Below are 50,526 nucleotides of genomic sequence, written 5' to 3'. Positions count from 1 at the left end.
CTGGCCAAGCTGGCCGAAGCCGAGCGCGACGCCAAGCAGCTCACGACCGACGAGTCCTTCCGCGCGGGTCAGGCCGCCGGGCTGGAGCTGGCCCAGCGCATCGTCCGCGAGCAGGCGGGGCTCCCGGTGGAGGCCGACTCCGGCCGCGTCTGAGCTGACGGGGGCCGGGCGCCACGCCCGGCCCCGCTGCTCAGCTCGAGACGTCCCGACGGCGGAACGCGACCAGGGACGCCACCACCAGGGCCACCGCCACGACACCCAGCCACACCAGGGGCTCGACGGGCACCGACGGCCCGGGGACCTTCGGCACGTGGGTGAACGGCGAGACGTTCAGCACCACCTGCCCCAGGTTCAGCGCCGGGCCGAACAGCCCCAGCCCCAGCGCCACCCCCGCCACAGCCCACGACGCGGCCGTCGAGGCCCTCGGGACGAGCCCGAACAGCAGGGCCGCGATCCCGGCGACCACCCACACCGCGGGGACCTGCGCCACCGCGCCGCCCGCTGCGTGCGCGAGCTGGGTTCCCAGGTCCCCGGCGCGCAGACCGTGCGCCATGCCCGCCCCCACCCCGGCGACGGCCAGCAGCACCGCCGACCCGATCAGGGCGAACAGCAGGTGCGCGGACATCCACGCCACCCGGCTCGTGCCGGTGGCCAGCACCGGCTCGGCCCGTCCCTCGGCCTCCTCGGAGCGCAGCCGCTGCGTCGCCAACACCGCGTAGACGGCGACGAACAGCCCGAAAACGCCTGCGATCGTGGCCAGGTACGTGTCGACGACGGCCTGCGCCCCGCCCATCCGCTCGAGGATCGCCGTGAGCTGCGCGCTGTCGCCCAGCAAGCCCTCGATCCCATCGGCGATCGACCCGAACACCGCCCCGACCACGGCCATCGCGACGGCCCAGCCGATGAGCGCCCCGCGTTGCAGCCGCCAGGCCAGCCCCACCGGCCCGGACAGCGAAGCCGCCGCCGCGGGCCGCCCGAGCCGCGGTGGGAGCAGCCCCGCGCCCAGGTCGCGCCGTGGCGCCAAGAACACGGCCACCGCCCCGACGACGACCGCGGTGACGAGCGGGAGCGCCAGCACCCAGCCGCGCTCCCCGGCGAACGGCCGGGCCTGCTGCGGCCACGACAGCGGCGAGAGCCAGGACATCCAGCTCGCGCCCGGGCTCGAGTCGCCGACCGCGCGGAGCAGGAAGGCCACCCCGAGTACCCCGCCTGCCAGGCCGTTGGCCGACCGGGAGTACGTGGTGAGCTGGGCGGTGACCGCGGAGACGGCCGTGAAGACCAGCCCGGCCCCGGCGAACCCGGAGGCCAGCACCAGCGACCCGGTGGCGGGCAGGCCGACGCCGATCATGGCCACGGCCTGCACCACCCCGATGACCAGGCTCGTCCCGCCCGCCACGGCGACGGCGGCGGCCAGCGCGGCGTGCCGTCCGATGACCGCCGAGCCCAGCAGCTCCAACCGCCCGCTCTCCTCCTCGGCGCGCGTGTGCCGGACGACGGTGAAGCCCGCCACCAGGCACATGAACAGGGAGAGGAAGACGCCGTAGCGCCACACGGTGAACCCGCCGGCGGTGGTCAGGTCGAACGCCTTGCCGTAGATGACCGCGATCGAGGGGTTGTTGGTCCCGCTGGCGTTGAGCGAGGCCCGGGACGCGGCGTCGGGGTAGAGCTGTTCGTAGGCGGAGACCGTCATCGCGGGCAGCAGGCCGAGGACGAGGACCCAGATCGGCAGGATGACCCGGTCGCGGCGCAGCGCCAGCCGGACGAGCGTCCCGGTCCCGGTGAGCGCGCCGCTCATCGGCCCGCCTCCTGGTAGTGCCGCAGGAAGAGCTCTTCGAGCGTCGGTGGCTGGCTGGTCAGCGACTTCACCCCGGCACTGGTCAGCGCCCGCAGCGCCGCGTCCAACTGCTGGGTGTCGACGTCGAAGTGGACCCTGGCGCCCTCGACCTCGAGGTCGTGCACCCCGGGCAGCCCGGCGATCCCGTCGGGCGGTCCCGCGAGCTCCGCGGTGATGCTGGTGCGGGTCAGGTGGCGCAGCTCGGCCAGCGTCCCGGTCTCCACGGTGCGCCCGGCGCGGATGATGCTGACCCGGTCGCACAGCGTCTCGACCTCGGCGAGGATGTGGCTGGAGAGCAACACGGTCCGGCCGCGGTCGCGCTCCTCGCCGATGCACTGCTGGAAGACCGATTCCATCAGCGGGTCCAGTCCGGAGGTCGGCTCGTCGAGCACCAGCAGGTCCACATCGGACGCCAGCGCCGCGACCAGGGCGACCTTCTGCCGGTTGCCCTTGGAGTAGGCGCGGCCCTTCTTGCGCGGGTCGAGGTCGAACCGCTCCAGCAGGTCGGCCCGCCGCCGTTGGTCCAGGCCGCCGCGCAGCCTGCCCAGCAGGTCGATGACCTCGCCGCCGGACAGGTTCGGCCACAGCGAGACGTCGCCGGGCACGTAGGCCAGCCGCCGGTGCAGGCTCGTCGCGTCCCGCCACGGGTCGCCGCCGAGCAGTTCGACCGCCCCCGCGTCCGCGCGCAGCAGTCCGAGCAGCACCCGGATGGTCGTCGACTTCCCGGAGCCGTTGGGTCCGAGGAAGCCATGTACCTCACCAGTCCGCACCGTCAAGTCGAGGCCGTCCAGCGCGCGCGTCGCGCCGAAGGTCTTGACCAGGCCGGAAACCGAGATCGCCGTCGTCATGGTCTGAACATACTCGATTTTCACAACTTTGTGAACGTTGTAGAGTGAGGGTCGTGACGGACGATTCGGTTGCTCGCTTCGTGGAGCGCCTCGCCCTGCTCCTGTCCGACGCGGGCATGGCGCGGATGCCCGCGCGCGTGTTCGTCCGCCTGCTGGTGACGGACTCCGGCAAGCTGACCGCCCCGGAGTTGGCGGCGTTGCTGCAGGTCAGCCCGGCGGCGATCTCGGGCGCGGTGCGCTACCTCGATCAGGTCAACCTGGTGACCAAGGGGCGCGACCCGGGGGAGCGCCGCGACCACTACGAGGTCACCGACACCACCTGGATCGAGGCCATCGCCAACCGGGACAAGCTCCTGACAGGCTGGATCACCACGATGGTCGAGGGCGTCGACGTGCTGGGCGAGGACACCGAGGCGGGCAAGCGAATGACCAACTCGGTGCGGTTCCTCGAGTTCATGCAGCGAGAACTGGAAGCCCTCATCACCCGCTGGCGCGAGCAGTCCAAGGCTTAGCCCCCTGTGGGCGACCACGCCGGTGGGGGTCCGCGCGGTTGTCGAGCGGGGCCGCGGGGATTGGCAGCACCTCACCCCGCGGTCCCGGCACGAAGGTCAGCCCTTCCAGGCGGTGACCAGTTCTGAGAGGACGGTGAGGGGGAGGGGGCCGTTGGTCAGGACGAGGTCGTGGAAGTGGCGGATGTCGAAGGCGGGGCCGAGGCGCTTCTCGGCTTCCTGGCGCACGCGTTGGATCTCCAGGCGGCCCACCATGTAGGACAGGGCCTGGCCGGGGTAGGCGATGTAGCGGTCGACCTCGGCGGTGATCTCCACTGTGGACAACGGGGTGTGCTGCTGGAGGTAGGCGATCGCCTGCTCCCTGGTCCAGCCCTTGGCGTGCAGGCCGGTGTCGACCACGAGCCTGCCCGCGCGCATGGAGTCCATGGCGAGCATGCCGAGGCGGGCGGTGTCGTCGGAGTAGAGGCCCATCTCGTCGGCCAGGCGCTCGGTGTAGAGGCCCCAACCCTCGGCGTAGGCGTTGACGTCGGCCAGGCGGCGGATGAGGGGGAGGTCGGTCAGCTCGATGGCGAGGGTGAGCTGGAAGTGGTGGCCGGGGACCGCCTCGTGGAAGGCGGTGACCTCGGCGGTGAAGCGCTGGCGCTCGGTGGCCCGGTCGGTGTTGGCGTAGTAGACGCCGGTGCGCAGGCCGTCGAGCGAGGGCGGCATGTAGTACGCGGCCGGGGCGCCGGGGGCCTCGGCCGCGGGGACGGCCTGGACCTCGCAGCGCTGGGTGGGCAGCCTGCCGAACCAGGCGGGGGCGGCCTGCTCGGCGCGGACCACGGCGGCGCGCGCTGCGGTGAGCATCTCCTCGGCGTCGCGCCAGCGCAGGTCGGGGTCGTCGGCCAGCCTGCGGAAGACCTCGGCCTGGTCGCTGCTGCCGAAGACCTTCGCGCCCAGCTCCGCGTACTCCGCGCGCAGCCCGGCGATGATGTCGAGGCCGGTCTGGTGCAGCTCTTCCGGGGTGAGCGCGGTCGTGGTGTGCACGCGCGACAGCGCCGCGTAGGCCTCGGACCCGCCGGGCAGGGCGCACAGGCCCGGCCGGTCGTCGGGGCGGCCGTGCACGGCGATCTCGTCGGCGAGGACCCGGCGGTAGCCCGCCAGGGCGGGTCGCACGACCTCGTCGACCAGCCTGCGCCGCTCGGCGGCCTGCGCCTCGTCGGGCACCGGCTGGGCCAGCAGCGGGTCCTCGTCGACCGGCACGGCCAGGTAGCGGTCGAGGTGGGCGACCGCGGAGTCGACCAGGCGGCGCACGGGGGTGCGGCCCGCGGCGATCCCGGCGCGGTGGCGCTCGGCCACGGCGGCCAGGTGGTGGGGCACCTCGCCGAGGCGGGACAGGAACGCCGCCACCCGGTCCCGGTCGGCCAGCGGCACCATCGGCAGGTAGGTCAGCAGCGCCGCCGCCGGGCCGACGAACAGGTCGGTGACGGTGTACTCGATCATCCGCGAGTCGATCCGGTCGACCACCGCGCGCGCCTGCTGGGCGATCACCCGGGCGGTGACCGGGTCGTCGCCCGCGGCGGCGAGCGCGTCGGCCCGCGCGGCGATGTCCAGCGCGGCGGCCCTGGTCCGCTCGTCGGCCGCCGCGGAGGGGTCGCCCAGCGCGTCGTCGTGACCAGGCAACCCGAGCAGCGTGGCCCCGAGCGGGTCCGCGCGCAGGTACAGGTCCATGAACTCGTCGGCGAGCTCCAGCGTCGTCATCGGTCCCCCAGGTGGTCCTGTGATCTGTGCCTCGAGGTTACGGGAGATCGTCGGTGGCAGGATCGGTCTGTCCACAGCCAGGTCGGGAGGTCCCCATGGTCGAGCGCGAACACAGCTTCGCCGTCGAGGTCAGCGCCAGCAGCAGCGCGGCCGCCGCGACGCTGTTCGAGCTGGTCACCGATGCCACGCGGTGGTCGACGTGGGCCGGTCCGCTGATCGCCACGTCGAGGTGGGACCGCGAGGGCGAGATGTTGCCCGCGGGGGTCGGGGCGATCCGAGCGCTGGGCATGAAGCCGTTCCTGCTGCGCGAAGAGACCGTTGTCTACGAGCAGGACCGCAGGCACGTCTACGCGTTGCGCACGCGACTGCCCGTGAAGGACTACCAGGGCGAGGTCCGGTTGCTCCCGCGCGACGGCGGCGGCACCGACCTGGTCTGGCGGTGCACCTTCGGTCAGCGCATCCCGTTCAGCGGACCGATCATCCGCGCGGGGGTCCGCCTGCTGATCAAGGACCTGACCCGCCGCGCCATCCGCGCGGCCGAGCGCTAATTGATCGCCACCGTCGACATCACCGTTTCCAGATCGGCGGCGGAGACCGGGGCGGGGTCGGCCGGGCCGCCTTCCACGTCGCGGCACAGCACCAGCAGCGCCACGCCCGGCGGGGTGGCGTCGGTGGCGTTGTCCAGGTCGATGGCCAGCACCTGGAACTCGCCCTTGGACGCCTCGCAGTCGGGGTTCGTCGGCGTGGTCTCCACCGTGGCGGTGAAGATGATCGCGGTCTTGCCGCCGACAGTGCCGTCGCGCACCGCGGGCTCGCCGCCGATCGCGCCCTTCGGGTAGAAGGTGCCCGCCATGGCGTCGGTGAACGCGCGGGCGGTGTCCTCGAGGTCGAGCTTGCCCTTGTCCGGGTCCTGCACCGCGGCGCTCATCGCGAACCCGCGCGTGTACCCCGTGCCGCCGCAGTCGTAGGGCGCGGCCTCCGCGATCCCGGCGAAGGTCACCTCCAAGACCTTGGCGGTCGCGTCGGCGCCCGAGGGCTTCCACGATTCGGGGACCTGGTAGGTCAGCCCGGCGTTCTCGTTGGTGATGGTCTGTCCGTCCGCGGGCTCGGTGGACGGGGCGGCGGTCGTCGAGCGGCTCGGCGGGGCGCTGCGCGAGGTGGTCGACCTGCTGCTGGGCGGCGGGGCCTCGCTGCTGCTCTCCGGGGCGGCGACCTCGTTGGGGTTCGACCGGTTCACCAGCACCAGCGTGACCACCGTGGCGACGATGACGACGATCGCCAGGATGCCCAAGATCGCGGGTGTCTTGGACGGCTTCGGCGGCGGCGGGCCGCCGAAGCCGCCACCGGCCGGGTAGTAACCGCCCTGGTCCTGCGCGGGGAAGGCGCCCGTCGCCGGATAAGCCTGGGTCTGGTCGTAACCCGGCCCGGGGTAGGCCTGGGTCTGGTCGTAACCACCCTGTCCCGGGTAGGCCTGGGTCTGGTCGTAGCCGCCCGGTTGGTACCCACCCTGACCCGGGGCGGGCTGGTAACCGCCGCCCTGGTACGGGTCAGGTTGGTTCTGCGGGTTCCACCCGCTCGGCTGCTGGTCGCCATGCCACCCGGTCACCCGGCTGACGATAGCCGGTCGGTGCTGGCCGTCCAGGTGTTTCAGGTGACTGCGCCCCATGGTCCCAGCGCGAATTGTCCCCTTTCACGGGGTGAAACTGAACCCGCCCTCAACCTAGGTTTCGCCGCTGACTAGAGTCCGAGCCCGCCAGCCTGCGGAGGCAATCCCGGACGGGGTGATGCTCGCGCGGCGTCGGGGGATGGCTCGCACAAGGAGAATGAGATGGGCAAGCGGTTGAACTTCGCGCGCATGGGCGCCGCGCTGGCCGTCGCGGCCGTCGCGGCCTCTGTGGCGGCGCTTCCGGCGATGGCGGACACGGCCACGGGCAAGCTCAGGGAGCGCAACGGCGCCCCGGGCAACCTCGCGGGTACCGACGGCTACGAGATCAACCTGGTGGGTTGGAAGAAGCCGATCCTGACCAAGTCGATGGACCTGTTCCTTGACAGCGGCGAGAAGCTGTCGGTGTACTGCGTCGAGATCAAGGTCAACGCCTCCGCGGACACCACCATGGTCGAGAGCGACTGGGCCAAGTTCCCCAACGCCGCCTCCCCGTTCAACAAGAACCGCGACAAGATCAACTGGGCGCTGCACCACGGCTACCCGGCGAAGTCCCTCGAGGAGCTCAACAAGCTGCCGATCGAGTGGGGCTCCGGCGGCCTCGAAGAGGTGGAGGCCGTCACGGCCACCCAGGCGGCCGTCTGGCACTTCAGCGACGGTGTCGACATCAACCGCGATGACCTGATCGCGGTCAAGGAGCGGGCGGAGGACGCCCCGGACGTCATCGCGCTCTACGACTACCTCACCGGTTCGGCGAACGTCGGCATCGACGAGCAGCTCAAGGGCGATCTGAAGGTCACCCCGGACAACGCCAACGGCGCCCCCGGCAGCAAGATCGGCCCGTTCAAGGTCGCCACGAACGGCGTCGTCACCGGCGTCGAGAGCGACCTGCCCGAGGGCTTCGAGGTCGTCACCAGCGAGGGCAGGTCGCTGTCCGCCGAGGACACCGAGGTCGTCGACGGCACCGAGTTCCACGTCCAGGTCCCGGCCGACGCCGAGCCCGGCGCCGCCGAGCTGAGCTTCACCGCCGACTCCCCGGCCGTGGAGACCGGCCGCCTGTTCGTCGGTGAGAACTACGCCAAGAACCCGGTGCAGTCGCTGATCGTCGCCGACTCGGCGACCACCCCGCTGACCGCCAAGGCCAAGATCGCCTGGGGCGACACCCCGGCCTCGTCGGCCCCGGGCGAGGCGACCTCGGCCCCGGCCCCGCAGGCGGGCAACGCCCCCGAGCTGGCCGACACCGGCGCCTCCATCGCCATCCCGGTGGTGCTGGGCGTCGTCCTGGTCGGCGCGGGCGCTGGCGCGCTGTACTACCAGCGCCGCCGCAACAACGCATAAAGCGCTAGCGCAAGAGGCCCTCGACCTGGTGCACGCCGGGTTGGGGGCCTCTTGCCGTATTACGGTCCCCCGGTGAGCACAGCACCGGCACCGGATCTCCAGGCCCCGCACTGGCTGCGGGAGCTGTTGAGCCAGAAGCCGGTGCCCCTGCCGTGGAAGCGCTCCGTCCGCGCGGCCCTGGCGCTGGGTGGCCCGCTCGCGGTGGGGATGCTCGTCGGCCGCATAGAGCTGGGCGTGCTGGTCTCCATCGGGGCGTTGTGCGTGACTTTCGCCGATACCGACGGCCCGTACCGGTTCCGCGTGCGGCGGATGGCGGCGGCGGGCTTGGCGGGGGCGTTCGGCTACTTCGTGGGTACGCAGCTCGGCGACCACCCGGTGCTCTCGCCGATCGTGCTCGTGCTGCTGGCCGGGGTCTCCGCGTTGATCTCCGCCACGGGCAGCACCGCCTCCATGGCGGGCTTGCAACTGCTGGTCTTCTCCGCCCTGGGCACGGGTCAGGCGGCTGACCCCTGGCTTGCCATCGGCTGCTACCTCGTGGGCGCGGTCTCCGCGTTGATGCTCGCCTTGGCCGCGTGGCCGGTGAGCGGTGCGGCGGTGGAACGACGGGCAGTGGCGAAGGTCTATGCGGATCTGGCAAGCCTCCTAGCCGCCTCTGGGACTTCCAACGCACGCGATGCCCGGCGCGCGCTAACGACGTCCCTGAACGCCGCCTACGACGGGCTGCTCGATGCCCGTTCACGCCTCGCGGGCCGAGACCGCTCTTACCGCCGCCTGTTCGTCCTCCTCACCGAGACGACCCCTGCCGTCGAAGCCGCCGTGGCGCTGGTGCACGGCCGCAAGAAGGTGCCCGTCGAGTTCGTGGACTACGTCCGCGCCGCCGCCGAGCGCATCCGCGACCGCGAGCCGCTCAGCGCGCCGCCCGAGCCGCCGCCGGACTCGTCGGCCCTGGCCCTGCTGCACAGCGGCCTCAGCGGCGTCGTCGAGTTCCGGCGCGGGGACAGCGCGGCGGACCAGCGCGAGGACGAGGAGCCGCAGACCGGCCGCGAGCGGTTCCAGGCCTGGCTCGACCGGGTGGTGGCCGGGCGCGCGACCTGGGCGCTGGTGCTGCGGCTGATGCTCTGCGTCGGCCTGGCCGTGCTCGCCGGGCTGCTGCTGCCGCTGGAGCACTCGTTCTGGGTGACGCTGACGGTCGCGATCGTGCTCAAGCCCGACTTCGGGTCGGTGTTCGGCCGGGCCGTGCTGCGCGGCGTCGGGACGGGGGTGGGGGTCCTGCTCGGCGCGGGGGTGCTGGCGCTGGACCCGCCGGGCTGGGCGCTGGTGCTGCTGGTCGCCCTCGTCGCCGCTGCGCTGCCGATCGGGCAGGTGCGCAACTACGGGATGTTCTCCACCTTCGTCACCCCGCTGGTCATCGTGCAGCTCGACCTGGCCAACGCGGGCGACTGGAACCTGGTCGGCGCGCGGGTGCTCGACACCGCCATCGGCTGCGCGATCGTGCTCGTCTTCGGCTACCTGCTCTGGCCGGGCAGCCGCAGGCCCCGGGTCGGCGACGACCTGGCCACCGCGCTGGACGGTGTCGCCGAGTACGTCGAGGAGGCGCTCTCGCAGCGGGAGCGGTCGGCGCTGCGGCGCGGGGTCTACCGGGACCTGTCGGACCTGCGGACCGCGTTCCAGCAGTCGATCGTCGAGCCGTCGGCGGCCGGGCGGACGGCGGCGGCGTGGTGGCCGGTGATCGTCAGCCTGGAACGCCTCACCGACGCGGTGACCGGGCTGGCGGTGGCCATCGAGCGCGGCGGGTCACCCGTCCCGGCCGCCGACATCGCCGTGGTCGCGGCCGCGGTGCGGGAGGCCGCGGCCGCGGTCCGGGAGGGCCGCGCGCCCCGTCGCGACCCGCTGCCGGAGGCGGACCGGCTGCGCCGCGTGGTGGCCGAGCTGACCGCCGTCCAAGGCGTGCTCCGCGGCCCTGACCTGGAAGAACGCCGCGAGCGCCGACTGCTGAACCGGGTGCGGCGGCGGGCTCGCAACCCTTCTCGCCGCCGGCGGCGGTAGGTAGATTGGCCGGGGCCGGTCCGTTACCCTTCGTCGGGGTCCGAACTGGGCTGTCTGTGATCGTGCGGGTACTGAGGAGCACCAGAGTGGGCATCGACTTCAACGAGCTCAAGAACAAGGCCGCTGGCCTCGTCGAGCAGCACGGCGACAAGATCGAGGACGGCCTGGAGAAGGCGGGCGACCTCGTCAAGGGCAAGTTCGGCCACGAGCAGCAGGTCGACCAGGTCGTCGACAAGATCCAGGACCTGATCCCGGACAAGAAGCCCGAGGACGACCGCGCGTGAGCTCCCCCGACGCCGTCGAGCGGGCGCTGCCGGAAGGGGGCGCCCGCCCGTCCTCCCGTCCTCCGAGGGTGCTGACCTGGCAGGGCGTCGAGCCGACCACGCTCGAGTCGGTGCGCCTGCTGGTCGGCGACACCCGGCTGCGCGCGTCCGGTCGCGTCATCGCCGCGGGCGCGCCGGGCCAGGAGCCCTACAGCGCGTCCTTCGAGGCTTCGGTGGACAAGAGCGAGACCGCGGGCAGGCTGCTGCTGCGCACCACCACGGCGGACAAGGAGCGGCAGATCTCGCTGAGCCGCACCGAGGACGGCATGTGGCTGGTCGACCACGGCTCCACCTCCAACCGGGACGCCTTCGCGGGCGCGGTGGCGGTGGACGTGGCCGGTGCGGTCACCTTCGCCTCGCTGCCCATCCGCAGGCTGGGGCTGCACCGCGCCCAGGGCGAGGCGGAGATCCCGGTCGTCGCCGTGACCATGCCCGGGCTCGAGGTCGCCCTGGTCACCCAGTCCTACCGGACCGTCTCGGTCGATGAGGCGGGCGCGGTCATCGCGGTGACCCGCGGTGAGACCACGGTCGAGATCGCCGTGGACGCCGACGGGATCGTGGTGGACTTCCCGGGCGTCTCCAGGCGCGTGTAGCTCACTCGGCCAGCTCGAACACGACCTCGGTCTCAGCCACCCGCGCGTCGGCCCGCGTGCTGACCGCGGACACGCGCAGCGCGTGCCCGCCGGTCGCCAGGCCCGAGGTGGGCAGCGCGATCCGCCAGGTCCCGCCCGTGCCCGGCCCGTCAACGGCGGTGGGGACGCCCGCGAGCAGCTCCCCGTCCAGCCGCACCTCGATCCCGGCCAGCCCGGCGAGGTCGCCCGGCACCGCGCCGTCCGCGCCCACCTCGACGATCAGCCTGCCCCTGGGCACCGGCTCGGCGGCGGGCAGCGCCACGCCCTCGGCGTTGAGGAACCGCGCCGACGGCCGCGGCGGCAGCGGTGCGCTCCGCGACAACGGCCCGTCCGTCCCGCTCCCCGCCAACGGCGACACCGCCCCGGGCAGCGGGACGAGCTCGATCGATGCGCTCAGCACCCGTGCCCCCGGCGCGGCGGCGACCACCTCGGCCCGCAACCGCCCCGCGTCATCGATGGCCAACGCCGCCGCGGGCACATCAGCCACCACCGGGTAGCGCGTCCCGACCGCGTGCGGCTGCCCGGCGACCGCGGGCCGCGCCGGGAACCGCTGCCCGCCCACCTCCACCTGGTACGCCACGGGCGCGTCCCGCTCCGGCACCAAGACCACCCGGACCTGCCCGCCCCGCGCGTTGGTGATCGGCACGCCCGCACCCAGGCCCACCTGGCTCGCCCCGGCGGCGACCGCCCGCCCCGCGTCGACCACCGGCGGCACGGCCAGCACCGGCGTCGACGTCGCGGCCCCGACGAAGCCGACCAGGTCCAGCCCGGCGTGCAGGCCGTCCGGCCCGCCGGCGAAGCCGAGCAGCACGGTCGCCTCCCGCCAGGCGGGCACGACCTCCCCGCCGCCGACCACGACCCCGTCGCGCAGCACCCGCACCCCGTCCGCGCCGAGCACGACCTCCCACCGCGCGGTGACCCCCGGCAGCGGCGCCGGGATCGGCTGGGTCCGCGCCGCCACGCCCGCGCGCGGCGTGCCCGGGGCGACGAGGACCTGCGCGGCGGACGGGGAGAGCTTGACCCGGACCGCGCCGGGGGCCAGCGCCGCGTCCTCCTGCGCCTGCCCCGGCGCACCGGGCCCGGGGGTCGCGCCGGGGGCCTCGGCGGGCAGGTCGACCGGGCCGGGCACGAGGTCGACGAGCAGCGCCCCGCCCGCGCCGAGGTGGTCGGTCTCGACCACGACCCGGCCGAGCTCGCCGGAGTCGTTGAGGCGCAACGGGGTCCTGGCCCGCAGGGCGACCGACTCCGACGGGCCGCAGCGGGCGCTGACGACCACGCGCCTGCTGTCGCCCCCTTCGCCCCGGGTGGCCCGGCCGCAGTCGCCCGCGCTGGTCAGCCGCCACCCCACCGGGTCGGGCAGCACCCGGGAGGTGAAGTCGTCCCGGTAGGACCACGGCGTCGGGTCGTCGTCCTGGCCCGGTGTGGTGACCACGACGAGCGGGGCCGAGCGCTGGCCGAAGGCGTCGACGCTGCGGACCTGCACCGCGTAGGGCGAGCCGGGGGCCATCGCGTTGATCTGCGCGGCAGGCCGGGCGGTCAGCGCCTGCCCGGTGGTCGACGTGCCGATGCCCCACCGCACGTCGTACCCGGCCGCGCCCTCGACCGGCTCCCACCGCAGCACCGCCCGGTCCGCCCGCTGGTCGATCGAGGCCAGCTCCGGCGCCCCCGGCCGCGCGCCCGGCCGCGGCACGACCACACCCGCACCGGCGAACGGCGAGACCGAGACCTGGCGGCTCGGCGGTTCCGGGGCCTCGGCCCGGTCCTGGCCCGGCGAGCGCAGGGCGACGACCGCGCCGCCCACCAGCGCCAGGCCGAGGCCGATGAGGGCCAGCCGCCTGCCCAGACGGGGACCGCGCCGCGGCGGGGGCGGCTCGGTGGCCCCGGCGGGCTCGGCGACCCAGTCCTGGGTCGGCCAGGACTGGGAGTCCCAGCGGTCGTCCGGCGGCACCCGATCACGCTACGGCGGGTGCGGCACAGGTCACAATCCCTCGGTCAGCCCACCGGGACGGCGGCGACCACGGTCGTGCCCTCGAGCGCGGTCACCCGCCCGCCCTGCTCGCCGACGAGCCGGAGCTGGTCGAAGGCGCCTGGCTCGGCCAGGTCGACCACGACCCTGGCCCGCCCGGCGGCGTGCTGCGCGGTCAGCGCGGCCCGGCCCGCGTTCCCCGCGAGCACGGTCGCGCGCAGCGCCCCGGTCGAGGCCAGCGCGCCGCGGGCCGCGCCGAGGCGGCCGAGCGCGTCGTCGACGGCGGCCAGCAGCGCCGACCGGTTCCCCTCGCACATCGCCAGCACCAGCTCCGGCCTGCTGCCCGCCACCCGGGTGCCGTCGGTGAACGACCCCGCGGCCAGCGCCATGGCCAGCGGCCCGCCCTCGGCGCCGCACGCGGCCAGCACGGCGGCGAGCACGTGCGGCAGGTGCGAGATCCGGGCGACCGCGGCGTCGTGGTCGTCGGAGGTGGTCGGCACGACGTGCGCGCCGCTGGCGAGCGCCAGCTCCACCACCTCGCGCCACACTCCGGTGTCGGTGTCCTCGTCGGCGGTGACCACCCAGGCGGCGCCCTCGAACAGCTCGGCGGAGCTGTTGGCCCAGCCCGAGACCGCCGCGCCCGTCATCGGGTGCCCGCCCGCGAACCGGGCGGCGGGGGCGTGCCTGGCGACCGCGTCGGCGACCGGGCCCTTGACGCTGACGACGTCGGTCAGCACGCATTCCGGCGCGTGCTCGCCGACCTTGCGCAGCACACCGTCCACAGCGGTCAGCGGCACCGCCACCACCACCATGGCGTCCTCGGCCGCGGCCCGGCGCAGCGCGTCAACCACCGAGGGCTCCACCTCGAACCCCTCGGCGCGCGCCGCCGCCGCGTCGTCATCGGCCGCCGTGGCGCCCCACGCCCGCCGACCGCCCGCCACCGCGGCGCGCAGCACCGACCCGCCGATGAGACCCAACCCGATCACGCACACCGCTCGCATGGCACCGAATAGTGCCTTACCGCCCGACCGCGGTGATCACGTGAGGGAGTCCAGCGCGAACGCCGCGTAGGCCGCCACGCCCGCGGCCATCGCCGCCTCGTCGAAGACCACCCGGTTGGAGTGGTTGGGCGCGGCGTCGGCGACGGCGGTGCCCGGCGGGCAGGCGCCGAGGAAGGCCATCGCGCCGGGGAGCTGCCGCAGCACGTACGAGAAGTCCTCCGCGCCCATCAACGGGTTCGCCATCACCGCCGACCGCTGCGGTCCCAGCAGCTCGGCGCCCACCCGCAGCACCTGGTCGGCCACGTCGTCGTCGTTGACCGTGACCGGGTAGCCCGTGCCCATGGCCACCTCGGCGGTGCAGCCGTAGGCCTGGGCGATGTGCCCGCACACCCGGGGGATCTCCGCGCGCATGAACTGCCGCGCGCTCTCCGACAGCGACCGCAGCGTGCCCTCCAGCTCGGCCGTCGCGGGGATGATGTTGTTCGTCGTGCCCGCGCTGATCCGGCCGATGGTGAGCACGGTCGGCTCGAACACGCTGACCCGGCGGGTGAGCACGGTCTGCAGCGCCCCGACCATCGCCGCCGCGGCGGGCACCGGGTCGACCGCGTCGGCGGGCGCGGAGGCGTGCCCACCCCGGCCGGTCACCGTGACGGTGAACGCGTCGGCGGCGGCCATGATCGGCCCGCGCCTGCACCGCAGCACCCCGGACACCTCGGTCGAGGTGATGTGGATGGCGAACGCCTTCTCCACCGGCGCGGTGCCGAGCTTCGCGTCGTCGAGCACGCCCTCCTCGAGCATGAACCGCGCGCCGTGGTGGCCCTCCTCGCCCGGTTGGAACATGAACACCACCGAGCCGCGCAGCTCCTCGCGCCGCCCGCTGAGCACCCTGGCCGCGGAGGCGAGCATCGCCACGTGCGTGTCGTGCCCGCAGGCGTGCATGGTGCCGGGGGTCTCGGAGGCGAAGTCCAGCCCGGTGTCCTCGGTCAGCGGCAGCGCGTCCATGTCCCCGCGCAGCAGCACCGCGGGCCCAGGCCGCGCCCCGTCGAGCACCGCGACGACCGAGCCGACCGAGGTCCCGGTGCTGATCCGCAGCCCGAGGCCGTCGAGCGCGCGCAGCACGGCGGCCTGCGTCCGCGGCACCTCGAGCCCCTGCTCCGGGTGGCGGTGCAGGGCGCGGCGCAGCGCCACCGTCCTGGGCTGCGCGGCGCGGGCGGCTTCGGCCAGGGCGCTGAACCGGGTGAGCGTCATGTCTCGATCCTGGCACCGCCGGGGGCTTCGGGGGACTCCGTCTACCGGGTGCGGACCGGGCGGAATACGGTGTGCGCATGTCGGATCAGGAGCCAGTGCCGGGCTTCGGGGTAGCGGTCGTCCGCGAGGACGGCAAGTGGCGGTGCGATCCGATGGACGCCTCCGTCCTCGAAGAGCTCGACGCCGCGCTCGACGCCCTGCGCGGGATCAGGTCGACCGGGGCGGTCTTCGGGCTCCTCGCGATCGACGAGGAGTTCTTCCTGGTGCTGCGGCCCAACCCGGGCGGGGCGTCGGTGCTGCTCTCGGACGCCGCGGCGGCCCTGGACTACGACATCGCCGCCGACGCGCTGGACCTGCTGAGCGTGGAGCCGCCCGACGAGGTCGACGACGACGTCTGGCCGGAGGGGGCGCTGGACATCCTGGCCGACCTCGGCCTGCCCGCCCCCGAGCTGCAGGTGATCGTCGACGAGGTCGACCTGTACCCGGACGAGCAGCTCAGCATGATCGCGCAGCGGATCGGCTTCGACACCGAGTTCGGCAAGCTCCTCGACACGCTGTTGAAGTGACCGCCGACGAGGACATGGTCCGCGCGGCGCTGCGGGAGGCGGGCAAGGCCCCGGCGGGTGGCGACGTGCCGATCGGGGCGGTCGTGTTCGCCCCGGACGGCACCGAGCTCGCCGCCGCGCACAACGCCAGGGAGGCCCTCGGCGACCCGACCGCGCACGCGGAGGTGCTCGCCCTGCGCGCCGCGGCCGCCCGGTTCGGCGACGGCTGGCGCCTGGGCGGATGCACGCTGGCGGTGACGTTGGAGCCGTGCACGATGTGCGCTGGCGCCCTGGTGCTCGCGCGGGTCTCGCGCGTGGTGTTCGGGGCGTGGGAGCCCAAGACCGGAGCGGCCGGTTCGCTGTGGGACGTGGTCCGCGACCGTCGGCTGGCGCACCGGCCGGAAGTGGTCGGTGGCCTGCTGGAACACGAGTGCTCGAGGCTCCTGGTGGACTTCTTCGTCGACCACCGAAGAGAGTGACGGCGGTCACAATCGTGATTGGCGCCCCCCTGGCGCTGGCAACTCCACCCCCGAGGGAGAAACAGAGGCCCTCGGGATATGGAGGATCGACGATGAGCGCGTTCGACAAGATGAAGGACAAGGCTGAGCAGGCACTTGGCCAGGCCAAGGAGAAGCTCGGACAGTCCACAGACAACCGCGATCTCGAGAACTCCGGCAAGAAGGATCAGGTCGCGGGCGAGGCGAAAGAAACCGGCCACGACGTCCGGGACAAGGCAGCAGGCGTCGCTCACGACGCCAAGGACAAGCTCGGCGGCAGGGGTTGAGCCTGTCCTGATCCCGGCCAGGTCCCGACTCGGCGGGTGGGTCACCCCCCGGGGTGAGCGCAGCCCTCGCGCGCGCCACCCGCCCAGTCGGCAGACCGCCGGAGCTGCCCCCCACGAACCCGCCCCCACCCGACAGGGGGCGGGTTCGTGGCGTCTGGGGGGACTTGTATAGTTCTTCGCGGTGGCGTGTCCGAGCGGCCGAAGGAGCGCGCCTCGAAAGCGCGTGACGGTTCACCCCGTCCGTGGGTTCAAATCCCACCGCCACCGCCAGCTCGCAGCGGGCCCCTCCTGATCACTCAGGAGGGGCCCGTTTCGCGTCCGGGGTAGCTCCACCGCCGAGCTGGTCAGGTCGAGTCCCACACCCGGCGTCGTCTGCTCCATCCCCACGGGCCTGCCTGGCGAGGGCATAAGCTGGCCACATCCAAGGGAAGGGGTGCTCATGATCGACCCGCGAGCTCGGCGCGACCCGTCGAAGCTGGTGCAGGCGCAGGGTTTCCGCGACTTCGTCCGCGAGGGCTGGGGGCCTGCCGACCGACGGGTCACCCCCGTCCCGGGCGCAGCCGAGGCCGCCGCCGCCCACCGAGCCCGCCTGTCCGCAGCGTTCCCCGGCGCCCGCATCGCCGTGGCGTCCGGGATCGCGCCCGTGCGCGCGAACGACACCGACCACGGCTTCCGCGCCGACAGCGACTTCGCCTGGCTGACCGGCTGCTACGCCGAGGGGGCGGTGCTGGTCATGGTCCCGTCCTCGGACGGCGGCCACCACGCCGTGCTGCACCTGCGCGAGCCCGCCGGGCCGGGGGAGGCGGACTTCTTCGCCAGCGCCCGCGACGGCGAGCTGTGGATCGGGGCGGTGCCCGGCCTGGCGGAGTGGTCGGAGGCGCTGGGCGTCGAGTGCCGCTCGCTGGAAGAGTTGCCGAAGGCGCTGCGCGGCCAGTTGCCGGGCGTCCTGGCGGGCAAGGGCGTCGACCCGTACCTGGACGCCTTGGTTACCGCGCACAGCGATCACCTGCTGGTGGTGCTGTCGGAACTGCGTCGGATCAAGGACGACTGGGAGATCGGTCAGTTGCGGGCGGCCGTGGACGCGACCGTGCTCGGGTTCCAGGACGTCGCGCGGGAACTGCCCGCGTCTGTTCGCGCGGGTGGGGAACGGTGGCTGCAAGGGACTTTCGACAGGCGTGCGCGGACCGAGGGCAACGGGCCGGGGTACGCGTCCATCGTCGCCGCCGGGCCCAACGCGCCGATCCTGCACTGGACGCGGTGCGACGGGCCTGTTCCCGCTGACGGCCTCTTGTTGCTGGACGCGGGTGTGGAGCTGGAAACGCTCTACACCGCGGACGTCACCAGGACCCTGCCGGTGGCGGGCGAGTTCAGCGAGGCGCAGCGCCGGGTCTACGACCTGGTCCACAAAGCGCAGTCGGCCGGGATGGCGGAAGTTCGGCCGGGCAACGACTACAGCGCCTTCCACACCGCGTCCATGCGCGTGCTCGCGGAGGGGCTGCACGACTGGGGGCTGCTGCCCGCGTCTGTCGACAAGTCGATGGACCCGGACGGGCAGTTCCACCGGCGCTACATCTGCTCCGGCATCGGTCACATGCTCGGCATCGACGTGCACGACTGCGCCAACGCGCGCGCGTCGGCCTACAACGAGGGCAAGCTCGAGGTCGGCATGGCGCTGACGGTCGAGCCCGGCCTCTACTTCCACCCCAACGACCTCACCGTCCCGCCGGAGCTGCGCGGCATCGGCGTGCGCATCGAGGACGACCTGGTGGTCACCCCGGACGGCGCGGAGGTGATCTCATCGGCGCTGCCGCGCGACGCCGACGGTGTCGCCGAGTGGGTGCGCGAATGGCAACGGGGTTAGAATTGTCCTCTGTGTACTCGGGGGAGTGCGAGGGGAGAAACGCATGAGCACGGACAAGGCAGCGCAGGAGCAGGCGAGGACCGGCAAGCACGCCGCGCCGGAGGGGGCCGAGCGGCACCCGCTGATCGACCTGTCCCGCGACCCGAACCCGGGGCGGCCCGACCACGCCGTCCCGGACGAGGCCGAAGACGGCATCGAGTAGCCCACTCGGCCCGACCTGGGAAAACCCGGGTCGGGCCGCTTTCTGTCGTACCCCGGGTGCAAGATGGGCCCCATGCGAACACATGAGCGAAAGACGGCGGGCTCCCGGGGCTCGATCGCCGTCCTCGCCGCCCGGCTGACCGAGGCGGCGGTGGTCCTCGCGGGCGGCGACCGCCGGTCGGTGGCCGCGGTTGTCCGCGACGTCGCCGACCGCGGTCTGGCGGCGGCGGGCGCGGCGGCCACGATGGCCCTCGCGCACTCGCTGGAACTGCTCTGGGGCCGGGGCTGGCTGCCCGCCGACGTCGCGGCCGTCGCCCCCAAGCGCGTCCGCGAACTGCTGCTCGACGCCATCGCGCACGAGAGCGCCCGCCACGCCCCGGCGGCCCTGCACCCCCTGTGGCGCGCACAACTGGCCGAGCTCGGCATCCCGGGCCGCGAACAGGCCGAGCCCACCGAGGACTCGCTCAACCTCGCCGTCGAACTGCTGGCCGCCCTCATGGTCCTGCCCCAACTGCCCCGCCTGGTCCAGCCCCCCGGCAGCGCGACCACCCCCGACCCCGGCCCCGGCGGCGTCGACCGCCGCGTGCTGGCCCGGGTCCGCGCCCTGCTGGCCAAGGCCGAGTCCACCGCCTACCCGGACGAGGCGGAGGCCCTGTCCGCCAAGGCCCAGGAGCTGATGGCCCGCCACGCCTTCGAACGCGCCGTCCTCGACGCGGACCACCCCCAGCCCCAGACCGCGGGCGCCCGCCGCCTCTGGCTCACCGGCCCCTACCAAACCCCCCGGGCCCAGTTGGTCGACGCCATAGCCCAGGCCAACCGCTGCCGCTCGGTCTTCTACGCCAAACTCGGCTGCGTGGCGGTGGTCGGCCACGAAACCGACCTGGAGATAGTCGAGGTCCTCACCACCTCCCTCCAACTCCAAGCCACCCAAGCCCTGCGCCACACCCCCACCCCCGGCCGCACCCGAGCCTTCCGCCACGCCTTCCTCACCGGCTACGCCCACCGCATCCACACCCGCCTCACCACCGCCACCACCCAGGCCACCTCCGGCGACACCCGCCTCGTCCCCGTCCTCACCACCCGCCAACAAGCCGTCGACCTCAAATTCGCCACCCTCTTCCCCCACATCCGCACCCACCGCCCCACGATCTCCAACACCACCGGCTGGACAGCAGGCCACACCGCCGCCACCCTCGCCGACCTGTCCCCACCCCGCCCCCGCATCGCGGGCTAACCGCCCCCCGGCCGGCCGACGAAGGCGAACGCAGAAGCGCCGGCCATCCCTGGGGACGACCGGCGCCTGCTGGCGGAGGATAGGGGATTTGAACCCCTGAGGGCTTTAACACCCAACACGATTTCCAATCGTGCGCACTAGGCCACTATGCGAATCCTCCGCCGAAGACCTTACCGGACAGGGCTCTGACCACGACGAACGGGGGGTCGGATGGGGCTGCGCCGGGGAGACCGCCAGACGCAGCGCTCGGTCACGACGCTGGTGGAGCGTCTGTCACATGGGCGAGACCAGCGCAAACGAGGCTCGCGACGGGTTGCTGAGGCGGGTTTGAGCGATGCGCGCGAAGACGGTCAGATCCAGGGCGCTGTCCCCGCTGACCGAGGACCGGTACGTCCCGGTGGCGGGGTGGCGCATGCAGCACCCGCGCGAGCCTGGCAACACCCCCTGACGTCGGGTGCTGTTCTGGGCTAGGCGGCGGCCCGAAAAGACAGTCAAAGAATTGTCGCCCACAGGTGGCGGGCCATTCCACTTCGTGCACACTCGCGGCTCTTACTTGCGCACAACGCGCGAGCCGGGGTTGAGGGTTCTCGCGGCTCGGCTCGGGTCGAGTGGGTGGAGCGGCGGCAGTGGATCGCGCCGGATGGTTCTGGGCGGTTGTCGGTGACGCGGGATGGGCGAGAGGTTCAGCCGTCCGGGGTGTTCGCGACTGGTGGGCTGGCGGCTCCTTTCATCACGGTCACCGAGGTCGAAGCGGTGGGTGCCGAGCTGAGAGCGTGGAACCCGCGGGGCTTGCCTGCGGTCGCGGTGAAGGCGTTCGGGCAGGTCTGGAAGCTGCAGGTGGTTCCCCCGGCGCTGCAGCACGGATTGGTGCTGCACCTCGCGGGTTTCTCGGGGCTGTTCGCGGGTTCACTGCGGGACCGGCCGGGGGTGGTGGCGGTGGGGTACATCGACGAGGTGCGGCACCACCGGCAGATGCTCGTCTTCGACGCGAGGACTGGTGGGCTGACTTCAACGGAGGATGCGGCGCTGGAAGGTTCCACCCTGCCGGTGCCGATTCCCAGCACTTTCAGCGAGACCGAGTGGGTCGACTCCGGCTACTGCTCGACGACCACCGGGTCGCCCTAGAACCGCTCTTGTAGTCAGCAGATCTGCTCGTTGCAGTCGTAACTCGCGTGCGGAGAAAGGGGAACAGTGCTGGGTCAGGCTTTGCGTTCGGGGATTGCGGGTGCTCTTCGGTCAACTCGCCACCCGGGGGAGGGACGCGGCGGTGGCGACCTCACAACTGCATGAGGTCGTAGGTATCGCCGCAAGCCCGCGGCTTGGTCGGAAGCACCCACACGACAGAAGGCGGTGTGGTGAACTTGCTTCGTGATGTCCGCCGGTCGTGTTCTTGCCCCACTCGCCGCCGTGCTCGCCCTCACCGGGTGCTCCACCCCGCCCGGTCCGGCGCCCTCGATGCCCGCGCCGCGCATCCCGGCGGATGCCGTCGCCTATGACGACCTGCTCTCGGCTGACCGGGAGTTCCCCTTCTCGGGGAACTGCGAGCAAGTCAACGCGGCGCTGCTGGGCGAGTTGGGTTACAGCGCGTCCGTCGAGGTGCGCGCCTCGCAGTCCGACAACTCCTGTGCGATCGTCGAAGACCGGGACGGGGCCTTCTACCTCACCGCGGTCAAGCCGAGTGGGCCCGGCGCGAAGGTGTTCGAGCGCGCGTGGATGGGGGACGTGGCCCTCGTCGGCATCGGCTACTTCCGGCGGTTCATCCTCGATGACCGCTACTACGCCACGTGGTCCTTCCGCAAGCAAGGTCTTCGTGAGGACGGCGGGTTCAACCTGAACTGCTATCTCACCGTCGACACGGGATCGGACCAGGCACTGGTATTCCGGGAAATGGCCACCGAGAGCGTCTATGCCGCCCACCAAGACCTCATTGACGCGGAGGCGGCGGGCGACAACAAGCCGGTCGAGGAGATCCGCCGGTTCATGGAGGCGCGGTGCCCGGCGCTGGAGAAAAAGGCGCTTACCGTGCTCGCCGCGATCGACCCCGGCGGCGGGTCGCTCGCCACCGGCTGATCGCTCAGGCCACGTCGCGCCGGGCGACGCGGTAGCCCGCGAGACCCAGGAGTGCGACCCACAACACCACCGAGACCAAGGCGGGTGCGGGGCCCTCGATCGGCAGCAGGGTGGCCAAGGTCAGCGCTGGTGTCGCAGGGTCGATCCAGGCGAGCGCCTCGGGCACCAAGCCGCTCATAATCAGCATCGCGGGCACGGCGCCGCAGTACACGGCCAGCGCGCCCGCCGAGTTGGGCAGGAGCATGCCCACCGTCAGCGCGACGACCATCGACATCAGCGAGCCCACCACGGCCATGCCGATGACCCAGCCGACGCGGTAGTCCAGCAGGTAGCCGTTGCCCGCGGCGGCGACGCTGATCGGCATGGCGATGAACGTGGTCATGATCTGCAGCGCGAGGCACAGCAGCCAGAGCACCATGACGACCACCGCCTGGGCCGCGAAGTAGCGCCCGCGCGATGGCTGCGCCAGCAGCGTCGGCTGCGCCGACCGGTGCTGCCACTCGCCCGCGATCAGCTTGATGATCAGCGCGTGCACGACGACGTGGGCGAACCGCGCCGACCACACGACGGGCAGCGCTTGGTCCTTGGCGCTCTGGGTGTCGGTGTCGACGGCCATCATCAGCGCGGTCAAACCGACCAGGGCCAACGGGCCGATCACGAGCAGGATGCGGTCGGACAGCGTGCCGGTGAGCTTGCGGAACTCCACGCGAACCAGCCGCGTGAACGGCGTGCGCTGGGTGGCGCGGGCGAACGGGTCGTGGCCCGCCATGGGCGCCTGGTGCGGGAATTGCCGATGCGGTTGGGCGAACCGCTGCTGAGGCGCGGGGAACGGGGGCTGGGCCCAGGGCTGCTGCGGCGACGCGTGGTGGCCGCCGTGGGGTGTGGTCATCGCTGGGGCCCGCCCGAGAGTCGGAAGAAGAGTTCCTCGAGGTTCTGCTGGTGGTCGGAGACCGAGTGGACGCGCACGCCCGCGGCGAAGGCGATGTCGGCGACCTTGTCGCTGGTGGCCTCGGCGAGGACCTGGCCGTCCGGGGTGGGCTGGATGCGGATGCCCGCCTGTTGCAGCGCGTTGGCCAGGGCGGGCATGTCCGGGCCTCTGGCTACCGAGCGCCGGGAGGCGAGCAGGTCGCGGATGGGCCCATCGGCGACGATCCGCCCGTTGCCGATCATCAGGATGCGGTCGGCTGTTTGATCCACCTCGGACAGGACGTGGCTGGAGAGCAATACCGTGCCGCCCGCGGCGGCGTGGGCGCGCAAGAGGTCGCGCACGGCGCGGATGCCGACCGGGTCCAGGCCGTTGATGGGCTCGTCGAGCATGAGCAGCGGCGGTCTGGCCATCAGCGCGTGCGCGAGGCCGAGCCGCTGGCGCATGCCCAGGCTGTACTTGCCGACCTTCTTCGCCGCCGCGTCGTCGAGGCCGACCTGGGCCAGTACCTCCTCCGCCCGCTGCCTCGGGAGGCCCATCAGCAGGGCGGCGTTGCGCAGGTGGGACAGACCGGTGCGGCCGGGGTGCACGGCGGAGGCGTCGAGCAGGACCCCCGCCACGTGCGCCGGGTTGGGCCAGTCGCGGAACGGGCGGCCCGCGACCGTGCTCTGCCCGGCGGTCGGCGGGGTCAGCCCGGTGATCATCCGCAGGGTGGTCGACTTGCCCGCCCCGTTGGGCCCCAGGAACGCGGTGACGGTGCCCGGCCGCAGCTCGAACGTCACCCCGTCCACGACGGGTCGTCCCCCGTAGACCTTGGTCAGCCCCCACACGCTCAACACGATCAGAGCGTATCCGGGCAGACGTCCACCACGAGGTCGAACGGCCCAACCCGGGGTCACCGTCGTCGAGCCAGTGGCCCCTACCCGTGGCGGCGGGCGCGTGATTTGTTGAGGGCCGCCACCAGCAGGCCGCCGAGGGTGAGCAGCAGGACGCCGAACCCGATCAGCCTGCCGACCGGTGCGGCGATGCCTGTGTCAGCGAGGTCTCCCACGTAGGTGGGGGAGTCTGGGCCTTGGCCGAACGGCCCACCGTTCTCAGGCCCGCCGTCGTCCTCGTCGCCGGGGAAGCCCCCGCCGGGGTTGGTTGTTGGTCCGGCGCTGGTGGTGGTGCCGGGCGTTGTCGTCGAGTCCCCGGACGTGCTCGTGGTGGTGGGCGGCGTGTCGGTTGGAGGCGGGGTGGGAGATGTCGTGCTGGTGGGTGGGCCGGTGGCGCAGCCGGGGGTGGTGAAAGTGTTGTCGTCGAGGGAGACCTGGCCGTTGCGGGCTAGTGCGCGGCCCTCCACGGTCGTTCCCGTCGTCACCGTGATGGAGGTCAGGGCCATGATCGTGCCCCGGAACGTCGAGGTCGTGCCCAGCGTCGCCGAGCTGCCCACCTGCCAGTAGACGCGGCAGGCCTGGGCGCCGTTGATCAGGGCGACGGAGCTGGCTGTGGCGGTGATCAGGGTTGAGGCGATCTGGAAGATCCAGACGGTGTTCGGGTCTCCCTGGGCGTCCAGCGTGAGCGTGCCGCCTAGGGCTAGCGGTCCGGTCGATTTGTAGACACCGCCGGTGAGGGTCTGGCCGACCAGGTCGCCTGCCACATCCGCGGTCGGCGCTCGACCGGCCGCGTCGTCGTAGGCGACGACCAGATCGGCCTGGGCCTGGAGGGCGACCGCGTCGCCCGCGTGTGTCGACCCCGCCGCCAGGCCGGGTGGGAAGCCGGTGATCGCGGTGCCGGGGCTGACCCCGAGGTCGCCGGAGAGCGTGCTGGGGCCGGTGTTCGTGACGGTCTGCCCGCCCAGGACCGAATAGGACTCCGCCGTCCCGAGCCCCACCGGGGCCTCGGCGGCCATGGCCCGGGATGTGAGCACAGTGGAGGCTGCCACCACAGACGCGCAAAGCCCCGCTACCGCGAACCACCGAGTATGGCGGAGTCCGGTGCGGGGGTGGAGTCTCGAGGGGTCGTTGGCCATCGCGCAGTGCCTTCCGCCGGACGAGCTGGAGCCGGCGGGATTCAAGGCCGGAGACAAATTGCTTGCGCGATAACGGAAACAGCGGTCACCGCGCCTGGCTTGAAGCTATCTGACGTCCAGACACCGCACTAGGTCCACTGTCGACAAGTACACGTGCGTGGTCGTTGGCGCGCCGATCGTCCGAGAACTACCACTGTCTGTGACTGTGGCGGGCGGAGCAATATGTTAGTTGTGCTAAGCAATTGCCTTGGGAGGGGTGCCTTGAGCCCCGATTCGGGGGTGGCTACACTTGTCCGTGGACCCCGTGCGGTGTTCACCCTGCGAACCTCCCCAGGGCCGGAAGGCAGCAAGGATAAGCGGGCTCTGACAGGTGCGCGGGGTCCCCTTTTTTGCCCGGGGCCCCTAGACCGGGGCGTTGAGGCCGACGATCTCCGCCACGTGCTCGTAGCTGCGGACGCGGTCGGTGTGGTGGAAGACGCTGGTGGTGATCATCAGCTCGTCGACGCCGGTCTGCTCGACCAGGTCGTGCAAGCCCTTGCTGACGGTCTCCGGGCCGCCGACGATCGTGCTGGAGAGGCGGTCGTCGAGGATGAGCCGGTCGACGTCGGTGTAGTCGTACTCGGCGGCCTGCTCGGGGGTCGGGAGCTTGCCGGGGTCGCCCTTGCGCAGCGCGAGGAACTGCAGCAGGGACGGCTTGGCCAGCTCCCGGGCGGTCTCGTCGTCGTCGGCGCACAGGACGTTCGCGGCGATCATCGCGTAGGGCTCGTCGAGCACGGCCGACGGGCGGAAGCGCTCCCGGTAGAGGGCCAGCGCGGGCAGGGTGTTGTCCGCGCTGAAGTGGTGGGCGAAGGCGAATGGCAGGCCCAGGTACCCGGCGACCTGCGCGCTGTAGCCCGAGGACCCCAGCAGCCACATGGCGGGCTGGTTGCCCAGCGCGGGCACGGCGGTCACGCCGCGGGAGTCGCGGCCGGTGAAGTAGTTGGCCAGCTCGGTCAACTGCTGCGGGAAGTCCTCGGCCGACAGCGGGCCCTCCTGGCGGCGCAGCGCGCGGGCGGTCACCTGGTCGGTGCCGGGCGCGCGGCCGATGCCCAGGTCGACCCGGCCGGGGTGGAAGGCCTCGAGCATCCCGAACTGCTCGGCGACCACCAGCGGCGCGTGGTTGGGCAGCATCACGCCGCCGGAGCCGACCCGGATGCGCTCGGTGGCCATGGCGATGTGGCCGAGCAGCACGGCGGGGGCCGAGCTGGCGATGCCGGGCATGTTGTGGTGCTCGGCGACCCAGTACCGGTGGTAGCCCAGCCGCTCGGTGGTGCGGGCCAGGTCGAGGCTGTTGCGCAGGGCCTGCGTCTCCGTGGAGCCGGTGGCCACGGGCGCGAGGTCGAGTACCGAGTACGGGATCGTCACCCCTGGTCCAACACCGGAGGCGCCCGGCGGATTCCCGGCGGCACGGGTGTCGGTGGCGGCCGGTAGGGTCGCGGCGTGGCGCTCGCCCTCTACCGCAAGTACCGGCCCGCGACCTTCGCCGAGGTCGTGGGGCAGGAACACGTGACCGTGCCGCTGCGCACCGCGCTCGCCGCGGCCCGGGTCAACCACGCGTACCTGTTCTCCGGGCCGCGCGGCTGCGGCAAGACCTCCAGCGCGCGCATCCTCGCCCGCTCCCTCAACTGCGAGCAGGGTCCGACCGACGAGCCCTGCGGCGTCTGCAACTCCTGTGTCCAACTGGCCCCCAACGGCCCCGGCAGCGTCGACGTCACCGAGCTCGACGCCGCCTCGCACGGTGGTGTCGACGACGCCCGCGAGCTGCGCGACCGCGCCTTCTACGCGCCCGCCGCCTCCCGCTACCGGGTGTTCATCGTCGACGAGGCGCACATGGTCACCACGCAGGGCTTCAACGCCCTGCTCAAGATCGTGGAGGAGCCGCCGGAGCACCTGGTCTTCATCTTCGCCACGACCGAGCCGGACAAGGTCCTGCCGACCATCCGCTCCCGCACGCACCACTACCCGTTCCGGCTCATCCCGCCCGGCGCCATGCGCGATCTGCTCGAGCGCAACTGCGCCGCGGAGAACGCCGTCGTCGAGCCCGCGGTGTTCCCGCTGGTCATCCGCGCGGGCGGCGGCTCGGCGCGGGACACGCAGTCGGTGCTCGACCAGTTGCTCGCAGGCGCCGGACCGGAGGGCGTGACCTACGACCGCGCGGTCTCGCTGCTCGGCGTCACCGACGTCGCGCTGATCGACGACATGGTCGACGGCCTCTCCGCCGACGACGCCACCGCGGTCTACGGCACCGTCGACCGCCTCGTCGAGGCCGGGCACGACCCGCGCCGCTTCGCCTCCGACCTGCTCGACCGGCTGCGCGACCTGGTCCTGCTCAAGGCCGTCCCCGACGCGGGCACCCGCGGCCTGGTCAGCGCCCCCGCCGACGAGCTGGAGCGGATGACCGGCCAGGCCGAACGCCTCGGCGCGGCCACCCTGACCCGGTACGCCGAGATCGTCCACACCGGCCTGGTCGAGATGCGCGGCGCCACGGCGCCCCGCCTGGTGCTGGAGCTGCTGTGCGCCCGCATGCTCCTGCCCGGCGCGGTCCCCACCGACGCCGCCGCCGACTCGGCGGTGTTGCAGCGCTTGGAACAACTGGAACGCCGTGCCACCGCCGCCCAGGACGGCGTCCCCGCGCGCCCGGCGGCCGCGCGGCCGCCGCAGCGCGAAGAAGCGCCCCCGCGTCCCGCGCAGCGCGAGGAAGCACCCCCGGTGCGTCCCGCGCAGCGTGAGGAAGCACCCCCGGTGCGACCTGCGCAGCGCGAGGAAGCGCCGCCCGTGGTGACGCGCCCGTCTCAGCGCAAAGAGGCCCCGCCCGTCGTCACGCGCCCGTCTCAGCGCGAGCAGGCCCCGCCGGTGACGCGTCCCGCCCAGCCCGAGGAAGCGCCTCCCCAGGAGGAAGCACCCGCGCCCACCCCGGAGGGCGGCCTCGACGCCTCCGCCGTCCGCCGGGTCTGGCCCGAACTGCTCTCCGCGGTCCGCAAGTCCAGCCGCAGCACCGAGGCCATGCTCACCAACGCGACAGTCCACAGCGTCGAGGGCGACACCGTGGTCATCGGCCACCCCGCCGCCCCCCTGGCCCGCCGCCTGGCCGAACCCCGCAACGCCGACGCCATCGCCACCGCCATCGCCGACGTCCTGGGCGGCCGCTGGCAGGTCCGCTGCGTCCACGCCCAACCCGGTGCGGGCGGCCCGCCCACCACCTCCACCGCCCCCACCCGCCCGGCCCCGGCCCGCCCCACCCCCGAGCGCACCTTCGAACCCCCCAAGCGCATCGCCCGCGTGGAGGAAGTCGGCCTAGAGCCCCCGACCGAGGACGTGCCGCCCCCTCCGGAACCGGAGGACGAGGAGGAGATGCTCGCCCAGGCCGCCCGCAGGCCGGACCCGGACGAGCCCGCCACCCCCAAGCAGGACCCAGAAGCCGCCATGCTCAAGCTCCTGGCCGACAAGCTGGGCGCCCGTCCCGTCGAGAGCTGAGTGACCAGGTCGCGCTGAGGGTTGGTCCGGCCAGGGCCCGCCCATCGCCACCTGGCACGGCCTGCCGACCACGAGCGGCGTGGCGGCCCCGCCCAGCCTCCCGGACAATGGCGGAAGACCCGGCTCCGTGCTGGCGCCGGGCGGAGTCCGAACGGCGCTGGGGGTGCCATGGCGCGGATCGCGCGAGTGGGAAGCCGCGCTGCGGGTGCTGAGGTGGGTCGCCCCCACGGTGATCCGCGCTCGCGGTGAGCGCGCGGGCGGTCTACCGGGAGTCGCGCCGCAGCGGTGTCGCGGGTCGGGACGCCTTCCTGCAGGCGGCGGGGAGCAGTGCCGCCCAAGCCCGTGGTCACCCTGCTGCGCCACGAGATCGGCGGGTTCCTGTCGATCGTGCTGCTGGTGCGCGGCCGCAAGGACGTGCCCGCAGGCACCACCGCGATCCGCTACGGGGCGTCGCAGAAGGCTTTCCTGGTCGACATGATGGTGTTGACGCCGTTCGAGATCCTGCTCGTCGAGCTGATCGTGCCGTGGGCGTGGTTGCGGGGCACCGCCATCTGCGCCGTCCGCCGCAGGAACCACGGCGAGGTCGCTTCGACACCGACGACGTCGACGGCGCCGTCCGGGCGCTAAGGGGTCAGGGTCCGGACTGAGCCGGACTCGGCCACGACGGCGGTGATCTGGCCGTCGGACACGGTCAAGACCTGTCGGGAGTCCGGCGTCCACAGCGGCGTCCCCGGCGACGGGAGTTCCGCCGCCCGGAGGAACCGACCCTTCTCCGCCTCGTAGAACCCGATGCCCGCCGACGACACCACCGCGATCCGCCGCGCGTCCGGGGCCAGCACGGCCCGCGCGTCCGGGGGCAGGTCCGGGACCAGGGTCGTCCACTCCTGGTCGGCGGCGTTCCAGCGCTCGACGGTGACCGCCGTCCCGGTGACCGCCGTGGCCAGGAGGCGCTGGGAATCGGGGTGCCACATGAGGTCCACGTGCCCCGAGCCCTCGCCCGGTTCCACCGAGATCAGGCGGACGTGGTCGTCCTCGGTGACCGGCATGGTGTCGACCAACTGGAGCTTGCGGGGCAGGCGGATGGCTATGTGGCGGGAGTTGGCGCTGGCCGCGGCCTCCAGGACGGCGCCGCCGCGGTCGTAGACGGCTTGTTCCTCGCCGACCAGGACGTTGCGGATGACGACGGTGTAGAGCAGGCGGTGGCGGCGGTTGGCGCGGTAGACGATGCGGCCGGGGAGGACGCCCAGGAGTTCTGTGTCGTGGTCGGGGGCGCCGACCAGGGGGGCCATCTTGCCGTTGGGGGTCAACAGGGACAGCATGGCCGGGGAGCCGTGCTGGACGACCGCGGTGCGCTCTTGGGGCAGGTAGGCCGCGCGAGTCAGGTCGCTGACGACGGCGAGTTCCCTGGTCTTGCCCTTGGGGTCGGTCTCGACCAGGCGCGACTGGTCTCCGTCAGTGGCCGCGGTGAGCAGCCGTCCCCGCTCGTCGACGTCGAGCACCCGCATCCCGGACATGATCTCAAGCCTGTCACACCGTGGTCAGCCGAGGAATCCGAGGATGCCGTCCGCGATGCCCTCGGCGTAGCGCTGTCGCCCAGCCGGGCTCGTCAGCACCGCCGCCTCCGCGGCGTCGCGCATGTTGCCGCACTCGACCAGGACCGAGGGGCGGGTGGCGAGGTTGAGCCCGCCGAGGTCGTCGCGCGGGGACAGGCCCGCGCTGCCGGTGTAGGTGGCGGTGGTGAAGCCCGCGCCGGTGAGCGAGTCGCGGACGGTGCGGGCCAGGCGCAGGGCGGGTTCGCCCTGCGCGGCGTTGAGCGGCGGGGCCGAGTAGGCGACGTGGAAGCCGCGCGCGCCCGGCGCCGTCGAGCCGTCGGCGTGCAGGGAGACCACGGCGTCGGCGGCGGCCTCGTTGCCGATGGCCGCCCGCCGGTCGACGCACGGGCCGACGCCGGTGTTGTCCGGGCGGGTCAGCACGACCTCGACCCCTTCGGCGGTCAGCGCCGCGCTGACCCGCTGCGCGAGGTCCCAGGTGAACTCGTGCTCGGGGTGGCCGTCGTCGGTGGCGGTGCCGGTGGTGTTGCACGACTTGGTCCGCCCGCGCCCGGCGGGGACCTCGCGGTTGATCACCTGCGGGTTCGCGGCGTTGCCGCCGTTGTGCCCGGGGTCGAGCACGACGACCTTGCCGGTCGCGGACTCGGGCGCGCTGCTCGGAGCAGTCGTCGGCGTGGAGGTGGGCAGCGGCGTGGTGGCGGCCACGGTGCTGACCGCCGGTGCGGAGCCGCTCGGCGGGGCCGCCGCCGGGGGCTCGGTCCCGCAGGCGGCCAGCGTCAGTGCGCAGGTCAGCAGCCCGGTCGCGAGCGCTCGTCGTCCCGACATGCCGCTCAGCCTGCCACGTGCGACTCGGCCTAGACTGGCGGTCGACTTCCACCGATGACGAGAGGGGGCCGCGGTGTTTCCCGGAGGCGGCGCACCCGACATGCAGGCCATGCTCGCCCAGTTGGGCAAGTTGCAGGAGCAGGCGGAGACCACCCAGCGCGAGATCGAGGAGGCCGAGTTCACCGGCACGGCGGGCGGCGGGGCCGTCGTGGCCACCGTGGCCGGGTCCGGCGAGCTCAAGAACCTGGCCATCGACCCGAAGGTCATCGACCCCGAGGAGGCCGAGCTGCTCTCGGACCTCATCGTCGCCGCGGTGCGCGACGCGAGCGCCAAGGTGACCGAGCACGCTGAGAGCAAGCGCGCGGAGCTGACCAGCGGCCTGGGGCTGGGCGGGCTCGGCCTGCCCGGCATGTGAGGCCCGGGTGTACGAGGGCCCGGTCCAAGACCTGATCGACGAGCTGGGCAGGCTGCCCGGCGTCGGGCCCAAGAGCGCCCAGCGCATCGCGTTCCACCTGCTCGCCGCCGAGCCCGCCGACGTGGGCCGGTTGCAGGACGCGCTGCAGAAGGTCAAAGAGGGCGTGGTGTTCTGCGACGTCTGCGGCAACGTCTCCGAGGAGGCGACCTGCCGCATCTGCCGCGACGCCCGGCGCGACCTCACGGCGGTGTGCGTGGTCGAGGAGCCCAAGGACGTCCTGGCCATCGAGCGCACCCGCGAGTTCAAGGGCCGCTACCACGTGCTCGGCGGCGCGCTCGACCCGTTGTCGGGCATCGGCCCGGAGCAGTTGCGCATCCGGCAGCTCCTCTCGCGCATCGGGGGCCAGGAGATCACCGAGGTGATCCTGGCGATGGACCCCAACACCGAGGGGGAGGCCACGGCCACCTACCTGGTGCGGATGCTGCGCGACTTCCCCGGGCTCACCGTCACCCGGCTGGCCTCCGGCCTGCCGATGGGCGGCGACCTGGAGTTCGCCGACGAGCTGACCCTCGGCCGGGCGATGTCCGGCCGACGCTCGGTCTGAGCGCCGAGGAGATCGCCGCGCGCGTCCTGGCCGCCCCGCCGCGGCTGGGACGCGTGCGGCTGGTCGCCGTCGACGGCCCGTCCGGCTCGGGCAAGACCACGTTCGCGGGCGAGCTGGCGCGTGCGCTGGGCGCCGGGCTGCTCTCCACCGACGACTTCGCCACCTGGGACGACCCGGTGGCGTGGTGGCCCAGGGTGGCCGCAGGCGTGCTCGACCCGCTGCGCCGCAGCGAGCCGGGCCGCTACCGCCGCATGGTCTGGACCAGCGGTGAGCCCGTGCTCGGCCCCGAGGTCGTCGTCGAGGTGCCGGACGTGCTCGTGTTGGAGGGCGTCTCCTCGGGCAGGCGCGCCGTGTCGGCGCTGCTGACCCACCTGGTGTGGTGCGAGGCCCCCGACCCGGCCGAGCGGCTGCGCCGGGTGCTGGACCGCGACGGCCAGCCCAGCGAAACGCACTTCCGGCGGTGGCAGCAGTTCGAGACCGGGTGGTTCGCGGTCGACGGAACGCGACAGCGGGCCGACTCAGTCTTTACCAGTTGACCGGAAAACGAGTGGCAACGTCCGCTCAGCGAACAACTTTCGGCTAAATCTCACCCTGTGTGTCCGGCACTGTGCGAACTGCTCAATTTCGTGCCGATGGTTGTTCGGATCGTGACCTGCGGTGGTTAATAGTTCCCCAGACAAGCGGATATGGTCTGCCACCACACGGCGTCGCCACCAAAACCCGGGGCGCCGCGGAAACGAGGAGTGCGTGATGGCTCACCAGCGATCCGCGCGACCCGGTCGCGAGACCGCCGGACCCGGTGGTGTTCGACCGAGCGCGGCGCCGCGAGGGCGGTTCGCGGTATGACCGCACCGCCGGACACCTCGGGCTCGGCCGCCGAGGCCCGCCCGGAGGCAGCGCTCGACGGGATGTCGGCCAAGGCCATCGAGGGCCGTTCGCTGGGCCAGATCGCCTGGCTGCGCCTCAAGCGCGACAAGGTCGCCATGGTCGCGGGCGGCGTCGTCGTGGTGCTGGTCCTCGTCGCCGTCGCGGGCCTGCTGCTCGACCGCGTCTTCGACGTGGTGCACCCCAACACGTTCCACGAGGACCTGGTCGACCGCGCGGGCGGCACGCTGGCCCCCACGGGCGCCCTCGGCGGGATGAGCTGGGACCACATCATGGGCGTCGAGCCGGGCAACGGCCGCGACATCGCCGCCCGGGTGTTCTCCGGGGCCTGGATCTCGCTGCTGATCGCGTTCCTGGCGACGCTGCTGTCGGTGTTCATCGGCACCGTCCTCGGCGTCACCGCCGGGTACTTCGGCGGCTGGGTCGACACCCTGATCAGCCGGGCGATGGACGTCTTCCTCGCCTTCCCGCTGCTGGTCTTCGCGATCGCGCTGGTCGGCACCGTGCCGGACGAGATGTTCGGCCTGCGCGGCGAGTCGCTGCGCATCGCCATGCTGATCTTCATCATCGGGTTCTTCAACTGGCCGTACGCGGGGCGCATCGTGCGCGGGCAGACCCTGTCGCTGCGCGAGCGCGAGTTCGTCGACGCCAGCCGCAGCCTCGGCGCCCGCTCGCCGCACATCCTGTTCAAGGAGCTGCTGCCGAACCTGGTGGCGCCGGTCCTGGTCTACGCCACGCTGTTGATCCCCACGAACATCCTGTTCGAGTCGGCGCTGTCGTTCCTCGGGGTCGGCGTCAACGCCCCCACCGCGACCTGGGGCGGCATGCTCTCCGAGGCGGCGGCGTACTACACGATCCCGCACTTCATGATCTGGCCCGGTCTGGCGATCTTCGTGACCGTGCTCGCGTTCAACCTGTTCGGCGACGGCCTGCGCGACGCGCTCGACCCGCGCGCCCGATAGGTGGTGGCAGTACCGGTGTCCGGAGAGAAGGGTGCTAGAGCAACCATGAGAAGCAAGCGCGTGGTAACGGCGGTGGCCGCTGGCGCCGCCGTCGCGATGGTCCTGTCCGCCTGTGGCGGCGGGTCCAGCAGCAGCTCCAACGCCGCTGGGGAGTTCGACGCGGCCAACAAGGGCCAGATCTTCAACCCCTCGGACCGCAAGGGCGGGACGCTGAAGGTCGCGAACCCGGGCACCTGGGACTCCCTGGACCCCGGTGAGACCTACTACGGCTACAGCTGGAACTTCGCCCGCCTGTACTCCCGGGCGCTGGTGACGTTCAAGCCCGCCCCCGGCGACGGCAGCACCGAGCTGGTCCCCGACCTGGCCGAGTCGCTGGGCGAGCCCAGCGACGGCGGCAAGACCTGGACCTACAAGCTGCGCGAGGGCGTGAAGTTCGAGGACGGCACCCCGGTCACGTCGAAGGACGTCGCCTACGCGGTGCTGCGCTCCACCGACAAGGAGGAGTTCCCGAACGGCCCGGCGTACTTCGAGCAGTTCCTCGACCTGCCCGCCGACTACAAGGGCCCGTACAAGACGCCCGACGTCGACACCAGCTCGGCGATCACCACGCCGGACGACCGCACCGTGGTCTTCCACCTCAAGCAGGCCTTCGGCGGGTTCGACTACTTCGCCCAGCTCTCCCAGACCGCCCCGGTGCCGCAGGCCAAGGACACCGGCAAGCGCTACAAGGAGAAGGTCGTCTCGACCGGTCCGTACAAGTTCGAGACCAACGAGATCGACAAGCGCTTCACCCTGGTCCGCAACGACCAGTGGGACGCCGCGACCGACCCGAACCGCAAGGCGCTGCCGGACCGGTACGAGGTCGAGATGGGCGTCGAGGCCAACGACGTCGACAACCGGCTGCTCTCCGGCGACCTGCACCTCGAGGTCACCGGCAACGGCATCCAGCAGGCGTCGCTGAGCCGCGTGCTCGGCGACCCGGCCCTCAAGGCGCAGGCGGACAACCCGGGCAACCCGCGGTTGAACTACACCTCCATCGTGCCGACGGTGGCCCCGCTGGACAACCTCGACTGCCGCAAGGCCATCGAGTTCGCCGCCGACCGCGCCAGCTACCAGAACGCCTACGGCGGCCCGTTCTCCGGTGGTGACATCGCCTCCACCGTGCTGCCGCCGCAGATCCCGGGCTACCAGAAGTTCGACCTGTACGCGAGCCCGGAGAGCAAGGGCGACCTGGACAAGGCCAAGCAGGCCCTCGCCGCGTGCGGCAAGCCCGACGGCTTCGAGACCAACATCGCCTACCGGTCCGAGCGGCCCAAGGAGAAGGCGGCGGCCGAGTCGCTGCAGCAGTCCCTGGCGCGCGTCGGCATCAAGCTGACCCTCAAGGCGTTCCCGCAGGGCGACTACTTCTCGCAGTTCGCGGGCAACCCGGGCTACGTCGTCAAGAACAACCTCGGCCTGGTCATCAACAGCTGGGGCGCGGACTGGAACGACGGCTTCGGCTTCCTGTCGCAGATCGTCGACAGCCGGGTGATCCGCGAGAACGGCGGCTCCTCGAACGTCTCGGTGCGCTTCCCGGAGATCGACAGCATGCTCGACGCCGCCTTCGCCGAGACCGACAACGCCAAGCGCGAGCAGGCGTGGGGCGAGATCGACAAGGCGGTCATGGAGCAGGCGGTCATCCTGCCGGGCGTCTACGCCAAGTTCCTGATGCTGCGCGGCAAGGGTCTGACGAACGTGTTCGTCAACCAGTCCTACGGCATGTACGACTACACCGCGCTCGGCCTCAGCGGCTGACGCGGACGAGCCCAGCCGGAACCAGATAGGCAGGTGAAGGCAGCAGGCGGCGGGCCGGGGACGACCTCCCCGGCCCGCGGCCGGTGCCGGTCAGTGTGATCGCTTACATCATCAGGCGGCTGTTCGCCGCGGTCTTCCTGCTGCTCATCGTCAGCATGATCACCTTTGTCATCTTCTACGTGGTGCCCAAGCTCAACGGCGGCACCCCGGAGACGCTGGCGACCCGCTACGTCGGGCGCACCGCCAACGCGGAGACCGTCCAGCTCACCGCGCAGCGGCTCGGGTTCTACGACCCGATCTACGTCCAGTACTGGGACTGGCTCAAGGGCATCTTCGTCGGCAAGACCTACAACTTCGGGACCAGCGCCGAGACCTGCCCGGCCCCGTGCCTGGGCTACTCGTTCCGCTCCAACCAGCCCGTGCTGCCCGACCTGCTCGACCGGATGCCGGTCACGCTGTCGCTGGCCCTGGGCGCCGCGGTGCTGTGGGTGCTCGCGGGCATCTCCGTCGGCACCCTGTCGGCACTGCGCAAGGGGTCCATCTGGGACCGCCTCTCGATGGGCGTCGCGCTCGCGGGCGTGTCGCTGCCGATCTTCTTCACCGGCCTGATCGGGCTGGCGTTCTTCAGCTACCAGCTCGGCTGGACCGCCCCCGGCGGCTCCTACGTGCCGATCACCGAGAGCGTCGGCGACTGGGCGTACGCGCTGCTGCTGCCGTGGATCACCCTCGCCTTCCAGTTCTCCGCCCAGTACGCCCGCCAGACCAGGGCCGGGATGCTGGACACGATGAACGAGGACTTCATCCGCACCGCCAGGGCCAAGGGCCTGGTGGAGCGCAAGGTCGTGGTCAAGCACGGCCTGCGCGGGGCGCTGACGCCGATCCTGACGATCTTCGGCCTGGACATGGGGCTGCTGCTCGGCGGGGCGGTGCTGACCGAGACGGCGTTCTCGCTCAACGGCCTCGGCCAGTACGCCATCGACGCCATCAAGAACCAAGACCTGCCGAAGGTCCTGGGGGTGACGCTGCTGGCCGCCGTGTTCATCGTGCTGGCGAACCTGGTCGTCGACCTCCTCTACGCCGTCGTCGACCCGAGGGTGCGCGCCGCATGAGTTCTCCCTACCTGGAAGTGAAGAACCTGCGGGTGCACTTCCCCACCGACGACGGGGTGGTCAAGTCCGTCGACGACCTGTCGTTCAGCGTTGAGCGCGGCAAGACGCTGGGCATCGTGGGCGAGTCCGGCTCCGGCAAGTCCGTGACCAGCCTGTCGGTCATGGGCCTGCACAAGCGCGGCTCGGCCAAGATCAGCGGCGAGATCCTGCTCGACGGGCAGGACCTGGTCACGATGGACCCCGACGCGGTGCGCAGGCTGCGCGGCAAGCGGATGGCCATGATCTTCCAGGACCCGCTGTCGGCCATGCACCCCTACTACACCGTGGGCAACCAGATCGTGGAGGCCTACCGCGTCCACAACGACGTCTCCAAGTCCGCCGCCCGCGCGCACGCCATCGACATGCTCGCCCGGGTCGGCATCCCGAACCCGAAGTCGCGGGTGGACGACTACCCGCACCAGTTCTCCGGCGGGATGCGCCAGCGCGCCATGATCGCGATGGCGCTGTCGTGCGACCCGGACCTGCTCATCGCCGACGAGCCGACCACCGCGCTCGACGTGACCGTGCAGGCCCAGATCCTCGACCTGATCCTGGACCTGCAGGGCGAGTTCAACTCCGCCGTCGTGATCATCACCCACGACCTGGGCGTGGTCGCCGAGCTGGCCGACGACATCATGGTCATGTACGCGGGCCGCGCGGTGGAGCACAGCTCGGCCGAGGCGATCTTCAACAACCCGCAGCACCCCTACACCTGGGGCCTGCTCGGGTCGATGCCGAGGCTGGACCGCGAGCGCAGCGAGCGCCTGCAACCGATCCCGGGCAGCCCGCCCAGCCTGATCAACGTCCCCGACGGCTGCCCGTTCAACCCGCGCTGCGCCTACGACAAGCTCAACGGCGACCTGTCCACCACGCGGCGGCCGGAGTTCCGCGACATCGGCGGCGGGCACTCGATCGCCTGCCACCTGCCCGCCGAGGAGCGCGCCCGCATCTGGGAAACCGAGATCAGGCCGAAGCTGTAAGGACTCGCAGTGACTGAAGCCCCCACCACACCCGAGCAGCCCGCCGCCGCCGACCGGGACGACCTCCTGGTCGCCGACGGCCTGCAGATGCACTTCCCGATCCGCCGCGGCCTGCTGCGCCGCAAGGTCGGCGCCGTGCAGGCCGTCGACGGCCTGTCCTTCGCGGTCAAGCGCGGAGAGACGCTCTCGCTCGTCGGCGAGTCCGGCTGCGGCAAGACGACGACCGGCCGCCTGCTGACCCGCCTGCTGGAGCCCACCGCGGGCACGGTCACCCTGGACGGCCGCGACATCACACACCTGTCGGTCTCGCAGATGCGCCCGCTGCGCCGCGACATCCAGATGATCTTCCAGGACCCGTACTCGTCGCTGAACCCCCGGCACACCGTCGGCACGATCGTCGGCGCCCCGTGGAAGCTCCAGGGCGTCGACCCGCCGGGTGGGGTGAAGAAGGCCGTGCAGGAGCTGTTGGAGCTCGTCGGCCTCAACCCCGAGCACTACAACCGCTACCCGCACGAGTTCTCCGGTGGCCAGCGCCAGCGCATCGGCATCGCCCGCACGCTGGCCCTGCGCCCCAAGGTGATCGTCGCCGACGAGCCGGTGTCCGCGCTGGACGTGTCGGTGCAGGCCCAGGTGGTCAACCTGATGGAGGACCTGCAGGACGAGTTCGACCTGACCTACGTGATGATCGCGCACGACCTGTCGGTGGTCCGGCACGTGTCCGACCGGGTCGCGGTGATGTACCTGGGCAAGATCATGGAGATCGCCGACCGGACCGCCCTCTACGAGCGCCCGACGCACCCGTACACGGTGGCGCTGCTCTCGGCGGTGCCCATCCCGGACACCAACCGCAAGAACAAGCGCGAGCGCATCCGCCTGCAGGGCGACGTGCCCAGCCCGGTCAACCCGCCGTCGGGCTGCCGCTTCCGCACCAGGTGCTGGAAGGCGGAGGAGATCTGCGCCGCCGAGGAGCCCCCGCTGGTCGCCGTGGGCCCCGGCCACCAGACCGCCTGCCACTTCCCGGAGAACAAGGACGAGGTCACCACCAATCCCACCGGGACCGCCTGACCGGTTCCCCGTGGACGTCCGGTAGCGGCCGCGCGGGCTCGTGGAAGTCGTACCACCCCGGACCTACTGACGGTAAGGTCCGGGGATGACCGAGGTCAGGTTCGAAGCCCTGCTGGCGGCGGACGCGGTTCCGCTGCGTCCCGGTCCGCGCGCGCCCGGGGCCCAGGACAACCAGCGCATGCGGTTGCTGGTGGCGATCCTGCAGGTGGTCTCCGAGACCGGGTACCACGACGCCCGGCTCGCCGACGTCGTCCAGCGGGCCAAGGTGTCGCGGCGGACGTTCTACGAGCACTTCGCCGACAAGGAGGAGTGCTTCCTCACCGCCTACGGCATCCTCAGCGGGATGCTCTCCGACCGGATCGGTCGGCTGTCCGGTGCGGACTGGATCGGCCGGGTCGTCGCGGCGGTCGACGTCTACCACGCCGCGGTCACCCTCAGCCCGGCGATGACCAGGGTCTTCGAGACCGAGATCCTGCGCATCAAGAGCGGGGCCGAGCGCAGGCGGGAGACCTACCGGCGGTGGGCGACCATGCTCGCCGGGCACGTCGACGAGGTCGACGAGCTCCAGCAGTTGAGCCCGGAGCTGTGGCAGGCACTTGTCGCGGCGTTCAACGAGGTGGTCCTGCTGGCCGTCGAGGACGTCGTGGTGCTCACCGCCGAGGCCAAGCGGCGACTGCGCGCCGACCTGTTCACCCTCTACATCCGGATGGTGGGGCTGCCGGAGCACCTGGCGGCCCAGATCCTCGCCCGCGCCGGACTGGAACCCGTCGCACGGCCTGGCTGACGCCGCCCCCGCCCGGACCGGGCGGGGGCGGCAGCCGTGGCCTACTTGAAGGCGCGGTTGACCGCCGACACCACCGCGCGCAGCGACGCCCCCACGATGGAGCTGTCCACGGCGACCCCGTAGAGGACCTTGCCGCCGATGGCGCACTCCACGTAGGCCGCCGCCCTGGCGTCGTCGCCCGCGGTCAGGGCGTGCTCGGAGTAGTCCAAGACCCGGACGTCGTAGCCGACGGTCGCCAGCGCGTCGACGAAGGCGGCGATGGGGCCGTTGCCGTTGCCCGCCACGTCGTGCGACTCGCCCTCGACGTCGACGGTCGCGTGGATCTCGTGGGTGCCGTCCTCGTTGCCCGAGACGCGGTTGCGGCGCAGGCGCAGCGGGGAGACCCGGTCCAGGTACTCGGTGGCGAACACGTCCCACATCTCCTTGGGGCCGACCTCGCCGCCCTCGGAGTCGGTGACGGCCTGCACGACCTGGGAGAACTCGATCTGCAGCCTGCGCGGCAGCTTGAGCTGGTGCTCGGTCTTCATCACGTAGGCCACCCCGCCCTTGCCGGACTGGGAGTTGACCCGGATGACGGCCTCGTAGCTGCGGCCGACGTCCTTGGGGTCGATGGGCAGGTACGGGACCTCCCACGGGAAGTCCTCGACCGGGGTGCCCGCGGCCTCGGCACCCTCGCGCAGCGCGTCGAAGCCCTTGTTGATCGCGTCCTGGTGGCTGCCGGAGAACGCGGTGAAGACCAGGTCGCCGCCCCAGGGGTGGCGCTCGGCCACCGGGAGCTGGTTGCAGTACTCGACCGTGCGGCGGATCTCGTCGATGTCGGAGAAGTCGATCTGCGGGTCGATGCCCTGGCTGAACAGGTTCATGCCCAGGGTGACCAGGTCGACGTTGCCGGTGCGCTCGCCGTTGCCGAACAGGCAGCCCTCGATGCGGTCCGCCCCGGCCAGGTAGCCCAGCTCGGCCGCGGCCACGCCGGTGCCGCGGTCGTTGTGCGGGTGCAGGCTCAGGATCAGCGCCTCGCGGTTGTCCAGGTTGCGGTGCATCCACTCGATGGAGTCCGCGTAGACGTTCGGGGTGGCCATCTCGACGGTGGCGGGCAGGTTCACGACCATCGGCCGCTCGGCGGTCGGCTGCCAGACCTCGGCGACGGCGTTGCAGACCTCGGCGGCGTAGGACAGCTCGGTGCCGGTGTAGGACTCGGGGGAGTACTCGAAGCGGAAGTCGGTGTCGCCGTACTTCTCGGCGAAGGCCAGCACGCACTGGGCGCCGTCGGTGGCGATCTTCTTGATGCCGTCGCGGTCCGCGCGGAACACGACCTTGCGCTGCAGGATCGAGGTGGAGTTGTACAGGTGCACGATCGCCGAGTGCGCGCCCTCCAGCGCCTCGTAGGTGCGCTCGATCAGCTCCGGGCGGGCCTGGGTCAGCACCTGGATGCGGACGTCCTCGGGGATCGCGCCCTCGGTGATGATCTCGCGCACGAAGTCGAAGTCGGTCTGGCTCGCCGCCGGGAAGCCGACCTCGATCTCCTTGTAGCCCATGCGCACCAGCAGGTCGAACATGCGGCGCTTGCGGGCGGGCGACATCGGGTCGATCAGCGCCTGGTTGCCGTCGCGCAGGTCGACCGCGCACCACAGCGGGGCGCGCTCGATGCGCTTGGTCGGCCAGGTGCGGTCGGGCAGGTCGACCGGCTCCACCAGCTCCGGGAACGGGCGGTAGCGGTGGAACGGCATCGAGCTGCCGCGCTGCGGGTTCCAGCCGGGCTGGCCCTCGGCGACGGGGCGCGCGGGGGTGCGCAGGCGGCTGGAGGAGTTGTCGGACAGGCTCATGATCGGGTTATCTCCTGCTACGGGTCATCGACGACCGGCGGCAATGCCGACCTCCGCGACGAGGAGCCGGTCTGGTCAGACCTCGTCGCGGCGGAGAAGCAGGAGGACACGCGCCACGCCTCCACAGTAACCAGTCCGGGGGCGCGGCGGGCAAGTCGGGGTGTCCACATGCCGGGAGCAGGCGCGCGTTGGGCCGATTGGACCCGTTAGAGACCGGGTGGTCTGAGGAACTTCCTTGACATGACTATCACCCGATCGCACCGCAGCACCCGTGGTAGCGCCGCCCGGATTGTCACGGGCATCGGTGCGCTTTTCGCCATCATCGAGGTCGTGTTCATCCTGTTGAACATCCTCGGGGCCAACGCCGGGAACGCGTTCTACAAGTTCGTGCAGTCGCTCGCTGATCCGCTGGCGCTGTTCTTCCCGGGCCTGTTCAGCTTCGAGAACTTCACCACGCAGGTGATCATCACCTACGGCCTCGCCGCCGTGTTCTGGCTCGTCGTCACCGGTCTCATCGCCCGCCTCCTGCGCTGACCAGGGGGCGGCGACCCCGATCCGCGCGTGCGAGACTGCGCGCATGGCAGAGCGAGATTCGACCGGGCGGGAGACCCGCCGCCGCGACACCGCCGCAGCGCGGGCCACGGCGGTGGGTCTCCTCGCCGCGATCGCGGGTTGGGTCGGCAGGCTGATCGCGCTCGTGCTCGTCCTGCACGTCGTCCTCGTGATGGGCAACGCCAACCCGGACAACCCGATCGCCTCGTTCGTCGCCGGGATCGCCGAGCCGCTGGCGCTGGCGTTCAAGACGCTGTTCACGCCCGAGGACGCCAAGCTCGGCCTGCTGGTCAACTACGGCCTGGCCGCGGTGTTCTGGCTGGTCGTGACCTCGGTGGTCACCCGCCTGATCCGCCGCCTCGGCTAGGCCGACTAGATCGCGTAGCCCCAGAGGATCAGCGCGTAGGCGCCGAACCACGAGCCGACGGCCGCCAGCGCGGTCAGCGTGACCAGCACCGTGGACGTCTTGCGCTTGGCGAGGCCGATCGCGATCGGGATCAGCAGCGTGAACGCCGGGACCATCAGTCGGATCTTCGAGGCCATCGTCCCGTTGGAGGCGAAGGTCATCAGGAAGACCAGCACCCCGTAGACGGCCAGCGGCAGCTCGAGCCGCTGCTTGAACACCAGGAACACCAGCACCAGCGACGCGGCCAGCACCAGCAGCTCCACGAAGTCCAGGATCGACCGCCCGTCCAGCAGCCGGTCCACCACGAACTTCGCCGTGGCCACGCCCGCGTCGAACTGGGAGTCCCAGCCGCGCGCCTGCAGCTCGAACCACCCGTTGACCTTGCCGGTCTCGAACCCGACGTAGCCGAGGTAGCCCAGCAGGCCCAGCGGCGCGAGGATCCCGCCCACCCACGGCCGCCAACTGTCCTTGCGGGTGAGGACCGCGATGATGATCGCCAGCCCGATCGCGGCGACCAGCGCGGCGCCGGTGGTGCGGATCAGTCCGGCGCCCGCGCAGAGCACGCCCGCGCTGACCCAGTCCCGCTGCAGGACCATCACCAGCGCCCACGCGGCGAACGCGCAGAACAGGGCCTCGGAGTAGACCATCGATAGCGAAATCGCCATCGGGGTGCTCGCGAACAGCGCCACCAGGATCAGCCCGACCCGCCGCGAGCCGCCGCGCACCAGCTCGCCCATCCTGGTCAGCGCGTAGGCGCAGGCGATGCCGGAGACGGTGCTGATGATCAGCCCGGCGGTCAGCACGTCGACGCCGATCGTCGAGAGCAGCCCGACGAGCTTGGGGTAGCCGGGGAAGAACGCCAGCGGCGTGGTGGCATCGCGCCTGCCGAACGAGTCGACCATCGACGCGGGCACCCCGCCGTAGCCGTTCTCGGCGATCGCGATGAACCACCAGCCGTCCCAGGACTTGAGGGCGTCGCGCAGCGGGGTGCCCTTGTGTCCGGCCACCCAGGACAGCGCCAGCACCGCGAACTGCTGGATGCCCAGGTAGATGACGGCGGGCAGCAGCGCACCGCTGATCCGCGCCCAGCGCGGCCGGGCCCCGGTGGGTGCGGTCTCCTCGGGCGGTGGTGGCTGGTCAGCCTCCGGCCGCTCAACGACCTCTTCGGTCGCCTCGGTCGCGGACACGCCGCCCTCCCCCACAACTGCCTGCTTGCTGGAGCGCCGACCATACCCCGTGCTGACCTGCGGTTTCCACATCTTGATCCGCAAGCGCGGACCCGTTTTTGCTCACTCGCCCACAGTCGCGAAGGCCGTGCCCCACCGATCGGTGAACGCCAACTCGGCCAGCGGCAGCCGCTCGCGCGGCGCGGTCTCGCGGGCCCGCCCGCGCTCGGGCAGCAGGTCCGGTGTCCCGAGCACGCCCACGGCGACCACCACCAGCGGTCGCACCGACGGCGGGAGGCCGAACTCCGCCGCCACCCCGTCGGCGTCGAACCCGGCCATCTGGTGCCCGACGAGCCCCTCGGCCACCGCCTGCAACACCAGGTTCTCCGTCGCCAGCCCCACCCCGTACTCGGCGTAGGGCACCTCGCCCTTGGCGTTGGCGGTCTGCGCGCAGCCGACCAGCAGCGCGCCCGCGTTCGCCGCCCACGCCTGGTTTCCTCGGTTGAGCAGGGCGTGGACCCGGTCGAAGGTGGCCGTGCCGCGGACGCCGACGAGGTAGCGGGCGGGCTGGGTGTTGCCGAAGGACGGCGCCCACCGCGCGGCGTTGAGCATCCTGGTCAGCGCGCCCGCGCCCACCTCCCCCGCGGGGTCGAGGGCGCGCGGGCTCCAGCGGTCGCGGATCAGGGGGTGCGGCTCGAGTGGCCCAGATGGCCCAGATGGCTTAGATGGCATAGCCCCAGGCTGTCAGGGCGTAGGCCCCGAACCACGACCCGGCCACGACGAAACCCGCCAGGGTCAGCACGGCCGTGGCGGCCCTGCGCTTGGCCAGGCCGATGGCGACCGGCACCAGCAGGGTGAAGGCGGGCACCATCAGCCGCACCTTCGAGCTCATCATCCCGTTGGCGCCCAAGTCCATCACCAGCACCGCGATCCCGTAGACCAGCAGCGGCCACTCCAGACGCGCCGCGATCGCCACCCCCACCAGCGCGAGCGCCACCCCGATGAACGCCACGGTGCCCACTTCGAGCACGGACCGCCCGTCGGCCAGCCGGTCCACCGCGAAGGTGACCGTCGCGACGCCACCGTCGAAGTGCGAGTTCCACCCGCGCTCCTGCAGCGCGAACCAGCCGAACAGGTCTCCGGTCCGCACCGCGACGAAACCCAGGTAGCCCAGCAGACCCAGCGGCGCGAGCACCCCGCCCAGCCACGCCCGCCAGCCGTCCTCGCGCGCCACCACGGCCACCAGCACGGCCAACCCGACCGCCAGCACCAGCGCCGCACCGGTCGTGCGGACCAGCCCGGCGCCCGCGCACAGCAGCCCGGCCCCCACCCACTGCCGCCGCAGCACGAACACCAGCGCCCACGCGGCCAGCGCGCAGAACAGCGCCTCCGAGTACGCCATCGACAGCGACACCGCCATCGGCGACCCGGCGAACAGCGCCACCAGGATCAGCCCGACCCGCCGCGAGCCGCCGCGCACCAGCTCGCCCATCGCGGTCAGCGCGTACGCGCACACCACGCCGGAGGCCACGCTGACCGTCAGCGCCGAGGCCACCGGCGAGAACCCGATGGCCGACAGCAGCCCGACGACCTCGGGGTAGCCGGGGAAGAACGCCAGCGCCGTCTCGTTGGTGTGCCTGCCGTAGGCGTCGACCAGGGTCGCGGGAACCCCCGCGTACCCCTTCTCCGCGATGGCGAGGAACCAGTCGCCATCCCAGGAGCGCAGCACGTCGGAGACGCGCACGCCCTTGCCCTCGGCCAGGAAGCCGAGCAGCACCAGGCTGAACTGGCGGACGCCGAGGTAGACGATGCCGGGCAGGGCCAAGCACAGCAGGTGGTCGCCGTCGAAGCGGCGGGCGGGCCGCTCGGCCGCAGCCGGGGCGGCGCGGTCCGCGCGCGCGTCGGTCACGGACACCGGCGAGCCCTCCCGGTCGGGTCGTTCGATCAGTTCGGCGGTTTTTCAGCGCAGCCGCGCGACCCTACCGGCTGGCGGTTTCCGCTGCGGGGTGGCGTGGCGGCGGCCACTGGTACCCCGGTTCGACGCGTGTTCGCAGGTACGCTCTCTGCCAGACATGCGGCGCGGGCCTGTCGGCCGTGTCCGTTCGCGGCAGGAGGAGGTAGCTCGCAGTGGCGCTCGTCGTCCAGAAGTACGGCGGATCTTCCCTGGAGAACGCCGATCGGATCAAACGGGTCGCCGAGCGGATCGTCGCCACCAGGAAGGCGGGGCACGACGTCGTCGTGGTCTGCTCGGCCATGGGCGACACCACCGACGAGTTGCTCGACCTCGCCCAGCAGGTCAACCCCGTCCCGCCGCAGCGCGAGATGGACATGCTGCTGACCGCGGGCGAGCGGATCTCCAACTCTTTGGTGGCGATGGCGATCAGCGCGCTCGGCGCCGAGGCCCGCTCGTTCAGCGGCTCGCAGGCCGGGGTGATCACCACCTCGGCGCACGGCAAGGCGCGCATCATCGATGTCACGCCCGGCCGGGTGCGCACCGCGCTCGACGCGGGCCACATCGTGCTCGTCGCCGGGTTCCAGGGCGTCAGCCAGGACACCAAGGACATCACGACGCTGGGCCGCGGCGGGTCGGACACCACCGCCGTCGCGCTGGCCGCGGCGCTCAACGCCGACGTGTGCGAGATCTACACCGACGTGGACGGGATCTACTCGGCCGACCCGCGGATCGTGCCCGACGCGAAGAAGCTCGACCAGGTCACCTACGAGGAGATGCTGGAGATGGCGGCGAGCGGGGCCAAGGTGCTCGTGCTGCGCTGCGTCGAGTACGCCCGGCGCTACGGCGTCCCGATCCATGTCCGTTCGTCTTACAGCGACAAGCCGGGCACGGTGGTGTCCGGTTCTATGGAGGACTTGAGCGTGGAACAGGCGATGATCACCGGCGTCGCGCACGACCGGTCCGAGGCCAAGGTGACGGTGGTCGGCGTGCCCGACACCGCGGGCGTTGCCGCGCGCATCTTCCGCACGGTCGCCGACTCGGAGATCGACATCGACATGGTGCTGCAGAACGTGTCCAGCACCTCGTCGGGCAAGACCGACATCACCTTCACCCTGTCCAAGAGCAACGGCCCCACCGCCGTTGCCGCGCTGGAGAAGGTGCGCGCGGAGCTGGGCTTCTCCACCGTCCTCTACGACGACCACGTGGGCAAGGTGTCGCTGGTCGGCGCGGGGATGCGCTCGCACCCGGGCGTCACCGCGACCTTCTGCGAGGCGCTGGCCAAGGCCGGGGTCAACATCGAGATCATCAACACCTCGGAGATCCGGATTTCGGTGCTGATCCGCGACACCCACCTCGACGAGGCCGTGCAGGCCATCCACCAGGCCTTCGACCTCGGTGGCGACGAGTCGGCCGTCGTGTACGCGGGGAGTGGTCGCTGATGGCTCCCGTGCTCGCACTGGTCGGCGCCACCGGCGCCGTCGGCACGATGATGGTCGACATCATGAACAGCCGCGACACCTGGCCGTGGGGCGAGGTCCGGCTGATCGCCTCCCCGCGCTCGGCGGGCAAGAAGATCACTGTCCGCGGCGAGGAGCTGACCGTCCAGGCACTCGCGCCCGAGGTCTTCGACGGCGTCGACATCGCCATGTTCGACGTGCCCGACGAGGTCTCCGCGCAGTGGGCCCCGATCGCCGCCGAGCGCGGCGCGATCGCGGTCGACAACTCCGGCGCCTTCCGGATGGACGCCGACGTTCCGCTGGTGGTGCCGGAGGTCAACGCGGCCGAGGTCGGCAACCGGCCGCGCGGCATCATCGCCAACCCCAACTGCACGACGCTGTCGATGATGGCCGCCCTGGGCGTGCTGCACCGCGCGTTCGAGCTCAAGGAGCTGGTCGTCGCCTCGTACCAGGCGGCCTCCGGCGCGGGCCAGGAAGGCATCGACCGCCTGCAGGCCGAGGTCGCCGCGGTGGCGGGCAAGGGCGTGGGCAACCGGGGTGGCGACGTGCGCGAGGCGCTCGCCGCCGCGGGCCTGTCGGCCGACTCGCCGTTCCCGGCCCCGCTGGCGTTCAACGTCGTCCCGTGGGCGGGCTCGCTCAAGGAGGACGGCTGGGCCAGCGAGGAGCTCAAGGTCCGCAACGAGTCGCGCAAGATCCTGGGCATCCCCGACCTCAAGGTCTCGGCCACCTGCGTGCGCGTTCCCGTGGTGACCACGCACGCGCTGGCGGTGCACGCCACCTTCGCCGAGCCGGTGACGGTGGCCCAGGCGCACGAGCTGTTCGAGGCCGAGCCCACCCTGGTCCTGCAGGACGACCCGGCCAACGGCGTCTTCCCGACGCCGGCGGACGTGGTGGGCGGCGACCCGACCTACGTCGGCCGGGTGCGCCAGGCGCTGGACTTCCCCAACACGCTGGACTTCTTCGTGTGCGGGGACAACCTGCGCAAGGGCGCGGCGCTGAACACCTACGAGATCGCCGAGGTCCTCGCCGCACGCGGCTGAGCTGTGCGATCGCCTCTCGCCCGTGGGGTTACCAGCGAGTAGCCTCACGGGCAGAGGCGAACAGGGAGGTTCGATGGCGCGGGTGACGACTCGACTGCTGGTGCGGGCGCAGGCGCTGGGGGCGAAGGCGGCGTACGCGCTGCCCCGCCCGCTGCGGCGGGTGCTGGCGGGCAAGCCGGTCCGGATCGACGGCCAGGAGCTGTCGCTGGACGCGCAGTTGATGCTGGTGCTGCAGAAGATCTCCGGGCAGTCGCTGGTGGTGAGCACGCCGGAGAACTCCCGCAAGAGCCTGGAGATCGGCAAGTCGCTGGTCGGCGGCGACCCCATCGAGCCGGTGACGGTGCGCGGGGTCAACGCCGACGGGGTGCCCGCGCGGCTCTACACGCCCGCGGGGGCGGGCGAGGACGCCCCGCTGCTCGTGTTCTACCACGGTGGCGGGTGGGTCGTCGGGTCCCTCGACACCCACGACAACACCTGCCGGTTCCTCGCGGTCAACGCGCACGTGAAGGTGCTGTCGGTGGACTACCGGCTGGCCCCGGAGCACCCGTTCCCGGCCGCGGTGGACGACTCGGTGACGGCGTTCCGGTGGGCCGTGGCCAACGCCGCCGCCCTGGGCGTCGACCCGGCGCGGGTCGCGGTGGGCGGCGACAGCGCGGGCGGCAACCTCGCGGCCGTCGTCAGCCACCAGCAGGTGCTCGCGGGCGGTCCGCTGCCCGCGTTCCAGTTGCTGTTCTACCCGGGCACCGACGCCACCACGCGGCGCCGCTCCCGGGAACTGTTCGGCGATGGCTTCTTCCTGACCAGCGACAACATGGACTGGTTCACCAACCACTACCAGCCGGACGAGGCGCAGCGGTCGGACACGCGCTTCTCCGTGCTGCTGGTCGAGGACCTCTCCGGCATGCCGCCCGCCTACGTCGCCACCGCCGGGTTCGACCCGCTGCGCGACGAGGGCGAGGCGTTCGCCGACAAGCTCGCCGCCGCCGGGGTGCCCGTGGTCAAGAGCAGGCAGGCCGACCTCATCCACGGCTACATCAACTTCCTGGGGGTCGGCCACCGGTTCCGCGAGGCCGTTTCCGAGGCCGCTGGCGCGTTGCGCACCGGCTTGGAGCTCGGCCAGCACAAGTCCCCCGGGTTGCGCATCGCGAAGTGACGCGGCTGGTGGTCCGGCCCGCGTGCCGGACCACCAGCCGTGCCAGGCCCGGTCGGTGGCATCGCATATTCGGTTGACGCTGCGTCGTTGCGCAGAGTGCTATCGCGGACATGCAGCGCTACCGCGACCTCCTGCGCCTCCCCGGTATGCGCCCGCTGGTGGTGCTGTTGTTCTTCGCGCGCGTGCCGGGCGCGGCCACCTCGCTGGTGCTGGCCCTGCACGTGGCCGTCGGCCTCGGCCGCGGCTACGGCGAGGCGGGGCTGGTCGGCGCGGCGGTGACGGTCGGCATGGCGGTGGGCGCGCCGTACCTGGGCCGGGTGGTCGACCGGCACGGGCTGCGCCCCATGCTGCTCATCGCGACCGTCGGCGAGACCGCGTTCTGGCTGGCGCTGCGGTTCGTGCCCTACGGCCTGCTGCTCCCGATGGCCTTCGTCGGCGGCCTGGTCGCGCTGCCCGCCATGGCCGTGGGCAGGCAGGCAGTCGCCGCCATCGCCCCACCCGAGCTCCGCCGCACCGGCTACTCCCTGGACTCGGTCTCCGTCGAGATCGCCTTCATGATCAGCCCCGGCGTCGCCGTCCTGCTCGCCACCCGCTTCTCCACCGCGACCGCCACCACCCTGCTCGGCATCGCCGTCCTGCTCGGCGGCTCCGCCCTGATGGTCTTCAACCCGCGCATCTCCCGCGAACCAGCGGGCGCCACCCGCCTGCCCCGCCGCACCTGGCTCACCCCGAGGCTCATCGGCGTCCTGGCCGTCGCAGGCGGGGCCACCTTCGTCCTCTCCGGCATGGACGTGGCCATCGTCGCCGCCTTCCGCGAAACCGACCAACTCGACTGGACCGGCGTCGCCGTCGGTGTCTGCGCCCTGGCCTCGGCCATCGGCGGGCTGGTGCACGGGATGGTCCGCCGCTCCCTGCCCCAGCTCACCCTGATGACTCTGCTCAGCGTCCTCACCCTGCCCGTGGGCCTCCTGGCGGGCGGCCCGTGGTGGCTGCTCACCCTCGCCCTGGCCCCCGCCTGCGCCGCCTGCGCCCCCACCATCGCCGCCACCGGCGAAGACGTGGCCCGCCTGGTCCCACCCGCGGCCGCGGGCGAAGCAGCGGGCATCCAGAGCTCAGCCTTCGTCCTCGGCGTCGCCCTGGGCAGCCCGGTCGTCGGCTTCGTCCTGGACCACGGCGGCCCTACCGCGGGCTTCGCCGCCGCGGGCGCCGGTGGCCTGGTGGTGGCAGCGGGTGCGGCCCTGTTGGCTCGCACCCCGTCGAGCAGGCGAACGACTCCCGACCCGGTGCCTCAACCCTGACCACCCCGCTCGTCGGGGCACACCGCTCGGCCGCCGTGCAAGCGGGGCGGTCCTACAGCGGGTTTCGCCGTCGCAGGTGCCGGCGGCAGCGGGCGTCGTCCTGTTGGCCCGCATCCCGTCGTGCTGGCGAACGACTCCCGACCCGGTGCCTCAACCCTGACCACCCCGCTTGTTGGGGCACACCGCTCGGCCGCCGTGCAAGCGGGGCGGTCCTGCAGCGGGTTTCGCCGTTGCGGGTGCCGGTGGTCTGGTGGTGGCAGCGGGCGTCGCCCTGTTGGCCCGCATCCCGTCGAGCAAGCGAACGACCTCTGACCCGGTGCCTCAACCCTGACCACCCCGCTTGTTGGGGCACACCGCTCGGCCGCCGTGCAAG

The 50,526-nt window shown here is 72.2% G+C and carries 48 protein-coding genes, 2 tRNA genes and 1 other RNA gene; 33 read left to right on the top strand and 18 right to left on the bottom strand.

Translation table 11 applies throughout. From position 1 onward, the window contains the following. Window positions 1–190: 190 nt before the first annotated feature. Window positions 191–1,795 (bottom strand): ABC transporter permease, encoded by a 1,605-nt coding sequence (locus tag GCL84_RS10240; protein WP_156755174.1) that lies wholly within the window; start codon window positions 1,793–1,795, stop codon window positions 191–193. Then, on the bottom strand, window positions 1,792–2,682 hold the full coding sequence (locus GCL84_RS10235; protein WP_156755173.1) for an ABC transporter ATP-binding protein: 891 nt from the start codon (window positions 2,680–2,682) through the stop codon (window positions 1,792–1,794). Before GCL84_RS10235 ends, GCL84_RS10240 begins: the two co-directional genes overlap by 4 nt. A gap of 53 nt (window positions 2,683–2,735) precedes the next feature. Between GCL84_RS10235 and GCL84_RS10230 the strand changes: the two genes are divergently transcribed. Next, complete coding sequence (locus GCL84_RS10230; protein ID WP_235926129.1) at window positions 2,736–3,194, top strand: GbsR/MarR family transcriptional regulator; 459 nt, start codon at window positions 2,736–2,738, stop codon at window positions 3,192–3,194. Window positions 3,195–3,290: 96 nt separating this feature from the next. On the opposite strand, the gene GCL84_RS10225 is transcribed toward GCL84_RS10230, so the two are convergent. Then, complete coding sequence (locus GCL84_RS10225; protein WP_156755171.1) at window positions 3,291–4,931, bottom strand: DUF885 domain-containing protein; 1,641 nt, start codon at window positions 4,929–4,931, stop codon at window positions 3,291–3,293. Window positions 4,932–5,026: 95 nt separating this feature from the next. On the opposite strand from GCL84_RS10225, the gene GCL84_RS10220 reads away from it, so the two are divergent. After that, a complete protein-coding gene (locus GCL84_RS10220; RefSeq protein WP_156755170.1) occupies window positions 5,027–5,479 on the top strand; it encodes an SRPBCC family protein in 453 nt (150 codons plus the stop codon). Here the strand turns inward: GCL84_RS10220 and GCL84_RS10215 are convergent. Continuing rightward, the gene (locus GCL84_RS10215) at window positions 5,476–6,537 is read right to left on the bottom strand and encodes a hypothetical protein (RefSeq protein ID WP_156755169.1); all 1,062 of its coding nucleotides are present in this window, start codon (window positions 6,535–6,537) and stop codon (window positions 5,476–5,478) included. The two genes, GCL84_RS10220 and GCL84_RS10215, sit on opposite strands and share 4 nt — an antisense overlap. A gap of 222 nt (window positions 6,538–6,759) precedes the next feature. On the opposite strand from GCL84_RS10215, the gene GCL84_RS10210 reads away from it, so the two are divergent. The 4 genes from GCL84_RS10210 (at window position 6,760) to GCL84_RS10195 (ending at window position 10,894) form a co-directional block, all read left to right on the top strand. After that, the gene (locus GCL84_RS10210; protein ID WP_156755168.1) at window positions 6,760–7,932 is read left to right on the top strand and encodes a thioester domain-containing protein; all 1,173 of its coding nucleotides are present in this window, start codon (window positions 6,760–6,762) and stop codon (window positions 7,930–7,932) included. 72 nt (window positions 7,933–8,004) lie between these two features. Then, window positions 8,005–9,978 carry an FUSC family protein gene (locus GCL84_RS10205; protein ID WP_156755167.1) on the top strand — a complete coding sequence of 658 codons (1,974 nt, stop codon included), beginning with the start codon at window positions 8,005–8,007 and terminating at the stop codon, window positions 9,976–9,978. An 86-nt stretch (window positions 9,979–10,064) separates the two neighbouring features. Continuing rightward, window positions 10,065–10,262, top strand: a complete 198-nt coding sequence (locus tag GCL84_RS10200) for an antitoxin (RefSeq protein ID WP_156755166.1) — start codon at window positions 10,065–10,067, stop codon at window positions 10,260–10,262. Next, the gene (locus GCL84_RS10195) at window positions 10,259–10,894 is read left to right on the top strand and encodes a putative glycolipid-binding domain-containing protein (protein WP_156755165.1); all 636 of its coding nucleotides are present in this window, start codon (window positions 10,259–10,261) and stop codon (window positions 10,892–10,894) included. Before GCL84_RS10200 ends, GCL84_RS10195 begins: the two co-directional genes overlap by 4 nt. A gap of 1 nt (window position 10,895) precedes the next feature. On the opposite strand, the gene GCL84_RS10190 is transcribed toward GCL84_RS10195, so the two are convergent. The 3 genes from GCL84_RS10190 to GCL84_RS10180 are packed head-to-tail and all read right to left on the bottom strand — an operon-like array spanning window position 10,896 to window position 15,148. Beyond that, on the bottom strand, window positions 10,896–12,881 hold the full coding sequence (locus GCL84_RS10190; protein WP_156755164.1) for a fibronectin type III domain-containing protein: 1,986 nt from the start codon (window positions 12,879–12,881) through the stop codon (window positions 10,896–10,898). Between the two features lie 44 nt (window positions 12,882–12,925). Further along, window positions 12,926–13,900, bottom strand: a complete 975-nt coding sequence (locus GCL84_RS10185; RefSeq protein WP_156755163.1) for a prephenate dehydrogenase — start codon at window positions 13,898–13,900, stop codon at window positions 12,926–12,928. A 36-nt stretch (window positions 13,901–13,936) separates the two neighbouring features. Then, window positions 13,937–15,148 carry a M20 metallopeptidase family protein gene (locus GCL84_RS10180; protein ID WP_156755162.1) on the bottom strand — a complete coding sequence of 404 codons (1,212 nt, stop codon included), beginning with the start codon at window positions 15,146–15,148 and terminating at the stop codon, window positions 13,937–13,939. A gap of 77 nt (window positions 15,149–15,225) precedes the next feature. On the opposite strand from GCL84_RS10180, the gene GCL84_RS10175 reads away from it, so the two are divergent. The 7 genes from GCL84_RS10175 to GCL84_RS30615 all read left to right on the top strand — a co-directional run bounded on the left by GCL84_RS10175 (window position 15,226) and on the right by GCL84_RS30615 (window position 19,773). Further along, the gene (locus tag GCL84_RS10175) at window positions 15,226–15,714 is read left to right on the top strand and encodes a tRNA adenosine deaminase-associated protein (RefSeq protein WP_156755161.1); all 489 of its coding nucleotides are present in this window, start codon (window positions 15,226–15,228) and stop codon (window positions 15,712–15,714) included. 14 nt (window positions 15,715–15,728) lie between these two features. Then, window positions 15,729–16,172, top strand: a complete 444-nt coding sequence (locus tag GCL84_RS10170; RefSeq protein WP_156755179.1) for a nucleoside deaminase — start codon at window positions 15,729–15,731, stop codon at window positions 16,170–16,172. Window positions 16,173–16,264: 92 nt separating this feature from the next. Next, the gene (locus GCL84_RS10165) at window positions 16,265–16,477 is read left to right on the top strand and encodes a CsbD family protein (RefSeq protein WP_156755160.1); all 213 of its coding nucleotides are present in this window, start codon (window positions 16,265–16,267) and stop codon (window positions 16,475–16,477) included. A 180-nt stretch (window positions 16,478–16,657) separates the two neighbouring features. Next, window positions 16,658–16,747, top strand: a tRNA-Ser gene (locus tag GCL84_RS10160). Between the two features lie 169 nt (window positions 16,748–16,916). Continuing rightward, entirely contained in the window at window positions 16,917–18,338 is a 1,422-nt protein-coding gene (locus tag GCL84_RS10155) for an aminopeptidase P family protein (protein ID WP_156755159.1), read from the top strand. A 43-nt stretch (window positions 18,339–18,381) separates the two neighbouring features. After that, window positions 18,382–18,540: a hypothetical protein gene (locus GCL84_RS10150; protein ID WP_156755158.1), complete on the top strand. Its 159-nt coding sequence runs from the start codon at window positions 18,382–18,384 to the stop codon at window positions 18,538–18,540. Window positions 18,541–18,612: 72 nt separating this feature from the next. Beyond that, window positions 18,613–19,773 carry a DUF2786 domain-containing protein gene (locus GCL84_RS30615; protein WP_156755157.1) on the top strand — a complete coding sequence of 387 codons (1,161 nt, stop codon included), beginning with the start codon at window positions 18,613–18,615 and terminating at the stop codon, window positions 19,771–19,773. Window positions 19,774–19,843: 70 nt separating this feature from the next. Here the strand turns inward: GCL84_RS30615 and GCL84_RS10140 are convergent. Continuing rightward, window positions 19,844–19,933 (bottom strand) — tRNA-Ser (locus GCL84_RS10140). A 452-nt stretch (window positions 19,934–20,385) separates the two neighbouring features. Between GCL84_RS10140 and GCL84_RS10135 the strand changes: the two genes are divergently transcribed. Both GCL84_RS10135 and GCL84_RS10130 read left to right on the top strand, forming a co-directional pair. Beyond that, window positions 20,386–20,898 (top strand): hypothetical protein, encoded by a 513-nt coding sequence (locus GCL84_RS10135; protein ID WP_156755156.1) that lies wholly within the window; start codon window positions 20,386–20,388, stop codon window positions 20,896–20,898. A gap of 282 nt (window positions 20,899–21,180) precedes the next feature. Then, a complete protein-coding gene (locus GCL84_RS10130; protein ID WP_156755155.1) occupies window positions 21,181–21,843 on the top strand; it encodes a DUF3558 domain-containing protein in 663 nt (220 codons plus the stop codon). A 4-nt stretch (window positions 21,844–21,847) separates the two neighbouring features. Here the strand turns inward: GCL84_RS10130 and GCL84_RS10125 are convergent, their stop codons facing one another. The 3 genes from GCL84_RS10125 to GCL84_RS10115 all read right to left on the bottom strand — a co-directional run bounded on the left by GCL84_RS10125 (window position 21,848) and on the right by GCL84_RS10115 (window position 24,677). Then, window positions 21,848–22,612 (bottom strand): hypothetical protein, encoded by a 765-nt coding sequence (locus GCL84_RS10125; protein WP_156755154.1) that lies wholly within the window; start codon window positions 22,610–22,612, stop codon window positions 21,848–21,850. 116 nt (window positions 22,613–22,728) lie between these two features. Then, complete coding sequence (locus tag GCL84_RS10120; protein ID WP_156755153.1) at window positions 22,729–23,607, bottom strand: ABC transporter ATP-binding protein; 879 nt, start codon at window positions 23,605–23,607, stop codon at window positions 22,729–22,731. Window positions 23,608–23,687: 80 nt separating this feature from the next. After that, window positions 23,688–24,677: an ice-binding family protein gene (locus GCL84_RS10115; RefSeq protein WP_197523143.1), complete on the bottom strand. Its 990-nt coding sequence runs from the start codon at window positions 24,675–24,677 to the stop codon at window positions 23,688–23,690. 396 nt (window positions 24,678–25,073) lie between these two features. Here GCL84_RS10115 and ffs point away from each other — a divergent pair. After that, window positions 25,074–25,168, top strand: an RNA gene (gene ffs / locus GCL84_RS10110) — signal recognition particle sRNA small type. A gap of 13 nt (window positions 25,169–25,181) precedes the next feature. Here ffs and GCL84_RS10105 read toward each other — a convergent pair. After that, window positions 25,182–26,177: an LLM class flavin-dependent oxidoreductase gene (locus tag GCL84_RS10105; RefSeq protein WP_156755178.1), complete on the bottom strand. Its 996-nt coding sequence runs from the start codon at window positions 26,175–26,177 to the stop codon at window positions 25,182–25,184. An 81-nt stretch (window positions 26,178–26,258) separates the two neighbouring features. On the opposite strand from GCL84_RS10105, the gene GCL84_RS10100 reads away from it, so the two are divergent. Next, window positions 26,259–28,292 carry a DNA polymerase III subunit gamma and tau gene (locus GCL84_RS10100; protein ID WP_156755151.1) on the top strand — a complete coding sequence of 678 codons (2,034 nt, stop codon included), beginning with the start codon at window positions 26,259–26,261 and terminating at the stop codon, window positions 28,290–28,292. Window positions 28,293–28,619: 327 nt separating this feature from the next. Beyond that, complete coding sequence (locus tag GCL84_RS10095) at window positions 28,620–28,919, top strand: hypothetical protein (protein WP_156755150.1); 300 nt, start codon at window positions 28,620–28,622, stop codon at window positions 28,917–28,919. Here GCL84_RS10095 and GCL84_RS10090 read toward each other — a convergent pair. Both GCL84_RS10090 and GCL84_RS10085 read right to left on the bottom strand, forming a co-directional pair. Continuing rightward, window positions 28,916–29,806: a TolB-like translocation protein gene (locus tag GCL84_RS10090; RefSeq protein ID WP_156755149.1), complete on the bottom strand. Its 891-nt coding sequence runs from the start codon at window positions 29,804–29,806 to the stop codon at window positions 28,916–28,918. The genes GCL84_RS10095 and GCL84_RS10090 overlap by 4 nt on opposite strands. A gap of 24 nt (window positions 29,807–29,830) precedes the next feature. Beyond that, window positions 29,831–30,667, bottom strand: coding sequence for an N-acetylmuramoyl-L-alanine amidase (locus GCL84_RS10085; RefSeq protein ID WP_156755148.1), 837 nt, complete (start codon window positions 30,665–30,667; stop codon window positions 29,831–29,833). A 100-nt stretch (window positions 30,668–30,767) separates the two neighbouring features. Between GCL84_RS10085 and GCL84_RS10080 the strand changes: the two genes are divergently transcribed. From GCL84_RS10080 to GCL84_RS10040, 9 genes are all read left to right on the top strand, one after another. Then, window positions 30,768–31,082, top strand: coding sequence for a YbaB/EbfC family nucleoid-associated protein (locus tag GCL84_RS10080; RefSeq protein WP_156755177.1), 315 nt, complete (start codon window positions 30,768–30,770; stop codon window positions 31,080–31,082). 7 nt (window positions 31,083–31,089) lie between these two features. Continuing rightward, complete coding sequence (gene recR / locus GCL84_RS10075) at window positions 31,090–31,686, top strand: recombination mediator RecR (protein ID WP_156755147.1); 597 nt, start codon at window positions 31,090–31,092, stop codon at window positions 31,684–31,686. Window positions 31,687–31,739: 53 nt separating this feature from the next. Continuing rightward, window positions 31,740–32,222 (top strand): uridine kinase family protein, encoded by a 483-nt coding sequence (locus GCL84_RS10070; RefSeq protein ID WP_156755146.1) that lies wholly within the window; start codon window positions 31,740–31,742, stop codon window positions 32,220–32,222. A 306-nt stretch (window positions 32,223–32,528) separates the two neighbouring features. Beyond that, window positions 32,529–33,533 (top strand): ABC transporter permease, encoded by a 1,005-nt coding sequence (locus GCL84_RS10065; RefSeq protein WP_156755145.1) that lies wholly within the window; start codon window positions 32,529–32,531, stop codon window positions 33,531–33,533. 45 nt (window positions 33,534–33,578) lie between these two features. After that, the gene (locus GCL84_RS10060; RefSeq protein WP_156755144.1) at window positions 33,579–35,327 is read left to right on the top strand and encodes an ABC transporter substrate-binding protein; all 1,749 of its coding nucleotides are present in this window, start codon (window positions 33,579–33,581) and stop codon (window positions 35,325–35,327) included. A gap of 95 nt (window positions 35,328–35,422) precedes the next feature. Further along, on the top strand, window positions 35,423–36,436 hold the full coding sequence (locus GCL84_RS10055; protein ID WP_156755143.1) for an ABC transporter permease: 1,014 nt from the start codon (window positions 35,423–35,425) through the stop codon (window positions 36,434–36,436). After that, window positions 36,433–37,455 carry an ABC transporter ATP-binding protein gene (locus GCL84_RS10050; protein ID WP_156755142.1) on the top strand — a complete coding sequence of 341 codons (1,023 nt, stop codon included), beginning with the start codon at window positions 36,433–36,435 and terminating at the stop codon, window positions 37,453–37,455. The genes GCL84_RS10055 and GCL84_RS10050 overlap by 4 nt, the downstream gene beginning before the upstream one ends. 9 nt (window positions 37,456–37,464) lie before the next feature. Then, window positions 37,465–38,520, top strand: a complete 1,056-nt coding sequence (locus GCL84_RS10045) for an ABC transporter ATP-binding protein (RefSeq protein ID WP_156755141.1) — start codon at window positions 37,465–37,467, stop codon at window positions 38,518–38,520. Between the two features lie 85 nt (window positions 38,521–38,605). Beyond that, window positions 38,606–39,304, top strand: a complete 699-nt coding sequence (locus GCL84_RS10040; RefSeq protein ID WP_156755140.1) for a TetR/AcrR family transcriptional regulator — start codon at window positions 38,606–38,608, stop codon at window positions 39,302–39,304. Between the two features lie 41 nt (window positions 39,305–39,345). Here the strand turns inward: GCL84_RS10040 and leuA are convergent, their stop codons facing one another. Beyond that, a complete protein-coding gene (gene leuA, locus GCL84_RS10035; protein ID WP_156755139.1) occupies window positions 39,346–41,127 on the bottom strand; it encodes a 2-isopropylmalate synthase in 1,782 nt (593 codons plus the stop codon). 330 nt (window positions 41,128–41,457) lie between these two features. Between leuA and GCL84_RS10030 the strand changes: the two genes are divergently transcribed. Further along, on the top strand, window positions 41,458–41,661 hold the full coding sequence (locus GCL84_RS10030; protein ID WP_235926128.1) for a hypothetical protein: 204 nt from the start codon (window positions 41,458–41,460) through the stop codon (window positions 41,659–41,661). A 43-nt stretch (window positions 41,662–41,704) separates the two neighbouring features. Continuing rightward, window positions 41,705–42,046: a YggT family protein gene (locus GCL84_RS10025; RefSeq protein WP_156755137.1), complete on the top strand. Its 342-nt coding sequence runs from the start codon at window positions 41,705–41,707 to the stop codon at window positions 42,044–42,046. Window positions 42,047–42,051: 5 nt separating this feature from the next. Here the strand turns inward: GCL84_RS10025 and GCL84_RS10020 are convergent, their stop codons facing one another. The 3 genes from GCL84_RS10020 to GCL84_RS10010 form a co-directional block, all read right to left on the bottom strand. Next, window positions 42,052–43,272, bottom strand: a complete 1,221-nt coding sequence (locus GCL84_RS10020) for a glycosyltransferase family protein (protein WP_235926127.1) — start codon at window positions 43,270–43,272, stop codon at window positions 42,052–42,054. A gap of 102 nt (window positions 43,273–43,374) precedes the next feature. Continuing rightward, the gene (locus tag GCL84_RS10015; RefSeq protein WP_156755136.1) at window positions 43,375–43,983 is read right to left on the bottom strand and encodes a nitroreductase family protein; all 609 of its coding nucleotides are present in this window, start codon (window positions 43,981–43,983) and stop codon (window positions 43,375–43,377) included. Then, window positions 43,973–45,166, bottom strand: a complete 1,194-nt coding sequence (locus GCL84_RS10010) for a hypothetical protein (protein WP_235926126.1) — start codon at window positions 45,164–45,166, stop codon at window positions 43,973–43,975. Before GCL84_RS10010 ends, GCL84_RS10015 begins: the two co-directional genes overlap by 11 nt. A gap of 212 nt (window positions 45,167–45,378) precedes the next feature. On the opposite strand from GCL84_RS10010, the gene GCL84_RS10005 reads away from it, so the two are divergent. From GCL84_RS10005 to GCL84_RS09990, 4 genes are all read left to right on the top strand, one after another. Continuing rightward, a complete protein-coding gene (locus GCL84_RS10005) occupies window positions 45,379–46,644 on the top strand; it encodes an aspartate kinase (protein ID WP_156755135.1) in 1,266 nt (421 codons plus the stop codon). After that, on the top strand, window positions 46,644–47,702 hold the full coding sequence (locus tag GCL84_RS10000; protein WP_156755134.1) for an aspartate-semialdehyde dehydrogenase: 1,059 nt from the start codon (window positions 46,644–46,646) through the stop codon (window positions 47,700–47,702). The genes GCL84_RS10005 and GCL84_RS10000 overlap by 1 nt, the downstream gene beginning before the upstream one ends. Window positions 47,703–47,784: 82 nt before the next feature. After that, entirely contained in the window at window positions 47,785–48,855 is a 1,071-nt protein-coding gene (locus tag GCL84_RS09995; RefSeq protein WP_235926125.1) for an alpha/beta hydrolase, read from the top strand. 110 nt (window positions 48,856–48,965) lie between these two features. After that, window positions 48,966–50,153, top strand: a complete 1,188-nt coding sequence (locus GCL84_RS09990) for an MFS transporter (RefSeq protein WP_156755132.1) — start codon at window positions 48,966–48,968, stop codon at window positions 50,151–50,153. Window positions 50,154–50,526: the final 373 nt, after the last annotated feature.

Origin of the sequence: Actinokineospora pegani (assembly GCF_009745975.1) — a bacterium.
GTDB lineage: Bacteria > Actinomycetota > Actinomycetes > Mycobacteriales > Pseudonocardiaceae > Actinokineospora > Actinokineospora pegani.
The sequence above is the reverse complement of the archived record's forward strand: the minus strand, read 5'-3'. Positions and strand labels throughout refer to the sequence as shown.

What these genes read in the sequence shown, in the direction of transcription:
- GCL84_RS10090 (WP_156755149.1), bottom strand. Translation starts at nt 29,806, where the DNA reads ATGTCCGGGATGCGGGTGCTCGACGTCGACGAGCGGGGACGGCTGCTC.
- GCL84_RS10060 (WP_156755144.1), top strand. Translation starts at nt 33,579, where the DNA reads ATGAGAAGCAAGCGCGTGGTAACGGCGGTGGCCGCTGGCGCCGCCGTC.
- GCL84_RS10150 (WP_156755158.1), top strand. Translation starts at nt 18,382, where the DNA reads ATGAGCACGGACAAGGCAGCGCAGGAGCAGGCGAGGACCGGCAAGCAC.
- GCL84_RS10240 (WP_156755174.1), bottom strand. Translation starts at nt 1,795, where the DNA reads ATGAGCGGCGCGCTCACCGGGACCGGGACGCTCGTCCGGCTGGCGCTG.
- GCL84_RS10125 (WP_156755154.1), bottom strand. Translation starts at nt 22,612, where the DNA reads ATGGCGGGCCACGACCCGTTCGCCCGCGCCACCCAGCGCACGCCGTTC.
- GCL84_RS10175 (WP_156755161.1), top strand. Translation starts at nt 15,226, where the DNA reads ATGTCGGATCAGGAGCCAGTGCCGGGCTTCGGGGTAGCGGTCGTCCGC.
- GCL84_RS10210 (WP_156755168.1), top strand. Translation starts at nt 6,760, where the DNA reads ATGGGCAAGCGGTTGAACTTCGCGCGCATGGGCGCCGCGCTGGCCGTC.
- GCL84_RS10180 (WP_156755162.1), bottom strand. Translation starts at nt 15,148, where the DNA reads ATGACGCTCACCCGGTTCAGCGCCCTGGCCGAAGCCGCCCGCGCCGCG.
- GCL84_RS10000 (WP_156755134.1), top strand. Translation starts at nt 46,644, where the DNA reads ATGGCTCCCGTGCTCGCACTGGTCGGCGCCACCGGCGCCGTCGGCACG.
- GCL84_RS10220 (WP_156755170.1), top strand. Translation starts at nt 5,027, where the DNA reads ATGGTCGAGCGCGAACACAGCTTCGCCGTCGAGGTCAGCGCCAGCAGC.
- GCL84_RS10185 (WP_156755163.1), bottom strand. Translation starts at nt 13,900, where the DNA reads ATGCGAGCGGTGTGCGTGATCGGGTTGGGTCTCATCGGCGGGTCGGTG.
- GCL84_RS10065 (WP_156755145.1), top strand. Translation starts at nt 32,529, where the DNA reads ATGACCGCACCGCCGGACACCTCGGGCTCGGCCGCCGAGGCCCGCCCG.
- GCL84_RS10080 (WP_156755177.1), top strand. Translation starts at nt 30,768, where the DNA reads ATGCAGGCCATGCTCGCCCAGTTGGGCAAGTTGCAGGAGCAGGCGGAG.
- GCL84_RS10155 (WP_156755159.1), top strand. Translation starts at nt 16,917, where the DNA reads ATGATCGACCCGCGAGCTCGGCGCGACCCGTCGAAGCTGGTGCAGGCG.
- GCL84_RS10235 (WP_156755173.1), bottom strand. Translation starts at nt 2,682, where the DNA reads ATGACGACGGCGATCTCGGTTTCCGGCCTGGTCAAGACCTTCGGCGCG.
- GCL84_RS10015 (WP_156755136.1), bottom strand. Translation starts at nt 43,983, where the DNA reads ATGCCATCTAAGCCATCTGGGCCATCTGGGCCACTCGAGCCGCACCCC.
- GCL84_RS10225 (WP_156755171.1), bottom strand. Translation starts at nt 4,931, where the DNA reads ATGACGACGCTGGAGCTCGCCGACGAGTTCATGGACCTGTACCTGCGC.
- GCL84_RS10085 (WP_156755148.1), bottom strand. Translation starts at nt 30,667, where the DNA reads ATGTCGGGACGACGAGCGCTCGCGACCGGGCTGCTGACCTGCGCACTG.
- GCL84_RS10025 (WP_156755137.1), top strand. Translation starts at nt 41,705, where the DNA reads ATGGCAGAGCGAGATTCGACCGGGCGGGAGACCCGCCGCCGCGACACC.
- GCL84_RS10040 (WP_156755140.1), top strand. Translation starts at nt 38,606, where the DNA reads ATGACCGAGGTCAGGTTCGAAGCCCTGCTGGCGGCGGACGCGGTTCCG.
- GCL84_RS10165 (WP_156755160.1), top strand. Translation starts at nt 16,265, where the DNA reads ATGAGCGCGTTCGACAAGATGAAGGACAAGGCTGAGCAGGCACTTGGC.
- leuA (WP_156755139.1), bottom strand. Translation starts at nt 41,127, where the DNA reads ATGAGCCTGTCCGACAACTCCTCCAGCCGCCTGCGCACCCCCGCGCGC.
- GCL84_RS09990 (WP_156755132.1), top strand. Translation starts at nt 48,966, where the DNA reads ATGCAGCGCTACCGCGACCTCCTGCGCCTCCCCGGTATGCGCCCGCTG.
- GCL84_RS10170 (WP_156755179.1), top strand. Translation starts at nt 15,729, where the DNA reads ATGGTCCGCGCGGCGCTGCGGGAGGCGGGCAAGGCCCCGGCGGGTGGC.
- GCL84_RS10050 (WP_156755142.1), top strand. Translation starts at nt 36,433, where the DNA reads ATGAGTTCTCCCTACCTGGAAGTGAAGAACCTGCGGGTGCACTTCCCC.
- GCL84_RS30615 (WP_156755157.1), top strand. Translation starts at nt 18,613, where the DNA reads ATGCGAACACATGAGCGAAAGACGGCGGGCTCCCGGGGCTCGATCGCC.